This is a genomic window from Streptomyces sp. NPDC029216 (genome assembly GCF_040648015.1).
Taxonomy (GTDB): domain Bacteria; phylum Actinomycetota; class Actinomycetes; order Streptomycetales; family Streptomycetaceae; genus Streptomyces.
On sequence record NZ_JBEZWL010000023.1, the window covers coordinates 1 to 57,671 of the forward strand.

The 57,671-nt window shown below is 71.2% G+C and carries 49 protein-coding genes and 2 pseudogenes; 18 read left to right on the forward strand and 33 right to left on the reverse strand.

Going from position 1 to position 57,671, the window contains the following annotated elements; genetic code table 11:
• The 18 genes and pseudogenes from AB0F18_RS11865 to AB0F18_RS11950 form a co-directional block, all read right to left on the reverse strand.
• Positions 1-424: pseudogene (locus tag AB0F18_RS11865) on the reverse strand (hypothetical protein); the annotation flags it as partial.
• Positions 425-632: 208 nt separating this feature from the next.
• Complete coding sequence (locus tag AB0F18_RS11870) at positions 633-1,013, reverse strand: DUF6113 family protein (RefSeq protein ID WP_362057995.1); 381 nt, start codon at positions 1,011-1,013, stop codon at positions 633-635.
• Positions 1,010-1,915 carry an N-acetyl-1-D-myo-inositol-2-amino-2-deoxy-alpha-D-glucopyranoside deacetylase gene (gene mshB, locus AB0F18_RS11875; protein WP_362057998.1) on the reverse strand — a complete coding sequence of 302 codons (906 nt, stop codon included), beginning with the start codon at positions 1,913-1,915 and terminating at the stop codon, positions 1,010-1,012. Before mshB ends, AB0F18_RS11870 begins: the two co-directional genes overlap by 4 nt.
• Positions 1,916-1,936: 21 nt before the next feature.
• Positions 1,937-2,131 (reverse strand): hypothetical protein, encoded by a 195-nt coding sequence (locus AB0F18_RS11880; protein ID WP_007266329.1) that lies wholly within the window; start codon positions 2,129-2,131, stop codon positions 1,937-1,939.
• Positions 2,132-2,549: 418 nt separating this feature from the next.
• Positions 2,550-3,611, reverse strand: coding sequence for a dipeptide ABC transporter ATP-binding protein (locus AB0F18_RS11885; RefSeq protein WP_362058001.1), 1,062 nt, complete (start codon positions 3,609-3,611; stop codon positions 2,550-2,552).
• Complete coding sequence (locus AB0F18_RS11890) at positions 3,604-4,578, reverse strand: ABC transporter ATP-binding protein (RefSeq protein WP_362058004.1); 975 nt, start codon at positions 4,576-4,578, stop codon at positions 3,604-3,606. Before AB0F18_RS11890 ends, AB0F18_RS11885 begins: the two co-directional genes overlap by 8 nt.
• 13 nt (positions 4,579-4,591) lie before the next feature.
• Positions 4,592-5,593, reverse strand: coding sequence for an ABC transporter permease (locus AB0F18_RS11895; RefSeq protein ID WP_362058007.1), 1,002 nt, complete (start codon positions 5,591-5,593; stop codon positions 4,592-4,594).
• On the reverse strand, positions 5,586-6,509 hold the full coding sequence (locus AB0F18_RS11900; RefSeq protein ID WP_362058010.1) for an ABC transporter permease: 924 nt from the start codon (positions 6,507-6,509) through the stop codon (positions 5,586-5,588). Before AB0F18_RS11900 ends, AB0F18_RS11895 begins: the two co-directional genes overlap by 8 nt.
• Before the next feature lie 34 nt (positions 6,510-6,543).
• A complete protein-coding gene (locus AB0F18_RS11905; RefSeq protein WP_362058013.1) occupies positions 6,544-8,178 on the reverse strand; it encodes an ABC transporter substrate-binding protein in 1,635 nt (544 codons plus the stop codon).
• A gap of 106 nt (positions 8,179-8,284) precedes the next feature.
• Positions 8,285-9,229 carry a GNAT family N-acetyltransferase gene (locus tag AB0F18_RS11910; RefSeq protein WP_362058016.1) on the reverse strand — a complete coding sequence of 315 codons (945 nt, stop codon included), beginning with the start codon at positions 9,227-9,229 and terminating at the stop codon, positions 8,285-8,287.
• Between the two features lie 72 nt (positions 9,230-9,301).
• A complete protein-coding gene (locus AB0F18_RS11915; protein ID WP_362058019.1) occupies positions 9,302-10,924 on the reverse strand; it encodes an ABC transporter substrate-binding protein in 1,623 nt (540 codons plus the stop codon).
• Positions 10,925-11,157: 233 nt separating this feature from the next.
• Complete coding sequence (locus AB0F18_RS11920) at positions 11,158-12,303, reverse strand: dipeptide ABC transporter ATP-binding protein (protein WP_362058022.1); 1,146 nt, start codon at positions 12,301-12,303, stop codon at positions 11,158-11,160.
• Positions 12,296-13,351: an ABC transporter ATP-binding protein gene (locus AB0F18_RS11925; protein ID WP_362058025.1), complete on the reverse strand. Its 1,056-nt coding sequence runs from the start codon at positions 13,349-13,351 to the stop codon at positions 12,296-12,298. Before AB0F18_RS11925 ends, AB0F18_RS11920 begins: the two co-directional genes overlap by 8 nt.
• Before the next feature lie 18 nt (positions 13,352-13,369).
• Entirely contained in the window at positions 13,370-14,299 is a 930-nt protein-coding gene (locus AB0F18_RS11930; protein ID WP_362058028.1) for an ABC transporter permease, read from the reverse strand.
• A 28-nt stretch (positions 14,300-14,327) separates the two neighbouring features.
• Positions 14,328-15,251 (reverse strand): ABC transporter permease, encoded by a 924-nt coding sequence (locus tag AB0F18_RS11935; protein ID WP_362058031.1) that lies wholly within the window; start codon positions 15,249-15,251, stop codon positions 14,328-14,330.
• Between the two features lie 179 nt (positions 15,252-15,430).
• Positions 15,431-17,077: an ABC transporter substrate-binding protein gene (locus AB0F18_RS11940; RefSeq protein ID WP_362058034.1), complete on the reverse strand. Its 1,647-nt coding sequence runs from the start codon at positions 17,075-17,077 to the stop codon at positions 15,431-15,433.
• Between the two features lie 424 nt (positions 17,078-17,501).
• On the reverse strand, positions 17,502-19,406 hold the full coding sequence (typA, locus tag AB0F18_RS11945; RefSeq protein WP_042809893.1) for a translational GTPase TypA: 1,905 nt from the start codon (positions 19,404-19,406) through the stop codon (positions 17,502-17,504).
• Between the two features lie 345 nt (positions 19,407-19,751).
• The gene (locus AB0F18_RS11950) at positions 19,752-22,166 is read right to left on the reverse strand and encodes an ABC transporter family substrate-binding protein (protein WP_362058037.1); all 2,415 of its coding nucleotides are present in this window, start codon (positions 22,164-22,166) and stop codon (positions 19,752-19,754) included.
• A gap of 359 nt (positions 22,167-22,525) precedes the next feature.
• Between AB0F18_RS11950 and AB0F18_RS11955 the strand changes: the two genes are divergently transcribed.
• From AB0F18_RS11955 to AB0F18_RS11985, 7 genes are all read left to right on the forward strand, one after another.
• Positions 22,526-22,753: a hypothetical protein gene (locus tag AB0F18_RS11955; RefSeq protein ID WP_362058040.1), complete on the forward strand. Its 228-nt coding sequence runs from the start codon at positions 22,526-22,528 to the stop codon at positions 22,751-22,753.
• A 102-nt stretch (positions 22,754-22,855) separates the two neighbouring features.
• Positions 22,856-23,680: a hypothetical protein gene (locus AB0F18_RS11960; protein ID WP_362058043.1), complete on the forward strand. Its 825-nt coding sequence runs from the start codon at positions 22,856-22,858 to the stop codon at positions 23,678-23,680.
• Between the two features lies 1 nt (position 23,681).
• The gene (locus tag AB0F18_RS11965; RefSeq protein ID WP_362058046.1) at positions 23,682-25,583 is read left to right on the forward strand and encodes a fumarate reductase/succinate dehydrogenase flavoprotein subunit; all 1,902 of its coding nucleotides are present in this window, start codon (positions 23,682-23,684) and stop codon (positions 25,581-25,583) included.
• Complete coding sequence (locus AB0F18_RS11970) at positions 25,580-26,371, forward strand: succinate dehydrogenase/fumarate reductase iron-sulfur subunit (RefSeq protein WP_362058049.1); 792 nt, start codon at positions 25,580-25,582, stop codon at positions 26,369-26,371. The genes AB0F18_RS11965 and AB0F18_RS11970 overlap by 4 nt, the downstream gene beginning before the upstream one ends.
• A 48-nt stretch (positions 26,372-26,419) precedes the next feature.
• Positions 26,420-29,695, forward strand: coding sequence for a protein kinase (locus tag AB0F18_RS11975; RefSeq protein ID WP_362058052.1), 3,276 nt, complete (start codon positions 26,420-26,422; stop codon positions 29,693-29,695).
• Positions 29,696-29,858: 163 nt separating this feature from the next.
• Positions 29,859-31,898, forward strand: coding sequence for a TPM domain-containing protein (locus AB0F18_RS11980; RefSeq protein ID WP_362058165.1), 2,040 nt, complete (start codon positions 29,859-29,861; stop codon positions 31,896-31,898).
• 135 nt (positions 31,899-32,033) lie between these two features.
• Positions 32,034-32,750: a PspA/IM30 family protein gene (locus tag AB0F18_RS11985; protein WP_362058055.1), complete on the forward strand. Its 717-nt coding sequence runs from the start codon at positions 32,034-32,036 to the stop codon at positions 32,748-32,750.
• Positions 32,751-32,780: 30 nt separating this feature from the next.
• Here the strand turns inward: AB0F18_RS11985 and AB0F18_RS11990 are convergent, their stop codons facing one another.
• From AB0F18_RS11990 to AB0F18_RS12020, 7 genes are all read right to left on the reverse strand, one after another.
• Positions 32,781-35,345 (reverse strand): SpoIIE family protein phosphatase, encoded by a 2,565-nt coding sequence (locus AB0F18_RS11990; RefSeq protein WP_362058168.1) that lies wholly within the window; start codon positions 35,343-35,345, stop codon positions 32,781-32,783.
• 236 nt (positions 35,346-35,581) lie between these two features.
• Positions 35,582-36,010: an ATP-binding protein gene (locus AB0F18_RS11995; protein WP_362058171.1), complete on the reverse strand. Its 429-nt coding sequence runs from the start codon at positions 36,008-36,010 to the stop codon at positions 35,582-35,584.
• Between the two features lie 154 nt (positions 36,011-36,164).
• Entirely contained in the window at positions 36,165-36,587 is a 423-nt protein-coding gene (locus AB0F18_RS12000) for a (deoxy)nucleoside triphosphate pyrophosphohydrolase (RefSeq protein WP_362058058.1), read from the reverse strand.
• 33 nt (positions 36,588-36,620) lie between these two features.
• Positions 36,621-36,824 (reverse strand): SPOR domain-containing protein, encoded by a 204-nt coding sequence (locus AB0F18_RS12005; RefSeq protein ID WP_362058061.1) that lies wholly within the window; start codon positions 36,822-36,824, stop codon positions 36,621-36,623.
• 191 nt (positions 36,825-37,015) lie between these two features.
• The gene (locus tag AB0F18_RS12010) at positions 37,016-37,768 is read right to left on the reverse strand and encodes a GntR family transcriptional regulator (protein ID WP_362058064.1); all 753 of its coding nucleotides are present in this window, start codon (positions 37,766-37,768) and stop codon (positions 37,016-37,018) included.
• A gap of 137 nt (positions 37,769-37,905) precedes the next feature.
• The gene (locus AB0F18_RS12015) at positions 37,906-39,051 is read right to left on the reverse strand and encodes a DUF4190 domain-containing protein (protein WP_362058067.1); all 1,146 of its coding nucleotides are present in this window, start codon (positions 39,049-39,051) and stop codon (positions 37,906-37,908) included.
• A gap of 161 nt (positions 39,052-39,212) precedes the next feature.
• Positions 39,213-40,793 carry a S8 family peptidase gene (locus AB0F18_RS12020; RefSeq protein ID WP_362058070.1) on the reverse strand — a complete coding sequence of 527 codons (1,581 nt, stop codon included), beginning with the start codon at positions 40,791-40,793 and terminating at the stop codon, positions 39,213-39,215.
• 217 nt (positions 40,794-41,010) lie between these two features.
• On the opposite strand from AB0F18_RS12020, the gene AB0F18_RS12025 reads away from it, so the two are divergent.
• The 3 genes from AB0F18_RS12025 (at position 41,011) to AB0F18_RS12035 (ending at position 44,034) form a co-directional block, all read left to right on the forward strand.
• Positions 41,011-42,120, forward strand: coding sequence for a pyridoxal-phosphate dependent enzyme (locus AB0F18_RS12025; RefSeq protein WP_362058073.1), 1,110 nt, complete (start codon positions 41,011-41,013; stop codon positions 42,118-42,120).
• Positions 42,121-42,198: 78 nt separating this feature from the next.
• A complete protein-coding gene (locus AB0F18_RS12030) occupies positions 42,199-43,008 on the forward strand; it encodes an isocitrate lyase/phosphoenolpyruvate mutase family protein (RefSeq protein ID WP_362058076.1) in 810 nt (269 codons plus the stop codon).
• A 78-nt stretch (positions 43,009-43,086) separates the two neighbouring features.
• Entirely contained in the window at positions 43,087-44,034 is a 948-nt protein-coding gene (locus AB0F18_RS12035; RefSeq protein WP_362058174.1) for an EamA family transporter, read from the forward strand.
• A 25-nt stretch (positions 44,035-44,059) separates the two neighbouring features.
• Here the strand turns inward: AB0F18_RS12035 and AB0F18_RS12040 are convergent, their stop codons facing one another.
• From AB0F18_RS12040 to AB0F18_RS12055, 4 genes are all read right to left on the reverse strand, one after another.
• A complete protein-coding gene (locus tag AB0F18_RS12040) occupies positions 44,060-44,842 on the reverse strand; it encodes a trypsin-like peptidase domain-containing protein (RefSeq protein WP_362058079.1) in 783 nt (260 codons plus the stop codon).
• 5 nt (positions 44,843-44,847) lie between these two features.
• Positions 44,848-45,939, reverse strand: a complete 1,092-nt coding sequence (locus tag AB0F18_RS12045) for an alpha/beta hydrolase-fold protein (protein WP_362058081.1) — start codon at positions 45,937-45,939, stop codon at positions 44,848-44,850.
• A 213-nt stretch (positions 45,940-46,152) separates the two neighbouring features.
• Positions 46,153-47,280, reverse strand: a complete 1,128-nt coding sequence (locus tag AB0F18_RS12050) for an alpha/beta hydrolase-fold protein (RefSeq protein ID WP_362058084.1) — start codon at positions 47,278-47,280, stop codon at positions 46,153-46,155.
• Positions 47,281-47,421: 141 nt separating this feature from the next.
• Positions 47,422-47,859, reverse strand: coding sequence for a MarR family transcriptional regulator (locus AB0F18_RS12055; RefSeq protein ID WP_362058087.1), 438 nt, complete (start codon positions 47,857-47,859; stop codon positions 47,422-47,424).
• A gap of 76 nt (positions 47,860-47,935) precedes the next feature.
• Here AB0F18_RS12055 and AB0F18_RS12060 point away from each other — a divergent pair, with 76 nt between their 5' ends.
• From AB0F18_RS12060 to AB0F18_RS12095, 8 genes and pseudogenes are all read left to right on the forward strand, one after another.
• A complete protein-coding gene (locus AB0F18_RS12060) occupies positions 47,936-48,910 on the forward strand; it encodes an SMP-30/gluconolactonase/LRE family protein (protein ID WP_362058089.1) in 975 nt (324 codons plus the stop codon).
• Between the two features lie 162 nt (positions 48,911-49,072).
• A complete protein-coding gene (locus tag AB0F18_RS12065) occupies positions 49,073-51,535 on the forward strand; it encodes an SIR2 family protein (protein ID WP_362058092.1) in 2,463 nt (820 codons plus the stop codon).
• A 359-nt stretch (positions 51,536-51,894) separates the two neighbouring features.
• A pseudogene (locus tag AB0F18_RS12070) lies at positions 51,895-52,184 on the forward strand (Uma2 family endonuclease); the annotation flags it as partial.
• 25 nt (positions 52,185-52,209) lie between these two features.
• The gene (locus tag AB0F18_RS12075; protein WP_362058095.1) at positions 52,210-52,479 is read left to right on the forward strand and encodes a type II toxin-antitoxin system RelE/ParE family toxin; all 270 of its coding nucleotides are present in this window, start codon (positions 52,210-52,212) and stop codon (positions 52,477-52,479) included.
• An 84-nt stretch (positions 52,480-52,563) separates the two neighbouring features.
• Positions 52,564-52,815, forward strand: a complete 252-nt coding sequence (locus AB0F18_RS12080) for a hypothetical protein (protein WP_362058098.1) — start codon at positions 52,564-52,566, stop codon at positions 52,813-52,815.
• Positions 52,815-53,207 carry a DNA-binding protein gene (locus tag AB0F18_RS12085; protein ID WP_362058101.1) on the forward strand — a complete coding sequence of 131 codons (393 nt, stop codon included), beginning with the start codon at positions 52,815-52,817 and terminating at the stop codon, positions 53,205-53,207. Before AB0F18_RS12080 ends, AB0F18_RS12085 begins: the two co-directional genes overlap by 1 nt.
• A 408-nt stretch (positions 53,208-53,615) precedes the next feature.
• The gene (locus tag AB0F18_RS12090) at positions 53,616-53,882 is read left to right on the forward strand and encodes a hypothetical protein (protein ID WP_362058104.1); all 267 of its coding nucleotides are present in this window, start codon (positions 53,616-53,618) and stop codon (positions 53,880-53,882) included.
• Positions 53,879-54,271: a PIN domain-containing protein gene (locus AB0F18_RS12095; protein WP_362058107.1), complete on the forward strand. Its 393-nt coding sequence runs from the start codon at positions 53,879-53,881 to the stop codon at positions 54,269-54,271. The genes AB0F18_RS12090 and AB0F18_RS12095 overlap by 4 nt, the downstream gene beginning before the upstream one ends.
• A gap of 987 nt (positions 54,272-55,258) precedes the next feature.
• Here AB0F18_RS12095 and AB0F18_RS12100 read toward each other — a convergent pair.
• The 4 genes from AB0F18_RS12100 to AB0F18_RS12115 all read right to left on the reverse strand — a co-directional run bounded on the left by AB0F18_RS12100 (position 55,259) and on the right by AB0F18_RS12115 (position 57,568).
• Positions 55,259-55,756 carry a restriction endonuclease fold toxin-2 domain-containing protein gene (locus AB0F18_RS12100; RefSeq protein WP_362058110.1) on the reverse strand — a complete coding sequence of 166 codons (498 nt, stop codon included), beginning with the start codon at positions 55,754-55,756 and terminating at the stop codon, positions 55,259-55,261.
• A gap of 21 nt (positions 55,757-55,777) precedes the next feature.
• Positions 55,778-56,740: a hypothetical protein gene (locus tag AB0F18_RS12105; protein ID WP_362058113.1), complete on the reverse strand. Its 963-nt coding sequence runs from the start codon at positions 56,738-56,740 to the stop codon at positions 55,778-55,780.
• Positions 56,741-57,035: 295 nt separating this feature from the next.
• Positions 57,036-57,290: a Txe/YoeB family addiction module toxin gene (locus tag AB0F18_RS12110; protein WP_168530032.1), complete on the reverse strand. Its 255-nt coding sequence runs from the start codon at positions 57,288-57,290 to the stop codon at positions 57,036-57,038.
• Positions 57,287-57,568 carry a type II toxin-antitoxin system prevent-host-death family antitoxin gene (locus AB0F18_RS12115; protein WP_099889684.1) on the reverse strand — a complete coding sequence of 94 codons (282 nt, stop codon included), beginning with the start codon at positions 57,566-57,568 and terminating at the stop codon, positions 57,287-57,289. Before AB0F18_RS12115 ends, AB0F18_RS12110 begins: the two co-directional genes overlap by 4 nt.
• Between the last annotated feature and the right edge of the window lie 103 nt (positions 57,569-57,671).

Here is a 57,671-nt window from a genome sequence, read left to right on the forward strand (position 1 = left end):
GGGCGGCCGGGGCCTGCGGGGCCGGGGCGGGCGTCCGGTCGGTGGACCGCGCGGGCAGGGCGGCGCGCACCGGGGCCGGGCCGCGCGGGGACTCGGCCTGCTCCGGCTCGGCAGAGCCGGAGGAGGCCTCCGGGGAGGCGTCCTTCACCGGCTTGCGGACGACCACGGGCGGGATCGGCCGCGAGCCCGGGATGTTGATCCGGATCCGGGTCGTCAGGGTGGTTTCGGTCTTCGGCCCGTCGGTGTCGGGCGTGGACGGGTTCGAAGTCACAGGATTCTCCTCCGGGGCGGTCGCGGCGCCAGGCCGAGGCGGCAGGGACGTGGGCGCGGACTGGCCGGTTCCATACGGCGGCGTACCCGAGGGGTAGGCGGCTCCACCGTGCCCTTGGGGCCCGGGGGACGAACTGTCAGTTTCACGACTCAAGGCAGGTTCTCCCGGTTGGCTCCGCCGCCCGTCATACCTTGCGCGGGCGGCTCGGCGGCCCGTCCACCATACTGGCCGCCGCCCGCACGCAACTGTCCCCGGGGAATGAAAGGTTCCTCTTACGCTTCCGCAAGGCCTCCACCGAGGGCCCGTCAAACCCCCGCAACCCGGTCCCGATCGGGGGCCGCCGGAGTCCGGCGGCCCGTCATCAGCCCGTTTTCGCGGCCGAAACCGGCGGTTCCACGGGTCCGCGCATCGTGGCGCAGATCACAGCGACCGCGCTTCCCCCCAAAAGGTATGCGTACATGCCCATTCCGGAGGAACCGAGCAGGAAGTCCCCTTCGGGGCGCGGGACACCGAGAAGGACGTACGAGAGGAACCAGCCGGCCGCCGCGACGCCCACGCCGAGGCCTCCGCCGAGGGCGACCCGGGCCCCGAGGAAGAGCCCGAGGAGGGCCAGTACGGCGAGCAGCAGCCCGGCGGGGAACCAGAGGTCGACGACGAGCCAGCCGGCCAGGCCGGTGGCCGTGCCCGCGACCAGCAGGCCCAGCAGGGCGGCGATCCGGCCCGCGGTCAGCGGCGTGGTCACGCCTCCACCCCCGCGAAGAGGTCCCGCTCCCGCTCGCCCGCCGGGGCCCCGGACCGGCCGACGGCCAACTCGTAGTACTCGCGGGCGAACAGCGGCTGTGCCAGGTCGTTCGAGAGGGCGAAGAAGGGCCCGTCCACGGCGATCTGGGTGGCGTGGGCCCGCATGGCGGCCGCCTTGGCGTCCACCAGGGTCCGCTCGCCCTCCGCGTCGCCGATCTCGGCGGTGATCCGTTCGTCGGGGACCACGCCCGGTACGTCGGCCGCGGTCGCGAGGCCGGGGAAGGCCAGCGCGGCGCCCGCCTCGCGCAGCCGTGCGAAGCCCTCCTCGACGGCGGACAGCGGGACGCGGTTCCAGTAGACCTTCGCGATGGCGTGCGGGGCGCCGAGCTCCGGGCGGTACGCGGGGTCGGCGGCCAGCTCGGCGCCGCGCATGGCGACGCGGTGGGCCTGGATGTGGTCGGGGTGGCCGTAGCCGCCGTCCGGGTCGTAGGTGACGAGGACCTGCGGGCGCAGCTCGCGGATGACCTCGACGAGGTGGCCGGCGGCCTCGTCCACGCCGGTGGACCAGAAGGCGCCGGGGCGGGCGTTCTGCGGGGCGCCCATCATCCCGGAGTCCCGGAAGCGGCCGGTGCCGCCGAGGAAGCGGTGGTCGGCGACCCCGAGCTCCTTCATGGCGGCGGCGAGCTCGCCGACCCGGAAGGGGCCGAGGGTGTCGTCGCGGTCCGGCGCGAGGTGGGCCAGCTCGGGCGGGATGACCTCGCCCTCCTCGCCGAGGGTGCAGGTCACCAACGCGACATGGGCGCCCTCGGCCGCGTACTTGGCCATGGTGACGCCGTTGTTGATCGACTCGTCGTCCGGGTGCGCGTGCACGAGCAGCAGACGACGGGCGGGAAGACCGTTCATGGGGCCAGCCTACGAGCAGACCTACAGCTTGAGGCCACTGATCATGCTCGCCACGTTCGAGGTGAGCTGGCTGAGGGTGGGCGCGACCGTCGAACTCGCCAGGTAGAACCCGAGCAGTACGCAGACGAACGCGTGCCCCGCCTTCAGTCCCGACTTCCGGACCAGAAGGAAGACGACGATCGCCAGCAGCACCACGGCCGAGATCGATAGTGCCACGGCGTTTCACCTCCACGTCGAGCGGACATCGGTACGCGTACTCGTGCTCGGCGAAGTCATACCCACCGTGCGCTACGGATCATAACTATCCGTACCAGCGCATCGGTCGAATTCCGGCAGCACGAGGGGCGCATCCCGCGCACGCCCGGGGGCGCGGGAAGGCGGCCGGAGGGGCCGTGCGCCTCCCCGGCCGGCCGCCGGCGCCCGTGCGGCCGTATCCGGTCCGGCCGGCCGGGCCCTGAACTCGGGGCAGAATCGGTCAAGTCGCCCCCACGGCGGGCGCATTGGGGTTCGTGGCGGAGGGCCTGCCCGCCATATGCGGGGTGGCTGGAAATCATCGTTCCCCGGGACCCGTTCCCACGTCCTGAAACGTTCGAACAGCCGCCGCCCGACCCCCTCCCCCGGCCCGCCGCGCGCCCTATTTCTCCGTCAGCGGGGCGGGCGGCGGCGGGAGTTCTCCCGGGGCGGGGACCACCTGCCGCTCCGCCGCGAAGTGGCAGGCCGACGGGTGGGCCGCCGGGCCCGTGGGGAAGGCGGGCGGCACGGTCAGCAGCGGCACTTCCGTGGCACAGCGGGATTCGGCCTTCCAGCAGCGGGTGCGGAAGGGGCAGCCCGAGGGCGGGTTGGCCGGAGAGGGTACGTCGCCGGAGAGCAGGATCCGGTCCCGGTGGGCGCGGGCCTCCGGGTCGGGCACCGGGACGGCGGAGAGCAGGGCCTGGGTGTAGGGGTGGGTGGGGTGGTCGTAGATCTGGGTGTCGGTGCCGGTCTCGACGATCCGGCCCAGGTACATGACCCCGACCCGGTCGGAGATGTGGCGGACGATCGAGAGGTCGTGCGCGATGAACACGTAGGCGAGGCCGAACTCCGCCTGGAGGCGCGCGAGGAGGTTGACGACCTGGGCCTGGACGGAGACGTCGAGGGCGGAGACGGGCTCGTCCGCGACGATGACCTCCGGCTGGAGGGCGAGGCCGCGGGCGATGCCGATGCGCTGGCGCTGACCGCCGGAGAACTGGTGCGGGTAGCGGTTGACGTACTCCGGGTTCAGGCCGACCACGTCCAGGAGCTCCTGGACCTTGCGCCGCCGGTCGCCCTTGGGAGCCACCTCGGGGTGGATCTCGTACGGCTCGCCGATGATGTCGCCGACCGTCATGCGCGGGTTCAGCGAGGTGTACGGGTCCTGGAACACCATCTGGATGTTGCGCCGCACGGCCTTGAGGGCCTTGCCCGACAGCTTCGTGATGTCCTCGCCCTTGTACCAGATCGACCCGGCGGTCGGGCGTTCCAGGTGGACCAGCATCTTGGCGACGGTGGACTTCCCGCAGCCGGACTCGCCGACGATGCCGAGGGTCTCGCCGGCCGCGAGGTCGAAGGAGACCCCGTCGACGGCCTTGACCGCGCCGATCTGCCTCTTGAAGAGGATGCCCTGGGTGAGCGGGTAGTGCTTGACGAGGTCGCGGACCTCCAGGACGGCCTCAGGCACCGAGGCACTCCTTCCAGAAGAAGCAGGCGCTGGCCCGGTCGGGGCCGGCCTCGGCGAGCGGCGGGACCTCGCTGCGGCACACGGCCCGCGCCATCGGGCAGCGCGGGTTGAAGGCGCAGCCGGGCGGGATGGCCAGCAGGTTCGGGGGGAGGCCCTTGATGGCGTAGAGCTCCTGACCCTTCTGGTCGAGGCGCGGGATCGAGTCGAGCAGGCCCCGGGTGTAGGGGTGGGCGGGCGCCTTGTAGATGGCGTGGACGGGGGCGGCCTCGACGATCCGGCCCGCGTACATGACGGCGATCTTGTCCGCGACGTCGGCGACCACGCCGAGGTCGTGGGTGATCAGGATCAGGCCCATGTTGAGCTCCCGCTGGAGCTCGGCGAGCAGGTCCATGACCTGGGCCTGGACGGTGACGTCGAGGGCGGTGGTGGGTTCGTCGGCGATGATCAGGGAGGGTTCCAGGGCCAGCGCCATGGCGATCATGATGCGCTGGCGCATGCCGCCGGAGAACTGGTGCGGGTAGTCCCCCACGCGCTGGCGGGCGGCCGGGATCTTCACCCGGTCCATCAGCTCGACGGCCTTGGCGCGGGCGTCCTTTCGGGACATCCCGCGGTGGACCTCGTACATTTCGCCGAGCTGGGCGCCGACGCTGAGCACGGGGTTGAGGGAGGACAGGGCGTCCTGGAAGATCATCGCCATGTCGGCGCCGCGGATCCTCCTGCGCTCCTCCTCCTTCATCTTCAGCAGGTCCTTGCCCTTGAAGAGGATCTGGCCGCCCGCGATCCGGCCGGGCGGCACGTCGAGGATCCCCATCACGGCCTGGGCCGTCACCGATTTGCCGGAGCCGGACTCGCCGAGCACGGCGAGCGTCTCGCCCTCGGCCACCGAGTAGTTCACCCCGTTGACGGCCTTGGCGACCCCGTCGCGGGTGGTGAACTCCACGTGCAGGTCGCGGACTTCGAGCAGCATCCGGGGCTCCTCCTCAGCGCAGCTTGGGGTCGAGGGCGTCGCGCACCGCGTCGCCGAGCATGATGAAGGCGAGCACCGTCAGGCTCAGGGCTCCCGCCGGCCAGAGCAGCATGTGCGGGGCGTTGCGGATCTGGGAGGCGGCGTTGGAGATGTCGATGCCCCAGGAGACGGTGGGCGGGCGCAGGCCCACGCCGAGGAAGGACAGGGTGGCCTCCAGGGCGATGTAGGTGCCCAGCGCGATGGTGGCGACGACGATGACGGGGGCGACGGCGTTGGGGGCGACGTGCCGCAGCAGCATGCGGGCGTTGCCGGCGCCGAGGGCCCGGGCGGCCTGGACGTAGTCGTTCTGTTTGACGGTGATCACCGAGCCGCGGGCGATGCGGGCGAGCTGCGGCCAGCCGAGGAGCACGATGAAGCCGACCACCGGCCACACGGTGGTGCTGGTGACCACGGACAGGAAGACGAGCCCGCCGAGGACGACCGGGATCCCGAAGAAGATGTCCGCGACCCGGGAGAGCAGGGCGTCGCCCCAGCCTCCGAAGAAGCCGGCGAGCCCGCCGAGCGCGGAGCCCAGCAGGGCGGCGCCCAGAGTGGCGCAGATGCCGACGGTGATGGAGGCGCGGGCTCCGTAGACGGTGCGGGTGTAGACGTCGCAGCCCTGGGTGTCGTACCCGAAGGGGTGTCCGGGGGCGGGGCCCTGCTGGGACTTGGACAGCTCGCAGTGGAGCGGGTCGCCGCTCGCGATGAGCTGGGGCCAGACGGCGATGACGACGAGGAAGAGGATGAGCAGGGCGGAGACGATGAAGACGGGGTTGCGGCGCAGCTGGTGCCAGGCGTCGGACCACAGGGAGCGGGCCCTTTCGCGGGGTCCGGAGGAGCCGGGGGCGAGGGGTTTCTCCAGGCTTTCGGCCTCCTCCAGTGCGAGGTCCATGGCACCTCCCTGCCCGGTCGGGGCGATCGCCTCGTTCTGGCCCGGCCCCAGGGGGTCGTAGGGCTGCGGCTCGGGTTCAGGCATAGCGGATCCTCGGGTCCAGGACCGCGTAGAGCAGGTCGACGAGCAGGTTCGCCACCAGGAAGACGATGACGAGGATGGTCACGAAGCCCACGACGGTGGGCGAGTTGCCGCGCAGGATGCCCTGGTAGAGCTGGTAGCCGACGCCCTTGATGTTGAAGATCCGCTCGGTGATGATGGCCCCGCCCATCAGCGCGCCGATGTCGGTCCCGATGAAGGTGACGACCGGGATGAGGGAGTTGCGCAGCAGGTGGCGGGTGATGACCCGGTGGCGCGGCAGTCCCTTGGCGACGGCGGTGCGGACGTAGTCGGCCTTGACGTTCTCGGCGATGGAGGTCCGCGAGAGCCGGGTGACGTACGCGAGGGAGACCAGGGCGAGGACGATGCCGGGCAGGATCAGCTCGTCGAAGGGGGCGTCGGAGGAGACGGTGGGGCGGATCCAGCCCCATTTCACTCCGAAGAGGAACTGGAGCACGTAGCCGGTGACGAAGGTGGGCACGGAGATGACGACGAGGGTGGCCACCAGCAGGGTGGTGTCGATGGCCTTGCCCCGGCGCAGTCCGCTGACCACGCCCAGGGTGATGCCGACGAGGATCTCGATGAGGATCGCCATGCAGGTCAGGCGGAGGGTGACCGGGAAGGCGGTGCCCATCAGCTCGGTGACCTTCTGCCCGTTGAAGGCCGTGCCGAAGTCGCCCTTGAAGATCTGGCCCATGTAGTGGACGTACTGCTCCCACAGGGGGCGGTCGAGGTAGAGGTCCTTGCGGATGCGCGCGACGGTGGCGGGGTCGGGGGCCTTGTCCCCGAAGAGGGCCGCCACCGGGTCGCCGAGGGCGTAGACCATGAAGAAGATCAGGAAGGTGCTGCCGATGAACACGGGGATCATCTGGAGCAGTCGCCGGATCACATAACGTCCCATGGAGGCTCCAGGGTGTCGGGCGTGCCGGCCGGGGTCAGCTGACCTTGATCTCGTTGTAGACGGGGACGCTGAACTGGTTCAGGGCGACGTCGGAGATCCGCTCGGAGTGGCCGGCGCTGCCGTTCTGGTACCAGAGGGGGATGGCCGGCATCTGCTCGGCGAGGATCTTCTCGGCGTCCTGGAACTTGGCGACGGCCTTGGCGGTGTCGCTCTCCTGGTTGGCCTCGTCGACGAGCTTGTCGAAGTCCGGGCTGCTGAACTTGCCGTAGTTGGAGGAGGCGCCGGTGTAGTACAGCGGCTGGAGGAAGTTCTGGATGAGCGGGTAGTCGGCCTGCCAGCCGGAGCGGAAGGGGCCGGTGAGCTTGAAGGAGCTCTGCTGGTTGCGGAAGTCGGCGAAGGTGCCGATGGGGTTGACGGTGCAGACGGGGCCTTCACCCAGGGCGTTGTTGACGCTGTTGCAGACGGCTTCCATCCAGTCGCGGTGCGAGCCGGTGTCCACGTTCGAGGTGAGGGTCATCTTCCCGCCGGGCAGGCCGCCGGCCTCCTGGATGAGCTTCTTGGCCTCGGTGGGGTTGAACGTGCAGGCGGCGCCGCAGAGCGTGGACTTGAAGCCGCCCTTGTCGCCGAGGGCGGGCGAGGTCCAGTCCTTGGCCGGGGTGCGGGTCTCGCGGAAGATCTGCTCGGTGATCTCGTCGCGGTTGATCGCCATGGAGATGCCGCGGCGGACCTTCTCCATGCCCTCCTTGCCCCACTGGGGGTCGTACAGGGGGAAGGTGAGGGTCTGGACGATGAGGGCCGGCTGGTTGATGTACCGGTCGCCGAGGTCGTTCTTGACGTTCTTCAGCTGCTGCGCCGGGACGTCGTCGACGAGGTCGAGGTTGCCGGAGATCAGGTCCGTGTAGGCGGTGTTGTTGTCGGTGTAGACCCTGAGGTCCACGCCGCCGTTCTGCGCCTTGTCCTCGCCGGGGTAGCCCTCCCACTTGCGCAGCTTCATGCCGGTGCCCTTGGTGTACGAGTCCACCGTGTACGGGCCGTTGCCGACGGGCTTGTCCAGCCAGCCGGAGTGGTCGGTGAAGAAGGCCTTGGGCAGCGGGGAGAAGGCCTGGTAGCCGAGGGTCTCGGGCCAGGTGGAGAACTTGGACTTCAGGGCGACGGTGAAGGTCTTGGCGTCCTTGACCACCAGCCCGGACATGGTCTTGGCCTTGGGTTCACCGGAGGCGGGGTGCACGTCGTCGTAGCCGACGATGCTGGCGAAGAAGGTGGCGTTGTTCTGCTTGTTGCGCACGTCGGCCGCGTAGTTCCAGGCGTCGACGAAGGACTGGGCGGTGACCGGCTCGTCGTTGCTGAACTTCCAGCCGTCCTTCAGGGTGATGGTGAAGTTCTGGCTGTCGGTGGTCTCGAACTTCTCGGCGACCATGTTCCTGGCCTCGCCGGTCTTGGCGTCGTAGCGCTTGAGGCCCCGGAAGAGCATGTCGAGGACCTTGCCGCCCTGCACCTCGTTGGTGTTGGCCGGCTCCAGCGGGTTCTGCGGGTCCCCCCAGGAGGAGCTGACGATCCCTGCCGCGCCGCCACCGCCCCCGCCGCTGTCGCTCCCGCCGCCGCAGGCCGTCGCCGCGAGGGCGACGGCCACCGCACATGCGGCCCACTGGGCGTGGGTGGCTCCGCGCATGGACTGCCTCCTAGGGGTCCCAAGACTCACTTAGGGGCAATGTCACCCTATGTGCGGCTCCACGCACTGACGGTTGGCCCGATTGCACCCTCGCGTCCCCCGCCTGTCACCCCTGGGGGTGCAAAGGCAGCTCCCAGGTGTCGACGGCGTAGTGCGGGGCCATGCCGTTCGCCTCGTAGAGGGCCAGGGCTCCGCTCTCGTTGACGGTGTCCACGCTCAGGCCCACGGTGTCCCGGCCGCGGGCGGCGTAGGACGCGAAGGCGTGGCGCAGCAGGAAGCCGCCGATGCCCCGGCCGCGCAGGTCCGCGCGGACGCCGATGTGGCTGAGCCAGCCCATGCTGGTGTGGTCGTCGCGGGAGACGAGGACGGCCACGTCGCCCTGGTGCGGCAGGCTCGCGATCCACACCAGCGACCAGTCGAGGCGGCGTCCGTCGACGTGGTCGAGCCAGGCCTCGTAGTCGCGCCCGGCGTGCCCGAAGTGGGCGGCGAAGGTCTGCTCGACGAGGGCGTGGGCCCGGCGGCGGTCGGCCTCGTCGGCGGCGCAGTCGCGCAGGGCCAGGCCGGCGGGCGGGACGGGGGGCAGGTCGGCGGCCGGGCTGAGGGTGCGGGTCATCACCTGGTGGCGGCGCACGCTGCGGTAGCCGCGCCCGGTGAGGAGGGAGAGGTCGAGGGTGGGTTCGGCGTCGAGCCGGATCCGCAGCCGGGCGGCGGGCCCGGTGCCGTGGGCGAGCTCGCGGGCCCGGGTCTCCATCAGCCGCAGCAGCCGCAGGGCGGCTTCGCCCTGGCCGGGCAGGACGTAGTGGTCGCCGTCGATCCGGCCCGGTCCGGAGTCGGCCCACACCAGGGCGTAGCCGACGAGGCGGCCGCCGCGGAAGGCGAGCCAGGAGTCGGCGGCCAGGTCCACGCCGGGGTGGTTGAGGTCGGCCTCGACGCTGCCCAGGTCGGTCTCGGGTCTGCCGATCTCGATGACGTCGACGGCGTTGAGCAGTGCGCAGATGTCCAGGGCGTCGCCGGGACCGGCCGGGCGGACGGTCAGCGTGTCGGTGGTCATCCGCCCACTGTCGGCGGCGGCCGCGCGCGCCCGCAACCGGCTTTCGCCGCGGGGCGCGCGCCTGCGCCCGGTCTAGCTGCGCTCGACCTTGGCCAGGTCCATCCGGCCCTGGGCGTCGACCTCGACGTCCGTGACGGACTTGGAGTAGGCCGCGGCGGACATGTAGGTGAAGACGGGGATGTACGGGAGGTCCCGGATGACGATGTCGTCGGCCTTCTGGTAGAGCTTGAGGCTCGTCGCCGGGTCGGTCGCCCGGTCGGCCGCGGAGAGGGCCGCCTCGAACTCCTCGCTCTTGTAGCGCCCGTGGTTGGAGCCGTTGGCGATGGCTTCCTTGGAGAAGATCGGGCGCAGGTAGTCCTCGGCCGCCGGGTAGTCCATGGCCCAGCCCATGCGGAAGGCGCCCTCGAACTTGTGGCCCTTCACCTCGTCCAGCAGGGCGCCGGAGGTGGGGTAGGGCTTGACGCTGGTCTCGATGCCGAGGTTCGCCTTCAGCTGGGCTGCGACGGCCTCGATCCACTGCTTGTGGCCGCCGCCGTCGTCGCTGTAGCCGAGTTCCAGCTTGTTGCCGGGGATGCCGCCGGCCTGCTGGAACAGGGACTTCGCCTTGATCGGGTTGTACGTGCCGGCCTCGCCCAGGGCGCCCTTGCGGTAGCCGGGGACGATCGGGCTGATGAAGTCGTCGGCGGGCTTGCGGGTGCCGTTGAAGATGGTCTTGGCGATGGCGTCCCGGTCGATGGCCATCGAGATCGCCTTGCGGACCTCGGGCCGGCCGAAGGCCTCGGGGTTGGACTCCAGCGGGAGTCCGAGGTAGCCGACGGTGGATTCCGGCTTGTAGATGTAGCGGTCGCCGAACTCCTCGGAGATGTTGGCGAGCGCGGAGACCGGCAGCCGGTCGACGATCTGGAGCTGGTTCTTGCGCAGGTCGGTGTAGGCGGCGTCCAGATCCTTGTAGATCTTGAAGGTCACGCCGTCGAGCTTGGCGCGGCCGTCGACCGGGTACTTGTCGTACCGCTTGATCTTGATCTGCTTGTCGTGCTCCCAGGTGCCGTCCATGCGGAACGGGCCGTTTCCGACCGGCGCCTCCGCGAAGCCCTTCGGGTCGGCCTCGAAGGCCTGGGGCAGCGGGTAGAAGGCGCTGTAGCCCAGCATGGTCCTGAACTGGGAGAAGGGCGCCTTCAGCGTGACGGTGAAGGTCTTGCTGTCGATGATCCGCAGGCCCTTGAGCTCCTTGGCCGAGGGGGTGCGGCCCTTGCCCGGAGCCAGCTCGTCGGAGCCCTCGATCTTCGAGAAGAAGCCCATCGTGGCGGCGTTGTTCTCCTGGTTGGCGCCCCAGTTCCACGCCCGGACGAAGGACTGCGCGTCGACCTTCTCGCCGTTGTGGAAGGTGTAGCCGTCCTTGAGCTTGATCGTCCAGGTCTTCGAGTCCGTGCTCTCTATGGACTCGGCGACGGCGAGCTTGGGCTCGCTGGTCCTGGTGTCGTACGTGACCAGGCCGGTGAAGAGCGCGTGGAGGACCTCGTCCCCCTCGGACTCGGCGGTGTCCTGACCCACCAGGCCATGCTGCGGCTCGCCGAGCAGCACATTGATGTGCCCGCCGGTCTTGCCGGCCTTCGGGTCCTCGGGGCCGCAGGCCGTGGCGGCCAGCGCCACGACGAGGGCACCGGCGACCCACTTGGCGCTCGTTGCTCCGCGCATGGGTAATTGCCTCCTGGGAGTCACTGTCGCTTCGTGCGGGATCGCGTGACCCGTTCAGGCGAGCTCGCTTGAGCCATCTTCGGGGACACCCGGACCGCAAACCAAGTCGGACGGTCCTGTTCCGACGAGATCCGGAGGGAAACCTTCCGCTTTCTATGAGAACATCCGCCCCGAACGGCAAAGGACCGGGCGCCGCCGGGAACGGCGACGCCCGGTCCTGTGTCCGTGCGGGATCAGACGGCCAGAATGGCCTTCTCCTCAGCGAAGTGGCACGCCGACTCGTGCGCGGCCGGGGTGTCCTGACCCTTGAACCGCTCCGGGATGGCCAGCAGCGGCACCTCGGTGGAGCACTTGTCCTGGACCTTCCAGCAACGGGTGCGGAAGCGGCAGCCCGACGGCGGGTTGGCCGGCGACGGGACGTCACCGGTCAGGATGATCCGCTCACGGCCCTCGCGGGCCGCCGGGTCCGGCACCGGCACCGCGGAGAGCAGCGCCTGCGTGTACGGGTGGGTCGGGTGGTCGTAGATCTGCTCGTCGGTGCCGATCTCAGCCATCTTGCCCAGGTACATCACGCCCACGCGGTCCGAGATGTGCCGGACGATCGAGAGGTCGTGCGCGATGAAGATGTAGGACAGGTTGAACTCGTCCTGCAGCTTCGCCATCAGGTTGATGACCTGCGCCTGCACCGACACGTCGAGCGCGGAGACCGGCTCGTCGCAGATGATGATCTCGGGCTGGAGCGCGAGGCCGCGGGCGATGCCGATGCGCTGGCGCTGACCGCCGGAGAACTGGTGCGGGTACCGGTTGATGTACTCCGGGTTCAGACCGACCACGTCCAGGAGCTCCTGGACCTTGCGCCGCCGGTCGCCCTTGGGAGCCACCTCGGGGTGGATCTCGAAGGGCTCGCCGATGATGTCGCCGACCGTCATGCGCGGGTTCAGCGAGGTGTACGGGTCCTGGAACACCATCTGGATGTTGCGGCGCACGGCCTTGAGGGCCTTGCCCGACAGCTTCGTGATGTCCTGGCCCTTGTAGAAGACCTCGCCGGACGTCGCCGTCTCCAGCAGCATCAGCAGCTTGGCGACGGTCGACTTGCCGCAGCCCGACTCGCCGACGATGCCGAGGGTCTCGCCCTGGTGCAGGTCGAAGGAGATCCCGTCGACCGCGCGGACGGCGCCGATCTGCTTCTTGAACAGGATGCCCTGGGTCAGCGGGAAGTGCTTGACCAGGTTGCGCACCTGCAGGATCGGCTCGCCGCGCTCGACGGGAGCCTCGATGGCGGCCACGGCCGCCGTCTCGGTCGCCGCCTCGACGACGTCGACCTCGCTGATACCGGGGGTGGCGTCCACGGCGTCATCCTTCTTGTCGAACTCAGCCATGGAGCTGCTCCTCGCGGAAGTGGCAGGCGCTCGCGCGGCCGGCCAGCTCGGTGCCGTCCCGCTCGGTCACCTGCAGCAGGGCCGGCATCTCGGTGCGGCAGATGTCCTGCGCCTTGGGGCAGCGCGGGTTGAAGGCGCAGCCGGAGGGGGCCTTCAGCAGGTTGGGCGGCAGACCCTTGATCGCGTAGAGCTCCTGGCCCTTCTGGTCCAGGCGCGGGATCGAGTCCAGCAGACCACGGGTGTACGGGTGCGCGGGGCGCGAGTACAGCTCGTGGACCGGGGCCTGCTCGACGATGCGGCCGGCGTACATCACGGCGATCTTGTCCGCGACGTCGGCGACCACGCCGAGGTCGTGGGTGATCAGGATCAGACCCATGTTGTACTCGCGCTGCAGGTCGGCCAGCAGGTCCATGACCTGGGCCTGGACCGTCACGTCGAGCGCCGTGGTGGGCTCGTCCGCGATGATCAGGTCCGGCTCCAGGGCGAGCGCCATCGCGATCATGATGCGCTGGCGCATACCGCCCGAGAACTGGTGCGGGTAGTCGTTGACCCGGCTCTTGGCCGCGGGGATCTTCACCCGGTCCATGAGCTCGATCGCCTTGGCCTTGGCGTCCTTCTTCGACATGCCCTGGTGGACGCGGAACATCTCGCCCAGCTGGTTGCCGACGGAGAACACCGGGTTCAGCGCGGACAGCGCGTCCTGGAAGATCATCGCCATCTTCGGACCGCGCAGCTTGCGCCGCTCGTTCTCCGGAAGCTTGAGGATGTCCTCGCCGCGGAAGAGGATCTCTCCCTTGGCGACCCGCCCGGGGGGCGAGTCCAGGATGCCCATGATCGCCTGCGCGGTCACGGACTTGCCGGAGCCGGACTCGCCGAGGACGGCCAGGGTCTCGCCGGAGGAGACGCTGTAGTTCACGCCGTTGACGGCCTTGACGACGCCTTCGCGGGTCGCGAACTCGACGTGCAGGTCGCGCACTTCGAGAACGGGCACCTCGGAGTCCCCGCCCTTCTGGCGGGGCGCGTCTGCGGTGATGCTTGAAGCAGTCATTTCGGTGGTGCCGCCCTTCTAGCGCAGCTTCGGGTCGAGGGCGTCGCGGAGCCCGTCACCGACGAATACGAAGCCAAGGACCGTCAGCACGATCGCGATGCTGGGGTAGGTCCACAGGAAGTCCTTGACGCCCATGAAGTCCTTGGCGGCGGCGAGCATGTTGCCCCACTCCGGGACCTCGGGGCTGACGCCCACGCCCAGGAAGGACAGCGAGGCCTCGGCCACGATGGCGCCGCCGACGCTGAACGCGGCGTAGGCCATCACCGCGGCGATGGAGTTGGGGATGATGTGCCGCAGGATGATCCGGCGGGTGTCCGCGCCCAGGGCGCGGGCGGCCAGCACGTAGTCGGCCTCGCGGACCGACAGGATCGAGCTGCGCAGCAGACGGGAGACCGTCGGCCACGAGAAGACGGCCAGCGAGATGATCACCGGCATGATGCCCCGGCCCATCACGATGATGATGACGATGGCGCCGATCAGCAGCGGGAAGGCGAAGAAGACGTCGGCGATGCGCATGAGCACCGAGTCGGTGGCGCGGCCGAAGTAGCCGGCCAGCGCGCCGATGACGATGCCGATGAGGCACGCCAGGAGGATCGACGCGAGACCGATGACCACGGCGATGCGGGTGCCGTAGATGATGCGGGAGAACTGGTCGCGGCCGAGCGCGTCGGTCCCCAGCAGGTGACCGTTGCCCGGGTCCTGAAGCGTGTTGTTCAGGTCCTGGGCCAGCGGGTCGTGCGGAGCGATCAGCGGGGCGAAGATCGCGGTCAGGAACAGCAGCAGGACGAGGCCGAGGCCGACGACGGCCAGCCTGTTGGCGAGGAAGCGGTGGCGGATCTCGCCCCACTGGGTCACGCGGGCGACGGCCGGCTCGGCCTCCGCGTTCGCGGCCTGCGCCGGTGCGGTCGCGTCCCCCGCCACCGATGTGCTCTTGGTGAGCTCGGTCATGGGTAACTCCTAGAACGGGCTGCCTGGATCAGGCGAGACGGATGCGCGGGTCGAGGACCGCGTACAAGAGGTCGACGAGAAGGTTCAGCAGAACGAACACGGCGACGCCGAAGCTCACCACGCCGATGATGATCGGGTTGTTCTGCTGCTGGACCGCCTGCACCAGGGCGAGCCCGATGCCGTCCCAGTTGAAGATCGCCTCGGTGATCAGGGCGCCACCGAGCAGCGAGCCGAAGGAGATACCCAGGTACGTGACGACCGGGATGATCGAGTTGCGCATGACGTGCTTGACGAGCACGGTCCGCCGCGGCAGACCCTTGGCGACGGCCGTCTTGACGTAGTCGGCGCGCAGCACCTCCAGCATGGTGCCGCGCATGAGCCGCGCCACGAGGGCGGCGTCGAGGATCGCCAGCGTGAAGGCAGGCAGGATCAGCGACTTCATCGTGCCGTCGGAGATCAGCGGGACCCAGTCGAGCTGGACCACGAAGACCTTCTGGAGCACCATGCCGATCACGAAGGACGGGAAGCCGACGGCCATGGTGGTCAAGAGCGTGATCAGCACGTCCCAGAACGAGTATCTGAACAGCGCGGCGATCAGACCCGCCAGCAGGCCGATCAGGATGTCCAGGACGATGGCCGCCAGGGCGAGCTCAGCGGTGTTCGCGAGCTTCGGCCCGAGGACCTCCGTCACCGGACGGCGCTGGGTGTAGTCCTCACCGAGGTCACCCTGCGCGAGGTTCTTGACGAAGTTCCCGTACTGCACGGGCAGCGGGTCGTTGAGGCCGTAGCGCTCACGGAGCGCTTCGACGACGGCCGGGTCACGGGCCTTGTCACCACCGAGCGAGCCCACAGGGTCGCCGGGGAGCACGAAAAGACAGCAGAAGAGAATAACCGTCGCACCGAAGAGAACGACAACCATCTGTCCGAGCCGCCGGATCACATATCTTCCCACGATGCCTCCTTCACATACCGAGCGTGGGGGTTGGCGGCTTCATCCGATCGGGAGATTGGCCGCATCCGGGCGCGGATCGACGAGAAGAGGGGTGCGCCCGGGACTGAGCGAAGGCCGTGGGGACCGAAGTGTGACTCCGGGCCCCCACGACCTTCGCCTACCTGTTGATGAGGAGGCTCTTACTTGGCCGAGATCTCAGCGAGGTTCGGGTCCTCGAAGAAGTCCAGCTGGATGTTGTTGAACTTGTCGTTGGCCGCGAGACGGAACTGGGTGCGCTTCCACAGCGGGATGAGACCCTGCTCCTCGTCGACCGCGAGCTTCTCGGCCTCCTTGTAGACCGCGGCGCGGGCCGCCGGGTCCTTGGTGCCACGGGCCTTGGTGATCAGCTCGTCGAACTTCGGGTTGTTGTAACGGCCGCGGTTGTCACCGGCCGCCTTGCCCGTCGCCGGGTCCTCGTTGATCGAACCGGAGTCGAGCAGCGGGTACAGGAAGTTGTCCGGGGTCGGGTAGTCCGCGCCCCACGCCGAGCGCCACAGACCGCCGGTGCCCTTGTCCTGCTGCTGCGCCAGGGCCTCCTTGAACGGCTTGCCGTTCAGCTTGACCTCGAGGCCGAGGACGTCCTTCAGCTGCTGCGCGACGGCCTGGACCCACTCTTCGTGGCCCGCACCGGTGTTGTAGCCGAAGTCGAGGACGGTGCCCGGCTTCAGGCCGCCCTTCTCCGCGAACTGCTTGGCCTTCTCCTTGTCCTGCTTGACGCAGGAGGAGCAGACGCCGTCCTGGTAGGTGTCCGCGAAGGACGGCGGCAGGACCGAGGTGGCCGGCTTCTGCATGCCCTGGAAGACACCCTTGGCGATGGCGTCCCGGTCGATCGCGTACGAGATCGCCTTGCGCGCGTCGGGGTTGTTCAGGGGGGCGACCTGGTTGAAGGCGACCAGGTAGTTGACACCGCTGGTGTCGGCCTCGATCCACTGCTTCTTCGCCGCGTACTTGGCCTTCGCGACCGGGAGCTGCGGCGTGGGCATACGCGCCCAGTCGAACTGACCCGACTGGAAGCCCTGGTACTCGAGGGTGGAGCCGTTGGCCGCGTTCAGGATCGAGATCTCGACCTTGGCCAGCTTGGCCTTCTCGAAGCCGTAGTCGTCGTTACGGACGAGGGTGATGGACTTGTTGTGCTGCCACGAACCCTCCATCTTGAAGGGGCCGTTGCCGATCGGCGCGTCGTTGAACGCCTTGTTGCTGGCGGCGCCGGCGACCTTCGGGACCGGGCTGAAGGCCTGGTGCACGGTCTTCTTGTCGAACTCGAAGTCGGCCTCGGAGAGCTCGACCTTCAGGGTGCCCGCGTCCGGGGCGGTCACACCGGCGAAGGTGGTGGCGTTGCCGCCGTTGAGCTCCTTGTAGCCGTTGACGCCCGCGAACGGGTAGGCGACGTCGGAGGCGGAGTCCTTGGCGACCACACGGGTCCAGCCGCGGACGAAGGACTCGGCGTCGACGGGCTCGCCGTTCGAGAACTTCGTGCCCTGCTTGATCTTGAAGGTCCAGGTCTTGCCGTCGTCGCTGGTCTGGACCGACTCGGCGAGTTCGGGCTTCAGCTTGCCGTCGACGGTGGCGCTGTAGAGGCCGGTGAAGAGGTTGTGCGTGATGAGCGCACCCTCGGACTCCTGCGAGTTGAACGGGTCAATCGCGGTGGGCTCGGTGATGCCCATCCGGAAGGTGCCGCCCTTGGCGCCCTCGCTGTTGGTGTCCTTGTCGCCACCGCTGCATGCCGTGGCAGCCATCGCCACGATGACGGCACCCACGACCCACTTGGCGCTCGTTGCTCCGCGCATGGGTAATTGCCTCCTCAGGAGTCACTGTCGATGATGATGGTCCGTCATCCGCTGACACCCCTGACAGCGAAATCCGGTCCCGTCGTGTGTGCTCGTGAGTCGACGCTCCCCACAGCGTGTGACCCATTGACCCGAGCTCAATGGAGCCATCCTCAGGGACGCCCAGACCGTAAACCACACTTAAGTGGTCTCGTTTTCACAACATCACCGCATGGCGAAAACCCGAAATCCGGACAAACGGATAGGAGACAGACACGTGCGAAACGGACGGTTAGTTCATCTTCCGGAGTGTCACGGTCGGTATGCGGACACATGCACGACACAATCCGTTTGACAAACGGGAACGGCCCCTCCCCGCACCGAGCAGGTGCAGGGAGGGGCCGTCACCGACCGTAGGGGTTTCGGCCAGGAGCCGACTCGCGTCCTACTTGGCCGACTTGGCGCGCGAAGCGGTGCGCGAACGCTCCTTCTGGTCCAGGACGACCTTGCGGATGCGCACGGCCTCCGGGGTCACCTCGACGCACTCGTCGTCGCGGCAGAACTCCAGGGACTGCTCCAGGGAGAGCTTGCGCGGCGGGACGATCGCCTCGAAGGAGTCGGCGGAGGAGGAGCGCATGTTCGTGAGCTTCTTCTCCTTGGTGATGTTCACGTCCATGTCGTCGGCGCGCGAGTTCTCGCCGACGATCATGCCCTCGTACACCTCGGTGCCGGGGTCGGTGAACAGCACGCCGCGCTCCTGCAGGTTGGTCATCGCGAACGCGGTGACCGCACCGGCGCGGTCGGCGACCAGCGAACCGTTGTTGCGGGTCTGCAGGTTGCCGAACCACGGCTCGTGACCCTCGTGGATCGAGTGGCCGATGCCGGTGCCGCGGGTCTGGGTCAGGAACTCGGTACGGAAGCCGATCAGACCGCGCGACGGGACGACGAACTCCATGCGGACCCAGCCGGAGCCGTGGTTCGACATGTTGTCCATGCGGCCCTTGCGGACGCCCATGAGCTGCGTGACGGCGCCCATGTGCTCCTCGGGCACGTCGATCGTCATGCGCTCGACGGGCTCGTAGGTCTTGCCGTCGACCTCCTTGGTGACGACCTGCGGCTTGCCGATGGTCAGCTCGAAGCCCTCACGGCGCATCTGCTCGACCAGGATGGCGAGCGCGAGCTCACCACGGCCCTGGACCTCCCAGGCGTCCGGGCGCTCGGTGTCGAGGACGCGCAGCGAGACGTTACCGATCAGCTCGCGGTCCAGACGGTCCTTGACCTGGCGGGCGGTGACCTTGCGGTCCTTGACCGCCGCCTTCGCGTCCGCGCCCTTGCCCGTGCCGCCACGGCCGACGAGCGGGGAGGTGTTGGTGCCGATGACCATGGAGATGGCCGGCTCGTCCACCGTGATGAGCGGCAGCGCGATCGGGTTCTCCGGGTCGGCCAGGGTCTCGCCGATCATGATGTCGGGGATACCGGCGACGGCGCAGATGTCACCGGGGCCGGCGACCTCCGCCGGCTTGCGGGTGAGCGCCTCGGTCATCATCAGCTCGGTGATGCGGACGTTGGAGACCGTGCCGTCACGCTTGATCCACGCGACCGTCTGGCCCTTGCGCAGCTCGCCCTGCTCGACGCGGAGCAGCGCGATGCGGCCGAGGAAGTTGTCGGCGTCGAGGTTGGTGACGTGGGCCTGGAGGGGGGCCTCCTCGTCGTACACCGGGGCCGGGACGTGCTCCAGGATGGCCGAGAAGAACGGCTCCAGGTTGTCGCTGTCCGCGGGGACCGTGCCGTCCTCCGGCTTGGTCAGCGAGGCGACGCCGTCACGGCCGCAGGCGTAGACGATCGGGAACTCGATCTGGTCCTCGTCGGCGTCCAGGTCCAGGAACAGGTCGTAGGTCTCGTTGACGACCTCGTCGATCCGGGAGTCCGGGCGGTCCGTCTTGTTGATGCAGAGGATGACGGGCTTGCGCTGCTGGAGGGCCTTGCGCAGCACGAAGCGGGTCTGGGGCAGCGGACCCTCGGAGGCGTCCACCAGCAGGACGACGGCGTCCACCATCGACAGACCGCGCTCGACCTCGCCACCGAAGTCGGCGTGGCCGGGGGTGTCGATGATGTTGATCGTGATCGGGGCCCCGCCGTCCTTGGGGTGGTACTTCACCGCCGTGTTCTTGGCGAGGATCGTGATGCCCTTCTCACGCTCCAGGTCGTTCGAGTCCATCATGCGGTCGTCGAGCTGCTGGTGGGCGGCGAAGGCACCGGCCTGCTTGAGCATGGCATCGACGATGGTCGTCTTGCCATGGTCGACGTGGGCGACGATGGCGACGTTACGGATGTCGTGGCGCGTGGGCACTTCGGCGCTTCTCCCGGGATCGTGGATGGCGTCGCGTACGGCCTGGCACGCGCGCCTCGACCGGGCTTGAAACCTGCCACGGCCTTACCCCATCGTACGTCGAACGGCGGGAACCGCCTGCCGGGGGGTCTGTCAAGGGGCCGGACGACTGAGGAGGGCCGGGATGTGGGTGGGGGGTCCCGGCCGTGGTCGTGGCCTGTGTTCATGCGGGTCAACGGGTACGCACGACCTTGCCCGCCGGGGATCCGGCGGGCAAGGAACTTGAGTCACTTCTGAGCTTGCTACCCCCCGGTCAACCTGACAGGAACCCTTTTTTCACCACTTCTTCGCCGCGGCGTTCCCCCGCTACTTCTTCTGGGCGTCCTTGGCGGCCGGGGGCTTCTTCCAGCCGATGTCCTGGAAGCGGGGAGCCCCCAGGCCGAAGGCCCCGGCGTTGGCCAGGCCCGGCTTGACGGCCACCAGCTCGGGGCGCTGGTAGAGCGGGATGGAACCGGCCGCGGCCCAGATCCGGGCGTCCGCCTTGCGCATCAGCTCACGGGCCTGCGCCTCGTCCAGCTCTCCGGCCGCCTGGTCGAACAGCTGGTCGATGTGGTCGGTGCCGACCCGGGTGTAGTTCTGCTCGACGACCAGCGAGCCGTCGGCCGCCGGCTCCGGCTTGGCGAAGATCGGCCGGGCGTCGGTGGCCGGGAAGGCCGTCGCGGGCCAGGAGTACAGGGCCAGGTCGTACTGGCCCGAGGCGATGTGGTCCTTGAAGAAGCTCTCGTCCGGGACCTTGGTCGTCTGGGTGCTGATGCCGATCTTCTGGAGGGTCTGCGAGATCCGTTCGCCGACCGCCCGCAGGGCCTCCGAGCCCGGGCCGGCCGGCAGGACGAAGCGCAGGGTGAGCTGCTTGCCGTCCTTGGCGAGCATGGCGCCGGAGGTGCGCGGGGCGGCCTGCTTGGCCGGGGCCGGCGCCGGGGTGGCCTTCGCGGGCTCCTTCGCGGGCTCCTTCGCGTCCTCCCCCTCGGCCTCCGCCTCCGCCTTGGCCGCCGCCGCGGCCGCCGCGCGCTTGCCGTCCTCGATCGCCCCCGCCTGAGCCAGCAGGACGTCCTCCTGCTGGGCGGCGAGGGAGGTCGGGGCCAGCACCGGGGAGAGCCGCCCGCCCAGGACGCCCGGGGCGAAGGCTCCGGCCTCGGCGAGCTCCCCGTCGAAGGCCGCCGGGCCCTCCGGGAGGCCGAGCCGGCCCGCGGCGGGGGCCCCTCCCGGGAGGCCCGGGCGGTCCTTGCGCGCGGCGCCGTTGCGGCCGTCGTCCTGGCCCACGATGTAGAGGCCGTCGTTGCCGGTGCCGTCGCCCGGACCCGGCTTGGCGACCTTGGGGGTCTTGGAGTCGTCCGTCGCGCCCTCGCCCTCCGGGCCCGCCTTCGCGCCGGACGGCTCGGTGAGCTTGCCGCCCTTGCGCCAGCCCGCGTCCGCGAGGAGGGCCTGGGCCGCGTGCGTGTCCTGGCCGCCGAGGGCGTCGCTGTTGTCGGCGTACGCCTGCTGCCCGGCCAGTGCCAGGTGGCTGCCGACGGGCTTCGCCGGCAGGCCCAGCGGCTTGAGGACGATCTCCGCGAGTTCCTTGCGGTCCAGGGCCCGGGCGATCGCCCGGCGCACCCGCTCGTCGGACAGCGGCCCGGAGGCCCCGTTCATCGCCAGCTGCGTGTACGAGGGCTCCAGCGACTTGCGGACCTCGAAAGCGCGCAGGGCCGACTGCTCGTCCGCGTACTTCTGCACCGCCTCGGCGTTCTTCTGCCGGCTCTCCTGCTCCTCCCTGGCCTTGGCCTCGTCGGCCCCGTGGGCCAGCGCCCAGGAGAGGGTCGCCTGCGCGGGCGTGAGCGAGGCGCCGGGGCCGTGCGTGCCGTCGACCCGGCCGGCGTCGCGGTGGGCGAGGGCGATCCGGTCGGCGCCCGCACGGTCGATCTCGGCCAGGTCCAGCTTCCCGGCCGCCAGCGCGGCCGGGCGGGCGGCACGGGCCACCGCCGTCAGCACCAGCGTGTCCAGCTTGGCGGGCCGGCCCCACCAGCGGGGGTTGCGGGTCAGGGCCACCGTCCCGGTCTTCTTGTCGACGGCCCCCAGGTTGAAGGGGCCGCCCGTGACCTTGAGGGCACCCCGGGCCCCCTCGTTGAAGGCCTCCGGGGTGCCCATGACCTGCTTCGGGTAGAGCGGGCTGAACAGGGAGCGCCAGTCCGCGTACGGGCGCACGAAGGTGACCTTGACCTCCAGGTCGTTCTTCCCGCGCTCGATCTTCTCGATCCGCTCGTAGCCGGCGTTGCGGGCCGTCCAGTACGACGAGTCCTTGCCGTTCAGGGCCCGCCACTGCGCCACGAAGTCGGCGGCGCCGATCTCGCGCCCGTCGCTCCACACCGCCTTCTGGTTCAGCTTGTACAGCACGACCTGCTTGGGCTCGCGCTCGACGACCTCGGCCTTCTCCAGGTAGTCGGGATTGGCCACCGGCCGCCCCTTGGCGTCCAGGGTGAACAGCTGCGGCAGGACCGCCCCCGCGATCCGGGTGGTGGCGGCGTCCGCGTCCGCCTGGAAACCGTTCAGGGTCTCCGGGAGCGAGTCCACCGCCCAGCGCAGGACCCCGCCGTCGGCGACCTGGTCGCGGGCCGTCAGCGCGATGTCCGGTCCGGCGGCGGCCGGCCCCCCGTCGTCCTCACCCGCCCCGCAGCCCGCGAGGAGCGGCAGTGCGAGGACTCCCGAGGTGAGGAGCGCCAAGGACCTGCGCCTTCTCTGGGTCATGGGTGGTACCTCCGGGGCGGGGCGTGGAGCCGTGAAAGCGGGGGGTCTTGATCACGTTCGGCGGTATATGGAGCTGATCACACTGGTGCCGGAACCCACTGAAATAGACAGCCCGCCGGGTCCTCCGGAGCGGACCCGCGCCACGCCGCGAACCCCACCCGTGCGGACCAATCCCGGTTGCGGCCCGGACGGGCGTTCCCTCGTTCGAGGGATGAAAATGGGAGCAGGGAGGGGCGCACGGTTTGCGCCTGCGCGCCCGGAATCGCTGCACGTCCCTTCACAACCGGGGACGGGAGGCGCGACACTCGCAGGCGCCCGTGAGCGTTGCCACCGCACCCCCGCGGAAGTGAGGTCACGTCATGTCCCTGCAAGACGATCTGACGGCCGTACGACGCAACCTGAACGAGCTGGTCCGCTCGGTGGAACGGCTGGAGCAGGACGTCGCCCGGCAGTCGCCGGCCGCCGCCCCCAAGCCCGCCGGCCCGGCGACCGGAATGGTCTCCGTCCCGGACACCCCGTACGACCAGTCCAAGTGGACGGACACCGACGACGAGGGCCTCGGCGTCCGAGACCGCCGCGCCCCCTGACGTCCGCCCCCGTCCCGTCCGCACCCACACCCATCTGGCCCGGCCGTGCGAACGGCCGGGCCTCCTGGGCCACCCCTCATCGCACTCCACCCGGAGTTCTCCTTGGCCACAGGCACCGAACCCCCGCAGCAACGGCCCGGCGGGGTCCACTCGCCCTCCCGGGCCGCGATCGCAGCCCGGCACCTGCGGACCGACCGGTGGTGGCTGGCTCCCGCCGGCACCGCGGCCGGGCTGCTCGCCTTCGTCGTCTACTCGACCTGGCGGGCGTTCGCGACCCCCCACTACTACGCGGCCCCGTACGTCTCGCCCTTCTACTCCCCCTGTCTGGCGGAGAACTGCGAGAGGATGCGCGGCGGCCCCAACCTGGACCTGTTCGGCAGCTGGTGGGGCCTGTCCCCCGCCCTGCTGATCCTGGTCTTCCCCCTCGGCTTCCGGCTGACCTGCTACTACTACCGCAAGGCCTACTACCGGGGCTTCTGGGCCTCACCGCCCGCCTGCGCGGTCGCCGAACCGCACACCGGGTACACGGGCGAGACCCGGTTCCCGCTGATCCTCCAGAACGCGCACCGGTACTTCTTCTACGCGGCGGTCCCCGTCGCGGGGATCCTGACGTACGACACCGTGCTGACCTTCCGCGACGGGCACTACGCGTGGGGGCACATGGGGCTTGGAACCCTGCTGTTCCTCGTCAACATCGTGCTGATCTGGGCCTACACGCTCTCCTGCCACTCCTGCCGGCACGTCATGGGCGGCCGCCTGCGCCACTTCTCCGAGCACCCCGTGCGCTACCGCCTGTGGAGCTGGGTCGGCCGGCTCAACACCCGTCACATGCAGCTCGCGTGGGCCTCCCTGATCAGCGTGGCCCTGTGCGACTTCTACGTGTACCTGCTGGCCACCGGCACCTTCACCGACCCGAGGATCTTCTGACATGACCCAAGTCGACCGGCAGCAGTGGGACGTGGTCGTGGTCGGGGCGGGCGGCGCCGGGCTGCGGGCCGCGATCGAGGCCCGCGAGCGGGGCGCCCGTACGGCCGTGATCTGCAAGTCCCTCTTCGGCAAGGCCCACACGGTCATGGCGGAGGGCGGGATCGCCGCCTCCATGGGCAACGTCAACGAGCACGACAACTGGCAGGTCCACTTCCGCGACACCATGCGCGGCGGGAAGTTCCTCAACCAGTGGCGGATGGCCGAGCTGCACGCCAAGGAGGCCCCCGACCGGGTCTGGGAGCTGGAGACCTGGGGTGCGCTCTTCGACCGGACGCCCGATGGGCGGATCTCCCAGCGCAACTTCGGCGGCCACGAGTACCCCCGCCTGGCCCACGTCGGCGACCGGACCGGCCTGGAGCTGATCCGCACCCTCCAGCAGAAGATCGTCCAGCTCCAGCAGGAGGACTTCCGGGAGTACGGGGACCACGAGGCCCGGCTCAAGGTCTTCCAGGAGTGCACGGTCACCCGCGTCCTGAAGGACGGGGACCAGGTCTCGGGCACCTTCTGCTACGAGCGCGAGTCCGGCCGCTTCTTCGTCCTGGAGGCCCCGGCGGTGGTCCTCGCCACGGGCGGGATCGGCAAGTCCTTCAAGACCACCTCCAACTCCTGGGAGTACACGGGCGACGGCCACGCGCTGGCCCTGCTCGCGGGAGCGCCGCTGCTGAACATGGAGTTCGTGCAGTTCCACCCCACGGGCATGGTCTGGCCGCCGTCCGTGAAGGGCATCCTCGTCACCGAGTCGGTGCGCGGCGACGGCGGGGTCCTGCGCAACTCCGAGGGCAAGCGGTTCATGTTCGACTACGTCCCGGACGTCTTCAAGGAGAAGTACGCCGAGACGGAGGAGGAGGGCGACCGCTGGTACGAGGACCCCGACCACAACCGGCGCCCACCCGAACTGCTGCCCCGCGACGAGGTCGCCCGGGCCATCAACTCCGAGGTGAAGGCCGGCCGCGGTTCCCCGCACGGCGGGGTGTTCCTGGACGTGTCGACCCGGATGCCGGCGGAGAAGATCAAACGGCGCCTGCCGTCCATGTACCACCAGTTCAAGGAGCTGGCGGACGTGGACATCACCGCCGAGCCCATGGAGGTCGGGCCGACCTGCCACTACGTGATGGGCGGGATCGCGGTCGACTCCGACACCGCCGCCACGGTCGGCGTACCGGGGCTGTTCGCGGCCGGCGAGGTCGCGGGCGGTATGCACGGCTCGAACCGGCTCGGCGGCAACTCCCTCTCCGACCTGCTGGTCTTCGGCCGGCGGGCCGGGCTGCACGCGGCGGAGCACGCGGCGGGCGGCGGGGAGCGGCCCGCCGTCTCCCAGGAGCAGATCGACGCGGCCGCGGCCGAGGCGCTGGCCCCCTTCCACGCCGACGACGGCGCGGAGAACCCGTACACGCTCCACCAGGAGCTCCAGACGACCATGAACGACCTGGTCGGCATCATCCGCCGGGAGGCCGAGATGGCCGAGGCCCTGGAGCGGCTGGCGTCCCTGCGCCAACGGGCCGCCCGGGCGGGGGTCGAGGGGCACCGGCAGTTCAACCCGGGCTGGCACCTGGCGCTGGACCTGCGCAACATGCTGCTGGTCAGCGAGTGCGTGGCCCGTGCGGCCCTGGAGCGCACCGAGAGCCGGGGCGGGCACACCCGCGAGGACCGCCCGGCGATGGAGCGGGAGTGGCGGCCGGTGAACCTGCTGTGCCGGCCCGTCGACCCGGCCCCCGCCGATCCGGCGGCCGACCGGATCGTCCTCGAACGCACCCGGACCGATCCCATCCGCCCCGACCTGCTCGCGCTGTTCGAGAAGGACGAGCTGGCCAAGTACCTCGCCGAAGAGGAGCTCTACGGATGACCACCTACGACGCCAGTTTCCGGGTCTGGCGGGGCGACGCGGAGGGCGGGGACCTGCGGGACTTCACCGTCGAGGTGCACGACGGCGAGGTGGTCCTTGACATCGTGCACCGGCTCCAGGCGACCCAGGCCCCGGACCTGGCGGTGCGCTGGAACTGCAAGGCGGGCAAGTGCGGTTCGTGCAGCGCGGAGATCAACGGGCGGCCCCGGCTGATGTGCATGACGCGCATGTCGGTCTTCGACCGGTCCGAGACGGTCACGATCACCCCGCTGCGGGCCTTCCCGGTGGTCCGGGACCTGGTGACGGACGTGTCCTTCAACTACGAGAAGGCCCGCTCGGTCCCGGCGTTCGTACCGCCCGCCGGGGTGGCGCCCGGTGAGTACCGGATGCAGCAGATGGACGTGGAGCGCTCGCAGGAGTTCCGCAAGTGCATCGAGTGCTTCCTGTGCCAGGACACCTGCCACGTGGTGCGCGACCACGAGGAGAACAAGACCGCTTTCGCCGGCCCGCGCTTCCTGATGCGGGTCGCCGAGCTGGACATGCACCCGCTGGACGCGGCCGCGGAGGCGGGCCTGGACCGCAAGCGCAGCGCCCAGGAGGAGCACGGGCTGGGCTACTGCAACATCACCAAGTGCTGCACGGAGGTCTGCCCGGAGGGCATCAGGATCACCGACAACGCCCTGATCCCGCTGAAGGAGCGGGCGGTGGACCGCAAGTACGACCCCCTGGTGTGGCTGGGCAGCAAGATCCGCCGCCGTCCGGATGCGAAGGACTCCCGCCCCCAGTAGTTCACTTCGCGATGGACAATGCCCCCTGGACGACCGTCGGATGACGTGATGTCAGGGGGCTTCGGGGTGCGGGTGGGGGAACTGCTGGCGGACCGGTACCGGCTGGACCGCCGGCTCGGTGCGGGCGGCATGGGCGAGGTGTGGGCGGGCCACGACCTGGCGCTGGACCGGCCGGTGGCCGTGAAGGTGCTGCTGGAGGCGGCGACCGACGAGGAGCTGATCGCCCGGTTCCGGCGGGAGGCCACCATCGGGGCACGGCTCCAGCACCCGGGGATCACCGTGGTGCACGACGTGGGGCAGCACGAGGGGCGGCTGTTCATCGTCATGGAGCTGCTCCCCGGCGAGGACCTGGGGGCGGTGCTGGCCCGGGAGCGGCGCGGGCTGCCGGCCGCCGAGGCGGTGTCGCTGGCCGCGCAGACGGCGGAGGCGCTGGCGGCCGCGCACGAGCGGGCGGTGGTCCACCGGGACCTCAAGCCGCAGAACCTCTTCCTGCTGCCCGGCGGGCGGCTCAAGATCTGCGACTTCGGCATCGCGCACTCCGCGGACGCGACGGCGGGCTGGACGGTCACGGGCCGGATGTTCGGCACCCCGCCGTACATGGCGCCGGAGCAGTGGCGGGGCGAGCACGTGGACGCCCGGTGCGATCTGTACGCGCTGGGGTGCGTGCTGTACGCCCTGCTGAGCGGTGAGCCGCCGTTCGGCCAGACGGAGGGCCCGTACGTCCTGATGCGCCGCCACATCGAGGACCCCCCGCCGCCGCTGCGGGAGGCGGGGGTGGTTGTTACCCCGGAGCTGGAGACCCTGCTGACGGCTCTGCTGGCGAAGGCCCCGGCAGACAGACCGCAGTCGGCGGAACGGGTGGGCACCGCACTGCGGGCGCTCGCGGGGCCCCTGCGGGGGGCGGGGGGCTCGGGTACGGGGGCCTCGGCGGAGGCGGGCGTGGGCGGCGGGGGTCCGGCGGGCGAGAACGGGGCCGGTAGGCCCGCCGGGGCGGGCGGGGGCCGGGAACCGGGCGGCCGGGACGGGGGCCGGGAAACGGGCGGCCCGGACGGGGGCCTGGAACCGGGCGGCCCGGACGGGGGCCTGGAACCGGGCGGCCCGGACGGGGGCCTGGAGGGTGGTGGCGGGGGCTTCGGGGTGGGCGAGTCTCTGCTTGGGTTCGTGCGGGAGCTGCTGGTGGAGGCCGAGGAGACCCTGGCCGCGCTGCCCGCCGGAGCCGGGGACGTACGGATCGAGGGGCTCGCGCTGGCGGCCGAGGCGGCGGCGCGGTTCGACGCGGGGCTCGCCGGGCGGCTGCTCGCGGACGCCGAGCGGTGGGCGTGGGCCGACGGCGGCGGGGACGGCGCCCGGGTCGCCGGGCTGCTGACCGGACTGGCCCGGCGGATCTCGCGGGACGCCCCCGCGCGCACCGAGCGGGTCCTGACCGACGCGCAGCAGGCCCTGTTCACGGTGTTCGGCCCGACCCGCGCGAGCCGGCTGCGCAAGGTGGCCGAGGAGCTCGCGGCGGTCGCCCCCGAGCGCGGGGTGCGCCTGGCCCGGCGGTACTTCCCCGGCAGCGCGGCGGAGGAGGCGGTGCTGGCCCGGGCGGCCCTGGCCAGCGCCCCCACGGACCTGGCGCGGGCCGAGCGCTGGCTGGCCCGGATACCGAGCGCGGCCGTCCGTACGGCCACCGAGTCCAAGGCCGTCAGCGCCGTCGCCCGGCAGGACCTGCCCGCCGCCCTGCGGCTGGCCGCGCGGATCCCCGTCGGCGGCGCCCGGGTGCGGGCGCTGTGCCGGGTGGCGGGCGAGCGGGTGGCCGTCGGGGACCGGGACGGTGCGGCCGAGGCCCTCGACCGGGCCGAGCAGGCGCTGGCCGAGCTGGTGGCGGGACGTTCGGCGGAGCAGGTGGAGAAGGCCGCCAGGGACTCCGCGGAGGGCCACGCCGCCCACGCCGAGCACCGCCGCCTCTGGGCGGCGAGGGTGCGGCGCGGCGACGGGCACGACACCGGCGACCCGGAGGTGGACGCCGCCCGCGCCGCACTGGAGGCCGCCCGGGACCTGAACGCCGCCGGGCACCGCTCCGTACTGGACGTGGCCACCGCACGCGAGCGGGCCACCGCCGCGCGCGAGCTCGCCGAACCGGCCGAGCGGGGCCGCGAGCTGGCGTGGATCGCCCGGGACTGCACGGCGGGCGCCCCCTGGCTGGCGCGGGCCGCCGCCGATCCCGGCACCCACCCGCCGCACTCCGTGACGGCCGCGCCGGGTCGCGGGACCGCGCTCCCGGCCCGGCCGGGCCCGTCGCGCACGGAGCGCTGGTACGCCGAGACGTCCCTGCCGGACGCGCTGTACGCGGCCGGGCAGCGGGTGGTGTGGACGGCGAACTCCGAGGTGGGGTGCCTGGAGGCCGACTCCGGGACCACCCGCTGGACGGCGTACGCCGACGAGGGGGTGGCGGCGCGGCCGCTCCCGGAGCCGGAGCGGGTGTGGTGCGCGGCCGACGCGGACACCGTGTGCGTGGTGGTGGAGTCGGACGCCGGGCCGCCCGGGCGGCTGGTGGTCCGCGAGCCGGCGGACGGGCGGGTGCGGTGGTGGCGGGAGCTGCCGGAGGCGGCTTCGATGAAACCCGCGCCCGGTCTCGTCCTCCTCGCCGCGGACGGCGAGCTGAGCGCCCTGCGCAAGGACACCGGCGAGCCGGTGTGGCGGCAGCCGGTGCCGGAGACGAACCCGCGGTCGGTGACGGTCTCGGGCGAATGCCTGGTCCTCGGCGACGGCCGGCAGCTGCGGGCCCTGCACCTGCCGACCGGCGCGCCGCTGTGGTCGTGGCCCCGCGGGTACGGCGCGGGGGCGCGGGAGGTCCCGGACCTCCCGGCGGGAACGGTGCACGTGCTGGACGGGGGCGTCGTACGCGCCCTGGACCGGCGCAGGGGCTACGAACTGTGGCGCTTCGAGCCGGGCGTGGCGGCGGAGCGGCTGCTGGTCGAGGACGGGGTGGTGTACGTGGCCGCGTACCGGCCGGACCAGGGCTGGGACACGGTGTTCGCCCTGGACGGGGGCAGCGGGACGGTGCGGTGGCAGCAGCCGGTGACACGGCGCGAGGGAACGGAGTGCGTACTCGAACTGCTGGGCGTGCGGCGGGGCGTGCTGTACGTACGCTCCGCGCACGGGGGTCGGCGGGGGCTCCTGGGGCGGGGTTCGCTCCCGTTCGTGACGGGCCTGGAGGTCGGCACGGGCCGCTCCCGCCGGCTCTTGGAACACGAGGCCGCAGCAGGCCCGTCCCTCACCCTGGCGGGCGACACCCTGGTCCTGGCGACGCCACGGGTGACGGGGGTGGGGTTGTTGGGGTGAGGGGGGTTGGGTTTGGGGGCGGGACTTGGACGCGGGGCGGGCTCAGGCCCCGCACCCCGAAGTGCGGCCCACCAAATCCCCCCATACCCTCCCAAATGTGCACCCGCCCCCGCCCGCCCGTCGTACGGCCGCCGTCGCTCTGCGGATCGGGGCCGTCTTGTTGGTGCTTGCCGGGGGGTGGGGGGTGGCGGCGGTGCCGGTGGCGCGGGCGGAGGAGCCCGTCACGCTGTCCCGGGAGGGGCAGATCACCGACCGCGTGGGGGCCCTCCGCGGCCGTCGGGCCGACGTTGCCGACGCGCTGGAGCGGCTGTACTCCGGGTGGCGGATCCAGCTCTTCGTCGTCTACGTCCACGACTTCTCCGGCCGCGCCCCGCAGAGCTGGGCCGACGCCACCGCCCAGAAGAACGGCCTCGGCCAGGACGACCTGCTGCTCGCCGTGGCCACCGGCGCGCGCCAGTACGCCTACTCGGCCGACGTGGACTCCGGTTTCACCGAGGCGCAGCTCGCCGACGTGGCCCGTACCGCGATCGAGCCCGCCCTGCGGCAGAACGACTGGGCGGGCGCCGCCGTCGGCGCCGCGAACGGCTACGGCGCGGTGCTCGGCGGGAAACCCGTCCCCGAACCCGCCATCACCCCCGGCGTGCCCGACCCCGGCGGCGCGGCGCGGGGGTCGGGCGGGGCCGGGGACTACGTGCTGCCGGTGGTCGCCGTCGGCGCGGCCGGGGCGCTCGGGGCGTACGCGTACTCCCGCCGCCGCAAGCGCGGCGGGTACGGCCGCAGGACGGCGACCGAACACCCCGGCTGGGACGGGCGGCGGGCGGAACCGGCTCCGCTGCCCGAGCTCGACTCCCGCTCCAGGGCCCTCCTGGTCGGGACGGACGACGCGGTCCGCACCAGCACGGAGGAACTCGGCTTCGCCACCGCGCAGTTCGGAGACGAGGCCGTCGGCACGTTCACCGAGGCGGTGGCGTACGCCAGGAACGAGCTGACGCACGCCTTCCGGCTGCGCCAGCAGCTGGACGACGCCTGCCCCGAGGACGACGCCACCCGCCGCCGGATGCTCGAAGAGATCCTGGCCCGCTGCACGGAGGCCAACCGGCGGCTCGACGCCGAGTCGGCGGCCTTCGACCGGCTGCGGGACCTGGAGAAGAACGCCGCTCAGGCCCTGGCCGCGGTGGAGGCCCGCTTCCGGGCGCTGACCGGCCGGACCACGACGGCCGAGGCCACCTTGACGGCCCTCGCCGGCCGGTACGCGGATTCCGCGGCCGCGCCGGTCGCCTCCAACGCCGAACAGGCCAAGGACCGGTTGCTGTTCGCGACGACCAGCCTCGGGGAGGCGCGGGCGGCGCTCGACGGCGGGGACAACGGCCGGGCGGCCGTGCACGTCCGGGCCGCCGAGGGTGCGGTGGACCAGGCGGCGACGCTGGTGGACGCGGTCGAGCGGCGGGCGCAGGAGCTGGCGGAGGCCGCCGGGAAGCTACCGGGCGCGCTCACCGGGACGGAGACCGACCTCGCCGACGCCCACGGTGTGCTGACCGGCACCGCCGAGGGTTCCTCCACCGCCGACCTGCGGGGCCGGATCGGCCGGGCGGAGTCCGTACTGGCCGACGTACGGCGCGAGCAGGAGGCCGGCCGGTACGACCCGATCGACGCGCTGCGCCGGGTCGAGGAGGCGGACGCGGCCCTCGACGAGGCCCTGGCGGGGGCGCGCGAGCAGGAGTCCGGGCGGCGGCGGGCGGCGGCCCTGCTGGACCAGGCGCAGCTGTCGGCCCGCAGCGCGATCGGCGCGGCGGCGGACTACGTCACCACCAGCCGGGGCGCGGTCGGCAGCCGGGCCCGCACCCGGCTGGCGGAGGCGCAGCGGCATCTGGAGCGGTCGGCGTCCCTGGCGGCCCCGGACCCGTCGGGCGCGCTGGCGGAGGCGCAGCGGGCGGACTCCCTCGCGCGGGAGGCGCAGCAGCTGGCGGAGCAGGACGTACGGGAGTACGGGAACCCGTACTCCGGGCAGCGGGCCGGCGGCGGCCGGGGCGGGGCGGTCCTCGGCGGGATCATCCTCGGCGAACTCCTGCGCGGCGGCGGCCGGGGCGGCTTCGGCGGCGGGGGCTTCGGCGGAGGCGGAGGCGGAGGCGGGGCCGGCAGCGGCCCCGGCTCCTTCGGCGGCGGGGGCACCCGGGGCCGCATGGGCGGCGGCGGCCGCTTCTGAACGGCGCACGGTGACCACCCTCCGCGGCGGGCGCCCCACCGGCGCACCCCGCGCGGCGAGCGCACCCGGCCACCCGGCCACAGCTCCCGCCCCGCGAGCCCACCGGGCCGCGGCGACCCCCAGGAGAGACCCACCATGAGCAAGCAGACCATCCTCGGCCGTGTCACCCAGCTCGCGAAGGCGAACGTCAACGCGCTGCTGGACCAGGCCGAGGACCCGCAGAAGATGCTCGACCAGCTGGTCCGCGACTACGCGAACAACATCTCGGAGGCCGAGCAGGCGGTGGCCACCACCCTCGGCAACCTGCGGATGCTGGAGGCCGACCACAAGGAGGACGTGGACGCGGCCGCCGAATGGGGCGCCAAGGCCTTCGCCGCCAGCCGGAAGGCGGACGCGCTGCGGGAGTCGGGCGCGGCGGCGGACGCGGACCGGTTCGACAACCTGGCGAAGGTGGCCCTCGGCCGGCAGATGCAGTCGGAGGAGGAAGCGGCGGTGGCCGAGCCGGTGATCGCCGCCCAGACGGTGGTGGTGGCCGAGCTGAAGGCGGGTCTGGCCTCGATGAAGGACAAGCTGACGGAGCTCCAGGCCAAGCGGGACGAGCTGGTGGCCCGGTCGCGGACGGCGCAGGCGCAGAACGCGATGCTGGACGCGGTGAAGAGCATCGACGTCCTGGACCCGACGAGCGACCTGCACCGCTTCGAGGAGAAGGTGCGGCGCGAGGAGGCCATGGCCATGGGCAGGTCGGAGCTGGCGGCCTCCTCGCTGGACGCCCAGTTCGAGGCGTTGGACGACCTCGGCAAGGCCTCGGAGATCGAGGCCCGGCTGGCCGCCCTCAAGGGCCGGGCGGCCTAGGACACGCCCCCGGCCCTCCTCGCCGCCCCCTCACCCGTACATGCTGAGCAGTTGTTCCGCCGAGAGTTCGGTGGCCGCCTCGCCGGGGGCGCCGCCGGGCATCGGGAGCGGGAGCTCGAACCAGACCGTCTTGCCGCGGTGGGTGCGGCGGGTGCCCCAGCCGGCGGAGAGCAGGCCGACCAGCTGGAGGCCGCGGCCGCCCTCGTCGGTGTCCCGGGCGCGGCGGCGCCGGGGCTGGGCGAGGTTGGCGTCCCAGACCTCGCACACCAGGGTCCGGTCCAGCAGCAGCCGGAGCCGGATCTCGCCCTCCCCGTAGCGCAGGGCGTTGGTGACGAGCTCGCTGACCAGCAGTTCCGTGGTGTCGAGGAGTCCTTCCAGGCCCCACGCGGGCAGCTTGGCGCGGGCCAGTTCGCGGGCCCGGCCCACGGAACGGGGCTCGCGGGGCAGCTGCCAGTCGCCGACGGCGTCGACGGGCAGTCCCTGGACGCGTGCCATCAGCAGGGCGATGTCGTCCTCGCCGTGGCGGGTGTGGAGGGTGTTCAGGACGTGGTCGCAGACCTCCTCCAGCGGGCGGCCCGGGTCGGCGACCGCGCCGCGCAGTCCGCGCAGCCCCTCCTCCAGGGGGTGGTCGCGGGATTCGACGAGCCCGTCGGTGTAGAGGGCGAGGAGGGCACCCTCGGGGAGTTCGACCTCGACCTCCTCGAAGGGCTCGCCGCCCACCCCGAGCGGCATTCCGGTCGGGATCTCCAGGAGGAGGCCGGGGCGCGGGTCGGCGCCGTCCTCGGCGGGTTCGACGAGTACCGGGGGCATGTGGCCGGCGTTGGCGATGGTGCAGCGCCGGGTCACCGGGTCGTAGACGGCGTAGACGCAGGTGGCGAGGTAGACCTCCGAGCGGTCGGCGTCGCGGGAGTGCAGGGCGGAGCGGGAGGCCTGCTGGGCGCCGCCGGGTGCGCCGAGGCCGCGGGCGACCTCGTCGAGGGCGGTGAGCACCTCGGCCGGTTCCAGGTCGAGGAGGGCGAGGGTGCGTACGGCGGTGCGCAGCTCGCCCATGGCGACGGCGGCGCGCAGGCCGCGGCCCATGACGTCGCCGACGACCAGGGCGGTGCGGTGTCCGGGCAGTTCGATGACGTCGAACCAGTCGCCGCCGACCTCGGTGGCGGCGTTGCCCGGCAGGTAGCGGCAGGCGATGTCCAGGCCGGCCGCCTCCGGGTCGCCGGGGGGCAGCAGGCTGCGCTGGAGGATCAGGGCCCGTTCGTGTTCGCGCCGGTAGAGGCGGGCGTTGTCGATGCAGACGGCGGCGCGGGCGGCCAGTTCGACGGCCACGGCCCGGTCGCGCTCGCCGAAGGGTTCGCTGCCCTTCGTACGGGAGAACTGGGCGAGGCCGACGACCGTGTCGTGGGCGACCATCGGGATGATCAGGGTGGACTGGACGAGGTCGTCGGATCCGCCGCCCTCGATCAGCCGGGTCCGTGCGGTGCGCAGGGCGACGGCTCCGGGGGAGGCGGCGGGGTAGCGGTGGGTCTCGCCCACGGAGACCAGCGCGCCCGGGCCCGACAGGGGGGCGTCGGAGACGGCGGAGGCGAAGGCCACCCGGCGCAGCGGGGCGGAGGGGGCGCGCCGGGCGCCCTGCCCGGGCAGGGTGGGCACGCCGGGGCCCTGCGGGCGGGCGGGGCGGTCGTCGTCGCCGAGGAGGAGGCCCTCGTAGAGGTCGACGGCGGCCAGGTCGCAGAAGCCGGGGACGGTGACGTCGAGGAGTTCGCGGGCGGTGGTCTCCAGGTCGAGGGAGTTGCCGATGCGGTGCCCGGCCTCGTTGAGGAGGGCGAGGTTGCGGCGGACTCCGGCGGCCTCGCGGGCGGCGAGGTGGCGCCGGGTGACGTCGGTGCCGAGGCCGGCGATGCCGATGGGCCGGCCGGTGCCGCCGTGGACGCGGTAGAGGTTGATGGACCAGTGCCGGTTCTCGCGGCTGCCGGGGGCGGCGCCGGTGATCCGCAGGTCGGTGACGGATTCGCCGGTCTCCAGGACCCGGCGCAGGGCCGCGGTCATCCGGTCGGCCTCGTGCGGGGGCAGGTAGTCGTGGACGGTGCGGCCGCGGTGTTCCTCGACGGCCCCGCCGAACACGGTGGCGAAGCGCCGGTTGGCGCGCTGCACGGTGAGGTCCGTACCGAAGAGCAGGAAGCCGAAGGGAGATTGGCCGAATATGGCCTGCGAGGCCGCCAGGTCGGACTCGATGCGGCGCAGTGCGCGGACGTCGACCACGACGCACAGCGCGGCCCGCTCGCCGGTCTCGGTCTGGGTCGGCATCACGTAGATCTCGGCCACGCCGTGCGCGCCGTTCCCGCCGGGGATCCGGAAGGGGACCAGGCCCGTCCATTCCTTGCCGTCGAGGATCTCGGCGACCTTGCGGTGCCCGCCGTCGCGCAGCTCGGGCGGCATGAAGGCGTCCACGGGGTCACGCCCCACCGCCTGGGCTGCGGGGAGTCCGAACAGTTCCTCGGCGCGCAGGCTCCACTGATCGACGAGCCCGTCCGGGCCGATCGAGAACGACGCGACCTTTATGTAGTCATATATCGAGCCAGGCGGACTGCTGTGCCACATGGAGTCGTGCCACGACTCCCCGGGCACTCGGGTCTGATGTGCCTGCGCAGGTATCTCGCTCACGCGACCGTCCCCTCCAGCTCACCGCAACCGGACCGGCCATGACCGAAGTATTCAGCACCACGGCCCCGTACGGCACGGCGTTCACGATCACAAAAGGGTCCCGTTGTTTTCCGGCCACGTCCGGCGGTCATCCCTGACGCGCTCCGGGAGACCCCCTGCCGCCCTTCACCTTGTTACTCACCAGGAAGAGCCAACTCGAACCACACCGTCTTCCCCGACTTTCCATGCCGGGTGCCCCAGCGTCGCGCCGAGACGGCGACGAGGTGCAGCCCGCGCCCGCCCTCGTCGTCGGGCTCGGCGACCCGTTCGCGGGGCGGATCCGGAAGCGGATCGGAGACCTCCACGAGCAGCGCCGGCCCGCCGGTGAGGCCCGGAGCGGCGGGATTGCGCCGCTCCAGCCGGACCCCGATGGGGCCGGAGGCGTAGCGCAGGGAATTGGTGACCAGCTCACTGACCAGCAGGACGGTCACGTCGCCGACGGCGTCGAGCCCCCAGGAGCGGAGGGCGCCGCGCACGGCGTGGCGGGCGGTGCGGACGGCACCGGGCTCGGCGGGGAAGGCCCACTCGGCACATTCACCGTCTGTGTCGATCACGCCGATCACTTCCCGGGCCACCAGCGACCCCAGTCAGGTTCGTCGGGGACGAATGGGGGACGAGATAGGGACTAATAGCGACATACCCGATATTTGGGGCGCCGTACCACCCGATCCCCCACCCACCGGCGCACTGTGGCGCAGACGGCCTAGAACGGGAGCGTCACGCGCCCCGGTGCGCCCCGCCCGCTCCCTGGCCGGCGAGCCGCCGGCCCGCCTCGGCGACGAACGGCCGGTCCTGGTCGAGCCAGTCGACGGAGTCCAGCTCGTGCGGCGCCAGCCAGCGCAGCTCGTCGTGGTCCTCCAGCGGGGCGGGCTCCCCGGAGAGCAGCCGGGCGGTCCACACGTGCAGGACGAGGCCGGGCTTGAGCGGCCACTCCCCCGGGATCCGTTCCAGCGCCTCGGTCTCGATGCCGAGCTCCTCGCGCAGCTCGCGCACCAGCGCCTCGGGCACGGTCTCGCCCGGCTCGGCCTTCCCGCCGGGCAGCTCCCAGCGGCCGGCCAGCTCCGGGGGTGCGCTGCGGCGGGCGGCCAGCAGGCGCCCGTCATGACAAAGGGCTCCGCCCACGACCACGCGTACAGTCATGGACGGAGCCTATGCCAGGCCCTGAAGGGGCCTTCAATTCCTGCTCGTGGCGGCCGGGCTGCCGTCGGCCTGCCCGATCCGCTCGACCCAGTAGAGCTGCTCGTGGCCCCGGTCCTCGAAGACGTCGACGACCTTCTGGGCCTCGGCCCGGGTGGCGTACCGACCCACCCGGTAGCGGTTGCCGTTGTCGTCCTGACGTATGACCAGCCATGGAAGCAGGGCACCGCTCTCGTTCATCGCGCTCCACCCTCCGCCGATGTTCCTGCCCAGGAAACCGCATTGCGCATATGCCCGAGCTTACGCCCGACCTTCACTGAGCGGATACGGGTTTTCACGAAGAGGTACCTGGGGGGCGTACGCATCCGGCCAGGCGTGCGAAAGCGCCGCCGGGGCCCACGAACGGCCCCGGCGGCGCTCGGCGCGCAGCGCTACCGGACGGGCAGGTGGTACGACAGCCGGTACCGGTCCGCCGGAACGACCACGTCCGCCGTCTCCACGGCCCGCCCCGACGCGTAGTAGGTCCGCGTCACCACCAGCACCACGTGCCCCGGCACCCCGCCGAGCGTCATGTTCTCCTCCGCCAGCCCGGGCCGCGCACCGACCTCCTCGACCACGTTGTCCACGACCACGTCGATCGCGGCCATCCGGTCGACCACCCCCGAGCCCCCCAGCGGCCCCTCCTCCGGCAGCATCACCGGGGTCCGGCCGGTCACGGACAGCGGCTCCCAGGAAGTGGACAGCATCATCGCCTCGCCCGCCTCGCGGAAGACGTACCGGGTGCGCATGACCCGGTCGCCCGGCTCGATGCCCAGCCGCTTCGCGATCTCCGCCGGAGCCGCCGCCTGCTCGCTGCTGGAGTCCCACGTGCCGTGCACGCCCGACTCCGCCTGCTCCTGCCGGAACGGCGTCGACGCCCCGCCCGTGCGGTAGCCGGAGCGGGCGACCCGGCGCGGGACCGGCTGCTCGCGCACGTACGTACCGGACCCGGAACGGCCCTCGACCAGACCCTCCGCCATGAGGACCTTGCGCGCCTCCAGCGCGACGGTGTCGGAGACGCCGTACTCCTCACGGATCCGGGCCTGGGAAGGGAGCCGGGTGTGCGGGGGCAGGGACCCATCGACGATCTTCCGTCGCAGATCCCCGGCGACGCGAAGATAGGCCGGCTGCTCACCGAAAGTCACTGGCCACTCCCATCAGGTTGACAGACAGCTACACCCTGGCAACCGACTGTTGAACTACGCAAGTGCGGGCCAGAGTTTCACCCGATGTGATGAAGCCTGGTCACTCAAACCCCTTACCGCGGGTTACCACGGCCCCCTCAGACCCGCTCCGACGAAGGGCCCCGCCCCGACCCCGCCCCGTGTTCCTCAAGCCACTCCGGAACCCGCGTCGACAGTCCGTACGCGCCCCGCAGCGCCTTCTCCGTGCCGATCGTCAGCGCGCCCTCCGCCGCGTCCCACGCCTGCCGGAAATCTGCCGGGCGGGCCGCCCGCTCCGCCCGCTGCCACTGCGCGCGCGCCGTCGCCAGCTCCTTGAGCCGGGCCCCCGCCTCCGGGTGCGCGGCGACGGCGTCCTGGAGCGTCCGCTCCTGCGAGGCCAGCGCCTCGTCGACCTGCCGCGCCCACGTCCGGTACTCCGCCAGCCCCTCGTCGAGCTCCTGCTCGGGGGCGCCCGCCAGCGCCTCGTCCGCCCCGTTCAGCACGCCCAGCAGCGCGACCTGGTCCCCCGTCAGCATCCCGGCGTCCTTGCGCAGGCTCCCCCGGTGCTCCTGGCCGGAGGTGCCGATCACGCACATGAGCCGGCGCTCGCCGGCCCGCCAGTCCTCCCGCGAGGGGGCGAAGTAGTACATCTCCGCGTAGTCGGGCAGCGCCCACGTGTCCATCGCGTACGCGTCCTGCGCCTTCCAGCAGGCGTCCGTGGCGCTGTCCTTGAGCTTCGAGGCACCCGGGAAGCCGCCGGGGCCGAGCGTCGTCGCGGAGGTCACCTCGGCGTCGTGCACCTGCGCGCAGTCGATCCGGTAGGTGAAGGGGGTCTCGGCGAGCAGGTCCCCGTCGGGGACGTTGAAGCAGTCGCCCGCCCGCAGCCGGTCCATGTCGGTCAGCTGGCCCTCGACCTGCTCGGGCGCGGGCCGCGCGTCCAGGCGCTCCAGGAAGGGCCTGGCGTAGCTCGTCACGCCGTACAGCAGCACGGCGGTCATCGCCAGGGAGACCACGAGGCCGAAGACCGCCAGCACCCGGCCCCGCTCACCCCTGCGCCCGGTCTGCGCCAGCGCGACCAGGCCGAAGACCACCCCGAGCGGCGGGAAGCAGAGCAGCCCGACCAGCAGCGAGGCCAGGGCGAAGCCGTTGAGCGGGGGCGGCCCCGCCGGCCCGGGCGGCGCCCCCCACCCCGGCTGCGGCGACGGCGGCGGCCAGGGCCGGCCGGGGCCGGCGGGGCGGGGCGGTTGCGGGGGCGGGGTGCTCACAGCGTGAGGTGCTCCATCACGGGGCTCGAACGGCTGCGCGCGTACGACGGCGCGCGAACGGCTGCCCGAAATAGTACGCAGCGGGGGCGACCGAGTGATCGGTCGCCCCCGCGTTCACCGCGCGGTCCAGCCCGGTACCGCGCCCCTCGGACCCGGGCGGATCAGAACTGCAGCGCCCAGGAGTCGATCTTGCCGGTGTCGATGTCCGCGTTGTCGTTCACGCGCAGCTTCCAGACCCCGTTGGCCACCTCGGACGAGGCGTTGACCGTGACGGTCTTGATGATGTTGTCCGCGCTGCCGCCCGAGCGGTTGTGCAGGTTGTAGAGCGTGCCGTCGGGGGCGACGAGGTCGACCTTCAGGTCACCGATGTAGGTGTGCTTGATGTCCACCGACACGCCCAGCGTCGCCGGCGCGTTGCCGGAGACCCCGCTGACGGTGATCGGGGAGTCGACGGTCGCGTTGTCGTTGATCGCGTAGTCGGCGGTGTTCTCGAAGCGCGGGCCGCTCGGCGGGGTGGTGCCCGTGCCCACGTTCAGCAGCCGGTTGGGGGAGCCGGTGCCGGGGCCCGTCACCACGTTCGGGGTGGCCGCCGCGACCAGGCCGTCACGGACCTGCGCCGGGGTGGCCGACGGGTTCTGCGAGAGGTAGAGGGCGGCCGCGCCGACGACGTGCGGGGTGGCCATCGACGTACCGGAGATGGTGTTCGTCGCGGTGTCGCCCGTGCCCCACGAGGAGGTGATGGAGGAGCCCGGCGCGAAGATGTCGAGGACCGAGCCGTAGTTGGAGTAGCTGGCCTTGGCGTCGGTGTTGGTGGTCGCGCCGACGGTGATGGCCTCGGCCACGCGGGCCGGGGACTTGGTGGAGGCGTCGGTGGACTCGTTGCCGGCGGCGACGCCGTAGGTGATGCCGGACGCGATGGAGTTGCGCACGGCGGTGTCCAGCGCGGAGTCGGCCCCGCCGCCGAGCGACATGTTGGCCACGGCGGGCTTGACGGCGTTGCGGGTCACCCAGTCGATGCCCGCGACCACCTGGGCGGTCGTGCCGGAGCCGTTGTTGTCGAGCACGCGGACGCCGACGATCTTCGCCTTCTTGGCGACGCCGTAGCTGGTGCCCGCGACGGTGCCGGCGACGTGCGTTCCGTGGCCGTGGCCGTCCTGGGCGGTGTCGTCGTTGTCGATGGCGTCGTAGCCGTAGGAGGCGCGGCCGCCGAGGTCCTGGTGGGTGATGCGGACGCCCGTGTCGATGATGTACGCGGTCACGCCCTCGCCGGCCTTGTCCGGGTAGGTGTAGCTCTGGTCGAGGGGGAGCGCGCGCTGGTCGATGCGGTCCAGGCCCCAGGACGGCGGGCTGGGCTGGGTGGCGTCGACGGTGAAGGTGCGGTTCTGCACGACCGACTGCACGGCCGGGTCGGCCGCGAGCTTCCTGGCCTGCGCCTCGGAGACCTCGACGGAGTAGCCGTTGAGGGCGGCGCTGTAGGTCCGGTCGATCCGGGCGCCGTACCGCCGGGCGACGGCCTTGCCGCTGTCGGCGGTGGAGCGGGCGGCGGAGTCCTTCAGGGTGACGATGTAGCTGCCGGGGACGGCCCCGGCGACGCCTGCGTTCTCGATGACGCCCTGCGCGCCGTCACCGGCCGCGGTCGCGGCCGAGGCGGGGAACGCGGCGGCCGCGCCGAGCGCGAGGGCCACGACGGCGGTCGCGCTGATGCCGGCGATTTTCCGGCGGGTGTGACGCATCACGGACATCGAGGGGTCCTCCTCATAAGTGGTGCGCTGTGTGGGGGTAGGGGCCGGCCGAGGACGTGCGCAAGCCTGAACTCATCATGTTCATGACAATCACTCGCACCCAACGGGCCGCTGTGCCCAAAAGGTTGACCCACCCGAACGCCATCCCACAAGAGCCGTACAGACGCGTAACATCCGTGCCATACCACGGCCATGAACGAGCAAAGGCGCTCCGCACATGACGCACGCACTTCCTGGTTACCTCTGCCCCGAGGACGGCACGCGCGCGGACGTGCGGACCGCCCCCTGGTGCTGCCCGGTGTGCGGCGGCCCGTGGGACCTCGATTTCGCACCCGATCCGGCCACCCCGCTGGAGCCGGCCGCGGGGCCGCACTCCCTGTGGCGGTACGCGCCGGCGCTGCCGCTGCCGGGGGCGTTCTCGGTGACCCTTTCGGAGGGGCACACCCCGATGCTGCCGCTCGGGGAGCGGGTTCACGCCAAGCTCGACTTCCTGATGCCGACGCTGTCCTTCAAGGACCGGGGCGCGGTGATGCTGGCGGAACTGGCCCGGCGGCTGGCACCGGAGCGGGTGGTCGCGGACAGCAGCGGGAACGCCGGGACGTCGGTGGCGGCGTACTGCGCGCGGGCCGGTCTGGGTTGTGAAGTTTTCGTGCCCGAGGGCACCTCGGAGAAGAAGACCGGGCAGATGCGGGCGCACGGGGCGGCGGTACGGGTCGTGCCGGGCGGCCGCGAGGCCGCGGCGGAGGCCGCCCGGGCGGCGGCGGACGGGCCCGGCGTCTTCTACGCGAGCCACGTCTTCAACCCGTACTTCCTGCACGGCACCAAGACGTACGTGTACGAGATCTGGGAGGCCCTCGGGGGCCGGCTCCCCGAGGTGCTCGTCGTCCCCGTCGGCAACGGCACGCTGCTGCTGGGCGCCGCGCTGGCGGTGGAGGAGCTGGGCCGGCGCGGGGTGCGGGCGCCGGCGCTGATCGGGGTACAGGCGGAGGCGGTGTCGCCGCTGGCGGCGGCGTTCGCGGCGGGGGCGGAGGAGGCGGAGCCGGTGCGGCAGCGGCCGACGGTGGCCGAGGGCATCGCGATCCCGGCGCCGCCGCGGGGCCGCCAGATCCTGGCGGCGGTACGGAAGTCGGGCGGCACGATCCTGACCGTCCCGGACGCCCGCATCCGCGAGGCCCAGCGGGACCTGGCCCGCCGGGGCCTGTTCGTGGAACCGACGGCCGCCGCCTGCTGGGCGGCGGTGGGCCCCGCCGCGGAAGCGGACCCCCTCCACGGCCGCACGGCGGTCCTCCCCCTGTGCGGCGCGGGCGCCAAGTCGGGCCTGGCGTAGGCCGTCGCCGGCGCCGTACGGGGCGTCCACGTCGGAAAACCGCCAGCCGGTCCCGCCGGGTTCTGCTGGACTACCCCCATGACCGCCGCACATGACAAGGCCATCGCCTTCACCGCCCTGCACACCCCCCTCACCCCGCTCCCCCTCGCCAACGCCTGGGACGTCGCCAGCGCCCGCATCGTCGAGGCCGCCGGGGCGTCCGCCGTGGCCACCACCAGTGCCGGCGTCGCCTGGTCGCTCGGGGCGCCCGACGGGGACGCGCTCGCGCGGGACCGGGCCCTCGACCTGATCGCCCGCGTCGCGGCCGCCGTCTCCGTGCCCGTCACCGCCGACATCGAGGGCGGGTTCGCCGCCGACGCCGCCGGGGTCGGGGAGACCGTCGCCGGGGTGCTGGCCGCCGGGGCGGTCGGCATCAACATCGAGGACGGCACCCGCGCCCCCGCCGAGCAGGCGGAGCGCCTGGCCGCCGCCCGGGCCGCCGCCGACGCGGCCGGGGTCCCGCTGTACATCAACGCCCGCGTGGACACCTACCTCTTCGGCCTCGGCGAGAGCGCGACCCGCCTCGACGAGACCCTCGCGCGCGCGTCCGCCTACCTCGCCGCCGGCGCCACCGGCGTCTTCGTGCCCGGCGTCACCGACCCCGCCGTCATCGCCGAGCTGGCCCGGGGCATCGACGCCCCGCTGAACGTCCTCGTCGGCCCCGGCGCCCCCTCCGTCGCCGAGCTGGGCGCCCTCGGCGTGGCCCGCGTCAGCCTCGGCTCCTGGGTGGCGGAGGCCGCGTACGCCGTCGCCCGCCGCGCCGCCGAGGAACTGCTCGCCGGCGGAACCTACGGCTCCCTCGGCGACGCCCTCCCGTACGGCGAGCTGAACGCCCTGCTCAAGGGGTGAGAAAACCGGGAAGCATGCATGCGCCACCGACCGTAGGATCCGGCCATGGGCACCTCGATACCGGCCGAGAAGGCTGACATGGCGGCACCGCAACCGGCACCGGCACCGGCACCGGCACCGGACGCGGCGGCGCCGCGCCGCAGGATCAGCGGTGCCGTCTGGGCCGCCCTCGCGGTGGTGTACGTCGTCTGGGGCTCGACCTACCTCGGCATCCGGATCGTCGTGCAGACCATGCCGCCCTTCCTCTCCGCCGGGGCCCGGTTCCTCACCGCCGGGCTGGTCCTGGCCGGGATCGTCGCCTGGAGGTTCGGGCCGTCCGCGCTGCGCGTCACCCGCGCGCAGCTCGGCTCGACGGCGGTGGTCGGCCTGCTGCTGGTGCTCGGCGGCAACGGCCTGGTGGTGCTGGCCGAGACCGCGGTGCCGTCCGGGCTGGCCGCGCTGCTGGTGGCGTCGGTGCCGATGTGGGTGGTGGTGCTGAGGGCCGCCACCGGCGACCGGCCGCCGGCACGGACGCTGGCCGGGGTGCTCGTGGGACTCGCGGGGCTCGCGGTGCTGACCAGCCCGGGGCTCAGCGGGGAGGTCCGGTTGTGGGGCGTGCTGCTGGTCGTGGCGGGCGCGCTCGCCTGGTCGCTGGGTTCCTTCTCGGCGGGGCGGCTGCCGATGCCCGGCAACGCCTTCACCGGCAGCGCGTACCAGATGCTGTGGGGCGGGGCCGCCCAGGCGCTGGTCGGGCTGGCGCGCGGCGAGCAGCGCGGTCTGGACCCGGGCTCCTTCTCCACCGCGTCCTGGCTGGCGCTGGGTTACCTGGTGCTCATCGGGTCGGTCGTCGGGTTCACCGCGTACGCGTGGCTGCTCCAGGCGGCTCCGCTGTCGCTGGTGGCCACGTACGCGTACGTCAATCCGGTGGTGGCCGTGGTGCTCGGCGCGCTGGTCCTGGACGAGCCGGTCACCCTGCCGATCGCGCTCGGCGGCGCGATCGTGGTGGCGGCGGTGGGCGTGATCGTCAGCACCGAACGCCGGAAGTAGCGCCCGGGGCGGCCCGGTCCGGGGTTCAGCCGCGCGCCGCCGCCTCGTAGAGGGCCTTGGCCTTCTCGTCGTACAGCGCCGCCGTGGAGTCCACGTCGGTGTCCCCGCCGCTCAGCACCCCGATGAGCCGTCCCGGCTGTCCCGTGCCGCCGCGGTCGGCGATCCAGGGGCTGCCGCTGGTGCCCGTCCAGAAGCCCGCGCAGCTGATGTACAGCATGTCGGGGTCGTCGGTGTCGTGGCGGGTCTGGGTGGTGCAGGAGACGGGCTTGTTCTGCGGGTTGTGGTCGGACTCCGGGTAGCCGACGACGGTGACCTCGCGCTCGTACCCGGAGGTCCAGTCCGGCTTGGGGGCCTCGCCCTGCCCGACCCGCTGCTGCAGGCTGCGTCCTTCCCCGTCCGGCTCGACGGTGAGGAAGGCGTAGTCGGCGGTCTCGTCGCCCCACTTCGTCCAGCGTTCGTCCACGTGGATCGAACGGACCTTCCACACCCCGAGGGGGTGGGTGCCCGAGCCCTCGCCGGAGAAGGCGGGGGCGAAGGAGAGCTCGCCGATGGCGAGTCCGTCGTGCGCGACCTCGCCGGGCCTGCCGTCCTCGCCGGCCGGGGCGACGCAGTGCGCGGCGGTCGCGACGACGTTGCCCCGGGGGCTGTCGACCACGCTGGCCGTGCACCAGTGCTCCCCGTTCGCCATGAGCACGCCGACGGTGGGGAAGGGGTGCACCGGCTGCTCGCCGGACGCCCCGAGGAGCACGACGGCGCACGCCGCCACGATCCCCGCGGCGGCGGCCGCCGCCGTCGCCCCCTTCACCACCGGGGTCACTGCACGCCGGGATCGGGTGTCGGTCCCTGCATCACCTTGCTGATCCACTCCAGGGAGCCCTCCCTCATGCCGCGTACATACGATTTTCCGTTGTGCTCACCATCCTGGATCACCTGGAGCCGGGTGTGCACGGGGCCCCTGCCGTACTCCCTCATGAACTTCTCGGCCAGTTCGCGGCCGCTCTCCTTGGTGCCGATCTGGAAGTTGATGTAGACGTCGGGTCCGCCCTCCCCGATCAGCTTGTCGGCGAGCTTCTCGGGGTTGTTCGCGTCCATCTCCGCCTGGTGGCCCTTCCACAGCGGGGAGTCGGGGACGATGTCGACGCCGCTGGCGATGGCCGCCTTGAAGCGGTCGGGGTATTTCAGGACGTGCTTGAAGGCGCCGAACCCGCCCGAGGAGGAGCCCATGAAGGCCCAGCCGTCGCGGGAGGTGAAGGTGCGGAAATTGGCCTTGGTGAAATCCGGGACGTCATCGGCCATCCAGGTGCCCATCTTGGGCTCTCCGGGGATGTCGGAGCCGTCGAAGTGGTGCTTGGTGTCGGCGTTGATCACGGGCATGACCAGGATGAAGGGGAGGCTGGTGCCCTTCTTGACCCCGTCGATCACGGCCTGCTGGAGGCCGAGGCCGGGGCCCGTGCCCCAGTAGTTCTTGGGGTAGCCGCGGCCGCCCGGCAGGGAGATCAGCACCGGGAAGCCGCTCTTGGCGTACCGGGGGTCGTCGTACTCCTTGGGGACCCACACCCACACGTCACCCGTGAAACCGGACTTCTTGCCGGTCAGGGTGGTCATCGCGATCTGCGTGCCGTCCGGCAGCCGGCTGGTGCGGACGAATTCGGCCTTGGGGCCGGTGGGCATCAGCACCCCGGGGCGGATGTCCTCGGCGGCCGCCGACTCCTGGATCTTGCCGAAGGAGACCGGGTCCCCCATGTCGGAGAAGAGGCCGAACGCGTACCCCGCGCCGCCCCCGCCGGCGAGGAGGATGGCGAGGCCGCCGCCGATCAGGATCTGCCGCTTCCGCGGGCGGCGGCGGGGGCGACGGCCGCCCTCGGTCGCGGGGCCGCCGTCGCCGCCTTGCTGCTCATACTGCACGGATTTGTTCCCGTTCCATCTCCGGCGCCCTGGTTGGGCGTGGGTCGGACCGATAGGTCCCCCTTATCGCTTCTACAGAGGTGTGAACGACCGTAGGGGTTGCCTGGGACCGGGGCGACGTGGCGAGGGCCACGTGGCGGACGCCTGTACGGACGGGGGACGGGGGCGGGACGGGGCGCGGCCGGGCAGGACGGCCGGGGGCGGGGGTGCGGCTCAGCCGGCCTCGGGCTTCGGGCCCTTCATCACCTTGCTGATCCACTCCAGCGAGCCCTCCTTCATGCCGCGCACGTAGTGCCAGCCGTTGTGCTCGCCGTTCTGGATGTCCCGGATGGTCGTCTTCACGGGGCCCTTGCCGTACTGCTGGACGAACTTGGTCATCCGGTCCTTGCCGGACTCCTTGGTGCCGACCTGGAAGTTGATGTAGACGTCCGGGCCGCCCGTCTTGATCAGCTTGTCGGCGAGCTTCTCCGGGTTGTTCGCGTCCATCTCCGCCTGGTGGCCCTTCCACAGCGGGGAGTCCGGGACGATCTCGCCGCCGCTGGCGATCACGGCCTTGAAGCGGTCCGGGTACTGCAGGACCGTCTTCATCCCGACGAAGGCGCCGGAGGAGGAGCCCATGAAGGCCCAGCCGTCGCGGGACTTGTACGTACGGAAGTTGGCGCGGGCGAAGTCCGGGACGTCCTCGGCGATCCAGGTGCCCATCTTGGGCTGGCCGGGGATGTCGGCGCCGTCGTAGTAGTACTTGTTGTCCGGGTTGAGCACCGGCATGATCACGACGAAGGGCAGGCTGGTCCCGGCCTGGACGCCCTCGCTGATGGCCTTCTGCAGGCCCAGGCTGCGGTCCGACCAGTAGTTGGCCGGGAAGCCGTTGCCGCCGGGGAGGGCGATGAGGACCGGGAAGGCGCTCTTGGCGTACTTCGGGTCGTCGTACTCCTTGGGGGCCCAGACCCAGACGTCCCCTTCGAAGCCCGACTTGGCGCCGGCGAGGCGGGTCTTGGCGATGATCGTGCCGTCGTCCAGCTTGGTGGTCTGCTTGAACTCCGACCTCGGGCCGGCGGGCAGCTGTACGTCCGGGTCGCCGGTGGGCGTGGGCGAGGCGGAGGGGGTCGCGCCCTTCTTCGGGGATCCGCCGTCGGTGGCGGCGGCGGGGTGGGACGCGCCGAAGCTGACGGCCTGGCCGTTGCCGTCGAACCACTCGTTCACGTAGGCGGCGTAACCCCCGCCTCCCAGGGCCAGTGCGCAGACGACGCCCGCGCTGATCCATATCGCGCGCCGTGACTTCCTGCGGCCCCTCGCCCCCTCGGGCTCATGGCCGGCCGACTGCTGCGGGTACTGGTGCACGAACTTCGCTCCGAACGGTCTCGACTGCCCCGGGACGGGACAGCACAGCGGACATCCCCTTGGTTAGTCCTGATGAGCGAATTCTGCGGATCGTTCCAAATTCCCGCAAAAACTTCCCCCGAACAGCGGGTTTCGGTTCGGTCACTTCAGGGCGTCGAGTACCTCCGCGCACCGTCCCAGCAGGGCGATGAGCTGGTCACGCTCCTGCGGGGTGAAGGCGGCGGCGAGGGCCGTCTCCACGCGGACGGCGCCCGCGTCGGCGAGCTCCATCGCGGCGCGGCCCTCGACGGTGAGCCGGGTCTCCAGGACGTTGCGGTGCCATTCGTGCGGGGTCCGCTCGACGAGCCCGCGCTCGTGGAGGTTCTTCAGCACGGTGTTCATCGTCGGCGCGGTGACCCCGCAGAGCCGGGCGAGGGCCGCGGCGGAGATCCCCGGCTTCTCGGCGAGCCAGAGCAGGGCCGCGTACTGCGGAACCGTTACTGCGGCCGGCCTGCAGGCGGTGGTCTTCGCCGCGATGAGCGCCTGCTCGGCGCGCTTGACGTGCGAGCCGATGCGCTCCTCGGGGGGCATGGAGGTCATTGCCGCATCTTAAGACCTTGCCAAGGATTAGAACCCTAATTACTCTTCGAACTCACTCACTCAAAAGGATGCACTCATGCGCAAGCTGTCATACGTCCTGCCCACCGCCGCCCTGCTGGCCCTGGCCACGGCGCTCACCACCGGCGCGGCCCCCGGCCCGGCCCGCGTGTCCACGGCGTTCACGCTCCCCGGTGCGAAGGTCTACCCCGAGGGCATAGCCGCAGACTCCCGCACCGGCACGGTGTACGTCGGCTCGTACGCGGACGGCACCGTCTACCGCGCCCGCCCCGGCGCCCGTGCGGCCGAGGTGTTCCTGCCCTCCGGCACCGACGGCCGGCACACGGCCAACGGCCTGCGCGTCGACGCCCGCGGCCGCCTGTGGGTCACCGACTCCACGGCCGGCGTCGCGGTCTACGACACGGCGACGGGAGAGCGCCTGGCGCACTTCGAGGTCGCGGACACCGCCACCCCGCACTTCGTCAACGACCTGACGATCACCCCCGACGGCACCGCCTACCTCACGGACAGCTTCCGCGCGGTGATCTACCGGGTCACCCCGGCCCAGCTCCGGGCCGGCTCGGGCACCCTGACCGCGGCCTACGACCTGAGCGGGCAGATCACCCCCGGGCCGCCCGGCAGCGTCTCCCTCAACGGCATCACCGCCGACCCGGCCGGCCGCTACCTGCTGACGGTCGACATGACGGCGGGCGAGCTCCACCGCGTCGACCTCGCCACCGGCGCCCTCAGCCGGGTCACCCTCACGGGCGGCGACCTCAAGGCCGCCGACGGCCTCGACCTCGCCCCCGGCGGCACCCTCCGGGCGGCCCACAACACCAGCAACACCCTGACCCGCTGGCAGCTCACCCCGGACGGCACCCGCGCCCGGCTGCTCCACACCCTCACGGACCCGGACCTCCAGATCCCCACCACCCTGGCCCGCACCCCGGGCCGCACCCTGGTGGTCCGCTCCCAGTTCGACAAGGGCGGCCCGCTGACCCCCTCGACGGGCACCCCGACGACCTTCTCGGTCGCCTCGGTCCGGGGACTGTAGGCCCGCGCCCCCGCGCCGCGGGGGCCGGGACCCCGGCCCCCGCGGGACGGCACCGGCCGCAGAACCGATACATCGGACCGTCTCTGACCGACCGCCCGCCAACTCCCCTCCCCCGTGCCAGGCTTGACGCTTCGACCGCGCACTCCCGCAAGGAGTCCACCCTTGTCCAAGCTCCAGTCCTTGCTGACCGCGAACCAGCTCCGCTACCTCAAGACGGCTGCCCGGAACGGCTCGTACCAGATACTCCTCGGCGCGGGCGCCAGCCACGGGGCGCGCAACCGGCACGGCACGGTGCCGATGGCCAAGGCCCTGGTGAAGGCGCTCGCCGAGGAGTACCGGCAGGTTCCGATCAACACCGAGGAGGACACCCTGTCGCGCGCCTACCAGCGCGCGGTCCTCGGCACCTCCCCGGAGGCGGTGTGGCGGTTCCTCAAGAAGGTCTTCGGGGAGGTCGAACACTCCGCGTGGTTCACCGACCTGATCTGCCTGCCCTGGCGGCGCGTGTGGACCCTCAACGTCGACGACGCCGTCGAACAGGCCTACCGCTCCAGCCCGCTCGCCCCGTACCGGCCCGCGCGGACGATCTCCTGGGACGACAGCTTCTCGGAGACCGGCGATCTGGAGGTCATCCACCTCCACGGCCACATCATCGACGCCAAGCCGCGCAAGCTGATCTTCTCCCTCTCCGAGTACCAGGCGGCCGCCCAGAAGCACGTCGTCTGGGACGGGGTCCTCGCCTCGGCCATCGGCGCCAAGCCCCTCGTGGTCGTCGGCGCCCGGCTCCTCGACGACCCGGACGTCGAGCGGCTGCTGACCCGCAACCGCCCCACCGCGCCCGCACCCTCCCTCGTCGTCGACCCCTACATCTCGCCCGAGAACGAGTGGGAGCTGAAGAAGTACGGCTTCATCGTCTACAAGGGCACCGCCGAGGAGTTCACCGGGGACTGGCTGGCCCACGTCGGGCTGGACAAGGGGGCGCTGCTGGAGCTGGCGCAGAGCGAGCGGCTGAGCGTCCCGCAGGTGCAGGAACTCCAGACCAACCACCCGGGGCCGCGCCCCAACACCCACCGCTACCTCGACGGCGACGAGCCCCTGTGGTGCGACGCCGTCGACGACCTGGTGGCCCCGCTCTCCTGGATGCAGGAGGTCTCCCGGTCCATCGCGAACTGGGCCGCCTCCGAGGAGCACCGGCCGGGGATCCACCTCATCTACGGGGCCCGCCTGACCGGGGTCTCCAGCGGACTGCTGTGGATCGCGAGGAACGCGCGGCAGGCCGGCGTCCGCTCGTACCTCTTCGACCGGTCGGGGCGTTTCGACGTGCAGCGGCTGGTCGACAAGTTCAGCGGCCACGGCCCCTCCGTCCTCTTCATCGACGGCGCGGCCGACTTCGCCGACGACATCGACCAGCTGCTCAGCGAGGCCGGGCTGGAGGGCACCGCGGAGATCTACGTGGTGGCGGCGGAGCTGCCGGGCCGCAACCTCCAGCTGGAGGCCCGCCTCGTCGGGGCGTACGAGGAACGCATGACGGCGGCCGTCCCGGGCCGGCTCCAGCGCCGGGACGCGGAGACGCTCGTCGCCAAACGCGAGAAGCTCGGCCGGCTCGGGAAGCTGGAGGACATGGACAACCGGCAGCGGGTCGGGCACTTCATGGGCCGCGACGTCTTCTCGGCGATGATGGAGCTGGAGTACGGGGTCGGCTTCCGCAAGCGCATGGAGCAGGAGATCTTCTCCCTGGACGCCGACTGGAAGAAGTCCCTGATCCTGCTGCTGTCCATCGCCAGCCGCGGCCGCAACTCGGTCAGCGTGCTGGAGTGCGCCAAGGCCCTGCGCGTCTCCTCGGACACGATCGTCCGGGCGGTCCAGCGCAGCAGCAACCTCGGCTCCTTCATCGAGATCCGCGGCGACATCCTCGTGGCCCGGCAGCGGGACCTGCTCATGGACCACATCGTCACGTCCATGGGCACCGGCGGCGCCCTCACCTCCCTGCGGGAGTGCATCCAGAACCTGGCGCCCCTGGTCAACCAGGACAGCCTGCGCGTCCGCAACCGTGCCGCCATGCTGGTCCGCTACGCGATGACCCAGAAGCTCCTGACCAGCATGTTCCCGAACGCCGACGTGGAGCTCTTCTACGAGAAGCTCCGCTCCCAGTTCGGCGACTGGAACGCCCGCTACTGGGAGCAGCGGGCGATCCACGCGAAGCACCAGAACGACTGGTCCCGCGCCGAGTCCTTCGCCGAACGGGCGGTCAACCTCCTGGACGACGCCTTCACCCGGACCACCTGCGGCACCATCCTGATCAACAAGGCCCACTACTTCGCCACCCAGGGCGACAACCGCTGGCAGGAGTTCTACCTCCGCGGCAAGAACCACTTCGACCTGGCCCTGTCCGCCGACCGGGCGAACGGGGTGACGGCCTTCGCGTTCCTCCAGTCGGCGATGTCCCTGGCGGAAACCGCCCGCGAGTCCGCCGTCCGGGACTGGGACGGCCCCCTGGCGGACCTCCTCGACGAGTGGCAGCAGATCTACAGCGGCCTGCGCCTCCTCCTGGGCGGCAACCTGGCCCTGGACTCGGTCCGCCAGGCCGAGGCCCTCTCCCGCCGCTGGACGAAGCTCACGAAGGCCTGACCGCCCCGCCCCTCGCCCCTGCCCTCCGCCCTCCGCCCTCCGGCCGAGCCCGCCCGCTCGGCCGGTCGCCCGTCACCGGGTGTCAGTGGCGGCTGTTTCCATGGCGCCATGAGCGCCGTGCACACGACCGCCGCCCTCCTCCCCGACCCCGCCGCGCTCCGCGCCCGTCTGCGCGCACTGGCCGTACTGGACACGGCGATCGGCGACGACCCGTGGTCCGCCCGCTACTCCTTCGACCCCGCCTGGGGACCCCGGCGTGGAGGCGGCCCTGATGCGGATCGGCTCGGGGGACGAGTTCTCGGTGCTCTTCGCCCCGGCCGGCGTGCTCGTGCGCGGCTTCGACCACGAGTCGCCGATGAGATCGCACCTGGTACGCCCCCGACGACGTGAAACTCGTCGTGGAGGTCGTCTCCCCCGAGTCCGCGCACCGCGACCGCACGGTCAAACTCCGCAAATACGCGGAGACCGGCATTCGGCACCACTGGTGCATCGAGGACGAGGACGGCTCGCCTGTCGTGCACGTCTACGAGCTCGACGGACCGACCGGCAGATCGCGCCCGCTGGGATCTTCCGCGGATCACTCCAGCGCCTGGTGCCCTTAGAGATCACCCTGAACCTCGGCAAGCTCACACCACCCCGCCGCAGCTGAACGCCTGCACACAACGGTGCGGGCCTTGCCGGAACCCGCCACCGTCCTGCGCCCTGAGGTGCAGGCCGCGCTTCGGAAGATCCCTCGTGACATGGCGCTGCGCATCCTTGCCAGGCTGACCGAGCTGGAGACCGACCCTCTCGGCGTCAACACCACCGCACTCGTGTCCCAGCCCGAGAGGCGCCGTCTGCGCGTCGGCGACTACCGCATCGTCTACACGATCGACAACGGAGAGCTGGTGGTCTGGGTCGTGCACGTCGGGCACCGCTCCACCGTTTACGACACAGCAGGGTGACGACGAAGGGGCCGGCTCCCGGAGGAGTCGACCCATCGGGGCCGGCGGGCACAACAATTTACTACCGTTGGTAGGATCGGCATCATGAGTAGTAGCAGGAAGTATTCGATCAGCCTGCCCGAGGACCTCGCCGAAGCCGTGCGCGCCCACGTCGGCCCTGGCGGCTTCTCCGCCTACGTCGCAGAGGCCCTCGAACAACGGGTCGCCATGGACAAGCTCCGGCAGATCGTCGCCGACTTCGAGACCGACAATGACGAGCTCACCCGCGAAGAGGTCGAGGCGGCCCGCGCTCTGCTGCGCCATGACCACCGGCAGGCCGGCGGGGCCGCTGCCTGATGCCCGGCACGCTACTGCTCGACTGCGAAGGCCTGTCGAAGCTCTACCGCAAGGACCGCACTGTCGTGGCTCTGCTCCAAGCGGCATCGGAAGAAGGCGTCCGCGTGGCGACGAGCGCCATGACCACCCTTGAGGCCGACTACGAGCGCATCCACCCCGCCCGCATCAAGTGGGTCCTCTCCCGCATCGACGTTCGCGACGTCACCAAGGAGGTCACCGACCAGGCCGCCGCCCTCCTTCGCACCCACCATCTCCATGGCCACAAGTACGCCATCGACGCCGCCTTCGCCGTCATCGCTCGCAACGCACCCCGGCCCGTCACCGTCCTCACGTCCGACCCCGAGGATCTGACGCTCCTGTGCGGCCCTTCCGTGGAAGTCGTCAAGGTCTGAGGCATCTCACGCCGACAGGACCTGCCACTGCCCCCCATCACGGGGCGAGGGCTCCCTGCGGACAGAAGGTTGCGCCCGACCCGCCAACAAGCGGGTTGGGCACAGCTCTTGACGAGACGTCACACGTTGAAGCCGAATGCCTGCGGCCCAATCCTGACCTGCGACGCAGCCGAACACAGCGCCTTGACCAGGCATTTCCCCGCTGGCGAGCGTTGAGTCCCGACGGCTGCCTACGAGTGTCCCGCGACCGTCTGCGGACTGGCGGGCCGCCACTGGCCTCGCCGCGGCCCCCGCCTTGATTCCGACCTGCTACGCCCCTGTGGTCGGCCATCCGGCCCAGGTGGCCACCCCCACCCCTTCGAGGCAAAGGCCATCCGTTCGGACGCCATATTGCGCTATGGTATTTGTATGGCTAGCAAGAAGGTGACCATCACCCTTGATGAATCCCTGGTCGAAGCCCTGGCGGGCGCAGCCAAGGAAGAGGGCATCCCTCTCTCCCGACTCGTCGCCGGAGCGGCTGAGCGCGAACTGCGGCTTCGGGCGGGCCGAGCCGTCATAAGGGAGTGGCAGGCCGAGCACGGCGCCTTCACCCCGGAGGACCTCGCCGCTGCCCGCGCAGACATGGCCGCCGCCGACGCGGAACACCTCGGCGCTTCCGGGGCCTCGGCCGCGTGAACATCCCCTACCTGTACGACGCCGGGGCGCTCATCGCCATCGACAACAACGACCGGCGCATGTGGGCCCGCCACAGCTTGGCCCTCGAAGACGGCCGGGACATCCACGTCCCCTCCATCGTCGTCAGCCAGGCCTGGCGGGACTCACGCCGCCGGGTACGGCTCGGTAGGTTCCTCGCCGGATGCGACGTCGTGCCGGTCGGCCTGGAAACCGCCAAGACCGCAGGCGTGCTGTGCGGCAAGGCCGGCACGGCCGATGTCGTCGACGCCACCGTCGTCGTCATGGCAGCCAGTCTCGGCGCGATCATCTGGACCTCCGACCCGGACGACATCCACGCCCTCATCGACGCCCTGGACGTCAAGCCCGCTCCTGTCATCCGCACTGTCTGACCTCCGAGCCCCAGCTCAGGGGCCACCCAGAGCCTGTTCACCTATCGCGGCCTGACCTGTGACTTCAGCGTTATCTGCTCGTACCGTCACGCCCCGAGACGCTGATAGCGCTTCCAGCAGTCATCGGTGGAAACCAACCACCTCCGTACAGATACTCAATGCAGTCTCGCCGCCTGGGCATGGACGGCCTCCTTGTCGATAGCACCAGGAGCATGCGTTCCAGTGGGGGGCGACCAGCTGCACGCCCAGCGAGGCAACAAACGCTCCACCACTTGCGACGACGCTCGCCGGCGCTCTCGCAGACCAGCGGAGCACTGCATCTCCTCGGGGTCGCGCCCCCTTCTGCGGACTGTTGCGGACAGCACAATGGCCTGACCCGCGTTCCCGCAGGTCAGGCCATCTATGGGTATGCGACTACACGTTGAAGCGGAATGTCTGCGGCCCGAGTCTGACCTGCGGCGGATCCCTGTAAGGGTCCCTGACCAGGCGTTTCTCCGTTGGTGAGCGTTGGGTCCCGACGGTCGCTTACGGTGTCCTGCGGACTGTCTGCAGACTGGCCTACGGGGTCTCGACGGAGTCGAGGTGCCTGCGCAGCTCCGCCGCGATCTCTTCCTCCCCACCCTCGGCCGGCAGCGGCGAACCAGACGAGGTGCGGTGCGGGCACAAAGGAGTCCCGAAGCCACCGCGCGAAGACAGCGGCTTCGCCTGCGGTCACGTCGGTCAGAGTGATGTAGGCGTAGTCGGGCTTAGGCATCGACGCCGTCCCGTCGATCCATACGCCAGGCGCCAGCTCGATCTCGAAATCGAGGACGGGCACACTGTGGATCCCCGAGATCCGACACTCCACGGCCGGCTCTTGGAACGCCTCTCTCAGAGCCCTCTCCAGAGACTCGGCCGTGGCTCGCCAAGCTCCGCCGTCGCCCTGGGGCGGGTAGAAGGCAAAATTGGTTCGGATATTCCGTTCAGTGGGCACGGTCTTCCTCTGTCTCACGGCACGTATCGCGTCGAGCCCGGCGTACCCGACATCGCCATCATGGACTGCCAGTAGGCAGCGTTGTCCTTGCTGTTCGTGACAATCTCCAGCCCCCGTATCTCGCTGTTCGCGGGGTTTTCCATTGCTTGCTTGTACCGGACCAGCTCCTTCTCGTCACCGGCGTACATGGAGTCGATGACGGGATCCCAAGCAATCTTTCCCTGCGAGTCCACCTTGATCGGTTTGGTCAGAATCTCTTCCAAGCGGTCAAGGGATCGGAAGCTCTTCTTCTTGCAGTCGGGATCACGAACGTGCTTCGCCTCGACGAGGTATCCGTCAACGGGCCGTATGCCGTCCACCATCAGTCCACGGTTCTTCCCGGCGCCAGGCGTGAGCGAGTTCATCCACGTACGGAACTGCTGCTGCTCCGAGGCCGTGAGTAGCTTGGTAGTACCGGGCACCGGGGCAATGGGATCAGCGAACGGGATGCCGGGGTCGACAGAGTTGACCATCGGCAGGAGTGCAGGGGTCCCCTACGACGCGAGCCTGATCGGCAAGGGAACGGGCAGGCGGATGAGCGGGGGCAGGAACGGCACCCCGGGGAGCCCCGGAGCCGCCGGGCCTCCTGCATCGGGGAGCGTGACTCGCGCTGCGGAAGAGTCGAGGGCGTGGGCGACGTCTCCCAGGTCGTGTATCCAGGAGTCGCCGAGAACGGCATCGTGCAGCCCGCCGTCGTAGCCGTTGCCTCCGAACATGGGTGTGTCCCAGGGCATGTCCACTTCGAACAGGTCGTTCTTGTGGTCCCGGATCTTCGCTTTGGCGGCCTCCACGTGATCGGCGTACCGAGCACACGCCTTTGCCAGCTGAGAGCACGCGGCCACCAGGTTCGTAACCAACGGCTCGTCCTGCTGCGCCTTTGCTGGAGGGCAGGTAAGACCCACACAGTGCTTGAAGTACGACTGGAAGGCATCCGCTACCTCCCCCGAGTGCGCTCTACTTGCGGTCGAGGCGTAGGTCTGGGCATCTTCCAGGAGCCGCTGCAAGAGGGAGCCGGCGTGCTGCCAGGACCGACCAACGGCGCGGATCTTCTCCGGTGAACCACGGAACCGGTCGCTACGTCCTGCTGGCGCGCACTGGTCGTACCAAGCGGTTTCGCCCACCACTCCGGGGAGCTCCTGCCCGAGGCCGAAGCAGCTCTCCGTGCAGTCGGCGCCCGGGTCACCCATGCCCACAGTCAGGTCGACCTGTTTCCCCAGGAACGCCGACGCCGTGCGGCTCTCCTGAGCCATGAATTCACGGGCATTACGCATCAGACCACGGCTCGTGGCCCCGAGGATGTAGGAGCTGAATCCCATCTTGTCCAGAGCTGTGGACGCCGCTGGCGCGTAGACCTTGGCAAACGAGCGTCCTGCGTCGTCGTCACCGGCCATCCCCTGCTGCAGTGCCAGCTCATGCCCCAGCGCGATGAACTCCAAGTCAGGCGCAAGCCCACTCACGACGCCCCTCCCCACCGCAGACGTGAACGATCAAGCCAACGCACGAATACGGCGACGTCTGCGCGACACTGCGCCTACGGTTCGAAGGCCCCAGCGGCGTACTGCTTCCCCCCTCCGGGTCGACCCGATCTGCGGACTGTTGCGGACAGCACCACGCCCTGACCCGCGTTCTAGCAGGTCAGGGCGCCTCTAGGGATGCGATCAGACGTTGAACCGGAACGCCGAGCGCAGAGCTACGACCTGTGGAAACGCCGTTTCGGACGGGCCTCTCCCAGCACCATCCCAGCACGGTCGGTCAGTAGTGGTACCGAGCCGCGAGAATGACGATCTCCTTGTCGGTCACCAGGTAGACGAGGCGGTGCTCGTCGTCGATCCGCCGCGACCACGCGCCAGGCAGGTGGTACTTCAAAGGTTCGGGCTTGCCGATCCCCGAAAACGGGTCACGCCTGACGTCCTCGATGAGCTTGTTGATCCGGGCGAGCATCTTGCGGTCGTTCTTGAGCCAGGACGTGTAGTCCTCCCAGCCCTGATCCTCGAAGACAAGCCTCACGCGGCACCCGCACCAGCGTCTGCCGAGTCCGGATCGATCAGCTCCCGCTCCGACACATTGACGTGGGCCAGGGCGTTCTCGTACGCCTTGAGCAGCCGGCGGGCGTTCGCCGGGGAGCGCAGCAGGTACGAGCCCTCGCGCAGCGCCGCGTAGTCCTCGGCCGAGACGAGCACGGCGTTGCCGTGCTTCGAGACGATCTCGATGGCCTCGTGGTTCTCGTTGACCTTCTTGATCAGCGGAAAGAGTTCCTTGCGGGCTTCGCTCGCGGTTATGGACATGACCTGACCTCTTCCCTCAAGTGGTACCTAATAACGTACCACTCTCGGCGCCACCCAGGGGGAGAAATGCCTGACGGGCTGTCAGTTATCCCGGCACGGGAAA

Coding starts and splice junctions, on each gene's coding strand:
- AB0F18_RS12030 (WP_362058076.1), top strand. CDS start 42,199: ATGACCGCCGCACATGACAAGGCCATCGCCTTCACCGCCCTGCACACC.
- AB0F18_RS11940 (WP_362058034.1), bottom strand. CDS start 17,077: ATGCGCGGAGCAACGAGCGCCAAGTGGGTCGTGGGTGCCGTCATCGTG.
- AB0F18_RS11990 (WP_362058168.1), bottom strand. CDS start 35,345: ATGTGGCACAGCAGTCCGCCTGGCTCGATATATGACTACATAAAGGTC.
- AB0F18_RS12080 (WP_362058098.1), top strand. CDS start 52,564: ATGAGTAGTAGCAGGAAGTATTCGATCAGCCTGCCCGAGGACCTCGCC.
- AB0F18_RS12025 (WP_362058073.1), top strand. CDS start 41,011: ATGACGCACGCACTTCCTGGTTACCTCTGCCCCGAGGACGGCACGCGC.
- AB0F18_RS11920 (WP_362058022.1), bottom strand. CDS start 12,303: ATGGCTGAGTTCGACAAGAAGGATGACGCCGTGGACGCCACCCCCGGT.
- AB0F18_RS12000 (WP_362058058.1), bottom strand. CDS start 36,587: ATGACTGTACGCGTGGTCGTGGGCGGAGCCCTTTGTCATGACGGGCGC.
- AB0F18_RS12020 (WP_362058070.1), bottom strand. CDS start 40,793: ATGTCCGTGATGCGTCACACCCGCCGGAAAATCGCCGGCATCAGCGCG.
- AB0F18_RS11975 (WP_362058052.1), top strand. CDS start 26,420: ATGTCAGGGGGCTTCGGGGTGCGGGTGGGGGAACTGCTGGCGGACCGG.
- AB0F18_RS11905 (WP_362058013.1), bottom strand. CDS start 8,178: ATGCGCGGAGCCACCCACGCCCAGTGGGCCGCATGTGCGGTGGCCGTC.
- AB0F18_RS11930 (WP_362058028.1), bottom strand. CDS start 14,299: ATGACCGAGCTCACCAAGAGCACATCGGTGGCGGGGGACGCGACCGCA.
- AB0F18_RS11985 (WP_362058055.1), top strand. CDS start 32,034: ATGAGCAAGCAGACCATCCTCGGCCGTGTCACCCAGCTCGCGAAGGCG.
- AB0F18_RS11970 (WP_362058049.1), top strand. CDS start 25,580: ATGACCACCTACGACGCCAGTTTCCGGGTCTGGCGGGGCGACGCGGAG.
- AB0F18_RS11915 (WP_362058019.1), bottom strand. CDS start 10,924: ATGCGCGGAGCAACGAGCGCCAAGTGGGTCGCCGGTGCCCTCGTCGTG.
- AB0F18_RS11955 (WP_362058040.1), top strand. CDS start 22,526: ATGTCCCTGCAAGACGATCTGACGGCCGTACGACGCAACCTGAACGAG.
- AB0F18_RS11925 (WP_362058025.1), bottom strand. CDS start 13,351: ATGACTGCTTCAAGCATCACCGCAGACGCGCCCCGCCAGAAGGGCGGG.
- AB0F18_RS11965 (WP_362058046.1), top strand. CDS start 23,682: ATGACCCAAGTCGACCGGCAGCAGTGGGACGTGGTCGTGGTCGGGGCG.
- AB0F18_RS12055 (WP_362058087.1), bottom strand. CDS start 47,859: ATGACCTCCATGCCCCCCGAGGAGCGCATCGGCTCGCACGTCAAGCGC.
- AB0F18_RS12100 (WP_362058110.1), bottom strand. CDS start 55,756: ATGGTCAACTCTGTCGACCCCGGCATCCCGTTCGCTGATCCCATTGCC.
- AB0F18_RS12090 (WP_362058104.1), top strand. CDS start 53,616: ATGGCTAGCAAGAAGGTGACCATCACCCTTGATGAATCCCTGGTCGAA.
- AB0F18_RS12035 (WP_362058174.1), top strand. CDS start 43,087: ATGGCGGCACCGCAACCGGCACCGGCACCGGCACCGGCACCGGACGCG.
- AB0F18_RS11950 (WP_362058037.1), bottom strand. CDS start 22,166: ATGACCCAGAGAAGGCGCAGGTCCTTGGCGCTCCTCACCTCGGGAGTC.
- AB0F18_RS11890 (WP_362058004.1), bottom strand. CDS start 4,578: ATGCTGCTCGAAGTCCGCGACCTGCACGTGGAGTTCACCACCCGCGAC.
- AB0F18_RS12005 (WP_362058061.1), bottom strand. CDS start 36,824: ATGAACGAGAGCGGTGCCCTGCTTCCATGGCTGGTCATACGTCAGGAC.
- AB0F18_RS12085 (WP_362058101.1), top strand. CDS start 52,815: ATGCCCGGCACGCTACTGCTCGACTGCGAAGGCCTGTCGAAGCTCTAC.
- AB0F18_RS12060 (WP_362058089.1), top strand. CDS start 47,936: ATGCGCAAGCTGTCATACGTCCTGCCCACCGCCGCCCTGCTGGCCCTG.
- mshB (WP_362057998.1), bottom strand. CDS start 1,915: ATGAACGGTCTTCCCGCCCGTCGTCTGCTGCTCGTGCACGCGCACCCG.
- AB0F18_RS11895 (WP_362058007.1), bottom strand. CDS start 5,593: ATGCCTGAACCCGAGCCGCAGCCCTACGACCCCCTGGGGCCGGGCCAG.
- AB0F18_RS11900 (WP_362058010.1), bottom strand. CDS start 6,509: ATGGGACGTTATGTGATCCGGCGACTGCTCCAGATGATCCCCGTGTTC.
- AB0F18_RS12115 (WP_099889684.1), bottom strand. CDS start 57,568: ATGTCCATAACCGCGAGCGAAGCCCGCAAGGAACTCTTTCCGCTGATC.
- AB0F18_RS11910 (WP_362058016.1), bottom strand. CDS start 9,229: ATGACCACCGACACGCTGACCGTCCGCCCGGCCGGTCCCGGCGACGCC.